Genomic DNA, 57,671 nt, shown 5'->3' with positions numbered 1-57,671 from the left:
GTGTTGCCATTAGTGCGTAAAATTACCGGACACTTTGTCGATTTACGCTAGCTTTACGATTTAGCCTTTCGAACTCGCATTCTGAGTTAACAGCCACATTTCAAAGCCGTCTTAGGACGGCTTTAGCTTAAGTTCATGCCCTTAATAATCGCGCACTGCCGCTATCCATACCGAGATAACCGCCCTATTTACAGTTCCAGCCAATAGCAGTTTTAAGCGAATAGCTCTCTGAGAAAATACCAAGCTAAGCGAATACATCTGGGGGTAATGCCTCTGAACTCATTCAGCAGAGCCAATGCATTTAAACTTAACCCACACCCGACTCATTTACCCAGCGCCTTCAGCGAGGCTCCAGCCTGCGCTTTACAATGGATTTACACTGACTGTTTAGCGGCACCTATCCCCATTGGACTCAGCCGAGATTACCGCAATCTAAATCAATTCCCCTCGATTAATAAACCAACACAAATATCGATATAACCACCTGTATTTATAGAAATAAAAGTCAAAGCACTCGTAATCCCTCGATTATACACCCCTTAAGTTTAGCCTTTTTGCCAGCCAATTATCTTGCCGTCACATACGTTATTAACCGTACTTAGCCCGCTTATCCGTAAGTTAAAAGTATTAACCCTCGCCACCACCCAAATGAGAATGGTTTGCATTTGAATATTTTCACGTGCTAATTTACTCGCCGTTGTCGGGACAGAGGCAGCAGGAAAAATGGCCTAAGGACTGCGCTAAACATAGCGAATTAACCACAGCAAGATAGATAGCCAAACAGGCTATTTTGACTGCCGTATTAACTTGGTTTGCGTCCTTAGGTAACTGATTACTGGATCGGCAACACGCAACAGCATGCTGCCAAAGGAGGCGTAAGTGACTACTCAACAAAGGGAAATGGATCGCGAAATCTTTGATCTACTCGGCATAGGCATTGGCCCATTCAATCTTGGCCTCGCCGCCTTATCAGAACCTATCGACGGCTTTAACTGCTTATTTTTAGATGCTAAAACCAGCTTTGACTGGCATCCAGGCATGCTACTCAAATCCTCGAGACTGCAAACCCCCTTTATGTCAGATCTAGTGACTATGGCCGATCCCACCAGCCGTTACAGTTACCTTAATTTTGCCAAAAAGACGGGTAGACTTTATCCCTTTTACATTCGTGAGAATTTCTTTTTACCTCGCCACGAATACAACTTGTACTGCCAATGGGTAAGCCAGCAACTCAGCAATCTAAAATTTGGCTTTAAAGTCACTCAAGTGGATTACAACGCCGGTGAAAGTATTTATCGAGTCACAGGTTTTGATAGACGCAGTGGCAAAACCCATACCTATCAATGCCGAAAGCTAGTGTTAGGCACAGGAACAGAGCCTTATCTGCCAAAGGATTGCCCCATTCAAGATGCGCGGGTCATGCATACAGCCAGCTATATGCAGCAAAAAACCTACCTGCAGAGTCAGAGTGCCATCACTGTCATTGGCAGTGGCCAAAGTGCGGCGGAAGTATTTTACGATCTACTGCAAGACATTGATACCTATGGCTATCAACTAAATTGGATGACGCGGTCAGCACGTTTCTATCCCTTGGAATACACTAAGCTGACGTTGGAGATGACCTCACCAGATTATGTCGATTACTTCCACGAACTAACACCGGAAAAACGCTGTGCTTTGATCGCCAGTCAAAAATCGCTCTACAAGGGCATTAATGCAGAGCTTATCAACGACATCTATGACTTGTTATATCAAAAGCGCTTGATTGCGGATTTCCAATGCCAATTGATGACCAATGTGGCGTTAACCCGTATTCAAACTGACCCAGATGCACTCAAGTTACATTTCCAGCATCAAGAGCAAGATACCCCTTTGAGCCAAACCACGGGCGCAGTGGTGTTAGGCACTGGCTATCACTACCGTTTACCTGAATTTATCAAAGAGATAAAGCAACAGATCGAGTTCGATGATGCGGGACAACTTAGCGTGCAACGCGACTACAGCATAGATATTCGCGGGGATATTTTTGTCCAAAATGTCGGTTTACATACCCATGGGGTAAGCTCACCGGATCTGGGAATGGGCTGTTATCGCAACGGCATCATCTTAAAAGCCGTGCTTGGTTATGCGCCCTACCATATTGAAGAACATATCGCCTTTCAAACCTTCGATCCGGCCAAACTTGCCAAGCATCAGCCCTGCGGCGCCAATGCAATTAATAGACTGGTTCTTAACCCTAAACATTTCCCTAAGACGTCGCCGCACAACAATAACGCTGATGCATCGCCGCATCTCTACCCAACCCAAACGCCGACTTCGAGTATGAACGCAGGCGCTGGAACCCATATGTCAGTCTTGATGGCGCCGAATAAGGAGGCGCAATAATGGCGAGTCATTTCAGTGATCATTGTTTAACGCAGCTATCAGCGATGACAAGCGTCAATGGTTTCCAGTTCAGAGCGTTAGATCTTAAGCAAGACACACCAACACTCCAGTCTTGGTTTAACCAAGAGTACGCGCAGTTTTGGGGCATGCAGGGCTTGAATCTCGCCGCCATAGAGAACCATATGGCAGCCACGCAGCATAAGTTTGCCTTGATAGGTGAGTGGCAGGGCAAATCACTCTTTATGGTGGAGCTCTACGATCCCGCCCACGATGAAATCGGTCACCACTATCCTGTTGCACCGGGGGATTGCGGTATGCACCTGATTATCGCGCCGCCCGATGGCAGCCCAATCAACGGCTTATCCTTCAAAGTGATGGATGCGATAGCGCAGCTCGTGCTTGAAAAATTGGCCTTTAACCGCCTAGTGGTTGAACCCGATCAACTCAATAGCAAAATTCATCGCTTAAATAGCCGAGTGGGCATTCGCTATGAAAAAGCGATTCAATTAAGCACTAAAGCAGCTTACCTGGGATTTTGCACTGCGGCCGAACGCCAGCTGGCATCAAACACGCCCTCTTCGACGGGCTTAGTCCAGACAAGCTCAGCGCTGCCAAGCTCGCTCGCGGCGCCCGTAACCTCTCCCATGACATTATCGACTCTTTAGGTGAACTAGATGAACTTACCCACAAAAGCCTTACTAATGGATCCATTGACAACGCAGGATCATCCAACTCACGCAGCGGATCAACTCAACCCAGCGCTGTCGTCAACCTCAACTTCTATGCCGGAACATTTGACTCCCGCCTATTGGCAAGCGGCTAATCGGCATTTAGTGAAGAAAATCCTCTGCGAATTCACCCACGAGAAAATCATCACGCCGACCCTATACGGGCAAAAAGCGGGGCGTAACCACTATGAACTCAGGCTCAAAGACAGCACTTATTATTTTAGCGCACGACATTATCAGCTAGATCATCTTGCGATTGATGCTGACTCCATCCGCGTTTCAGTCGCAGGTCAAGAGCAAGCCCTCGATGCGATGTCGCTGATCATTTCCCTTAAAAGTGACTTAGGGATCAGTGAAACCTTACTGCCCACGTATTTAGAGGAAATCACTAGCACCCTCTACAGCAAGGCGTACAAGTTAGCGCATCAGGCGATTCCCGCCGCCACGCTGGCGCGAGCCGATTATCAGAGCATAGAAGCAGGTATGACTGAAGGCCATCCGGTGTTTATTGCCAATAACGGACGGATTGGCTTTGATATGCAGGATTACCGTCAGTTTGCCCCAGAAAGCGCGATGCCAATACAGTTAGTCTGGCTAGGAGTACGTAAGAGTAAGACCACGTTTGCCGCCCTCGAAAACTTGAGTCACGACGCGTTACTCAAGGAGGAGCTTGGCCAGCAGTTCGATGATTTTCAGCAGCATCTTAAAAACCAGCAGCACGATCCACAGGACTTCTACTTTATGCCTGTGCATCCTTGGCAGTGGCGTGAAAAAATCGCCCGCGTCTTTGCCGGCGACATCGCCCGCGGCGATCTGGTTTACCTTGGTGAAGGCAATGAGCAATACCAAGTGCAGCAATCGATACGCACTTTCTTCAATCTTGCATCACCGCAAAAGTGCTATGTCAAAACCGCGCTTTCTATCCTAAATATGGGCTTTATGCGTGGTCTATCGCCCCTTTACATGAGCTGCACACCGCAAATTAACCAGTGGGTGGCGAACTTGGTTGAGAGCGACCCTTACTTTACTCAGCAAGGGTTTGTGATCCTTAAAGAAATTGCCGCCATAGGTTATCACCACCATTATTACGAGCAGGCGCTCACCCAAGATAGCGCCTACAAAAAAATGCTCTCTGCCCTGTGGCGCGAAAGCCCACTGCCACACATTGAGCCTAAACAAAATCTGATGACCATGGCTGCGCTACTGCATACGGATCATGAAGATAAGGCCCTTATTGCAGCCTTGATAGCCGCCTCAGGCTTACCAGCAAAGGATTGGGTCAGTCGCTACTTAAACCTGTATTTATCGCCGCTGTTACATGCCTTTTTTGCCTACGATCTGGTCTTTATGCCGCACGGGGAAAACCTGATCTTAGTGCTCGATGAATACGTGCCAGTCAAGATTTTAATGAAAGACATAGGTGAAGAAGTCGCGGTACTCAATGGCGCGAAGCCGCTACCTGATGATGTAAAACGCCTTGCAGTAAGCCTTGAAGAAGAGATGAAGCTTAACTACATCTTACTGGATATTTTTGACTGTATTTTCCGCTATTTAGCACCGCTGCTCGATGAGCAAACCAGTGTCAGTGAAAGCCAATTCTGGGAGTTAGTGGCGGACAATGTACGTGATTACCAAGCCCAGCATCCACATTTGGCCGACAAGTTTGCCCAATACGATCTGTTTAAGGACAGCTTTGTACGCACGTGCCTCAATCGTATCCAATTGAATAATAACCAGCAAATGATAGACCTCGCCGACAGGGAGAAAAACCTGCGTTTCGCCGGCGGCATCGACAATCCCTTGGCGGCCTTTAGACAAAGCCATGCCTTTAAGCGCCCCAAACTTAGCAGCGCTGAGCAAAGGAAACGTTAACACACCACAAAGTGGATAACCCCGAAACTTTAGCATGGGCCAATGTTGGCCCAGCTTGTTTAACCCCAACCTAAATGGAATTAAAGATCACCATTATGAAGACTTTCCCTCTCTCCAGCATCGCACTCGTCTGCAGACAAGCCATCGTTAACCCAAAGCTATTGCTGTGCTCAGCCATGTTAGCCAGTGTGCCCCATGCCGTAGCAGACACTGTCGATGCGGATGGTAAAACCAAGAAGCACCAAAAAGAGATTGAAATCATTAATGTCATTGGCGCTAAGGATTTACACGACAATCGCTATAAAACCCAAGCGATGAACACAGCGACAGGGCTCGATTTATCCTATTTAGAAACGCCGCAGTCGGTCACGTCTATCACCCGCCAAATGATGAATGATCAACAGCTTAATAGCGTGATTGATGCCATGACCAGCGTTGCGGGGATCAATGCTCGCCCTATGGATAACGACAGATACAGTATTAGTGCCCGCGGTATTGCCGTGACCAGCATTTTATACGATGGCGTGCCCACCACCTACGACACCCGCTTCAACTATGGCGATAATCTCATCGACACCGCCATCTACGAGCGAGTAGAAGTGGTACGCGGCGCGACTGGCCTCATGACGGGAGCCGGTAACCCCTCGGCGGCCATTAACCTTATCCGTAAACGCCCGACTCAAGAGTTTATGGGCAACACCTCGTTAAGTGTGGGCTCATGGAATAATGTGCGTGGTATGGTCGATGTTTCCAGCGGCTTAAATGATTCAGGTTCTGTGCGCGGTCGCGTGGTGGCCGCCTATCAGGATAGAGATTCGTTTCAAGACAGGTACGAGCAGCAGCGCACCACCTTATACGGCATAGTCGAAACCGATATTGGCGATAGCACCTTGTTCACCCTAGGGGTTGATTACCAAGATGCCACTCCGAGCGGCACTATGTCGGGCGGCTTACCACTATTTTACAGTGATGGCAGCCGCACTAACTATGATCGCGCCACTTCAACGGCGCCCGATTGGGGCTCGGCGCATACCCAAGGCCTCAATACCTTTGCCAGTCTAGAACACAGATTTGATAATGGCTGGAACCTAAAAGGGACTTACACTTATGGAGACAACTCGTTGGAGTTCGATGTGCTATGGGCCACGGGCTATCCCGATCCTGTAACCAATATCGGCGCAACTGCAGGCTCTATCGCCTATGTCGACGGCAGTCGCACCCAACACAATGTGGATTTGCGCGCCGAAGGACAATTCCAGCTCTTTGGTCAGGAACATCAATTGATGTTTGGCTGGAATGGCCAACGCCAAGAGTTCGCCAATCCCTACTATAATCCCACAGTAAAGGCGCCACCACTGGGAGATTTTCGCGATCCGAACTTCCAGTACCCTAAACCTCAATGGCAAGATACCTCAGACATTGGCTCATCTGGCGAAACCAAGCAGAGTGCCGCCTATGTGGCGACGCAGCTCAATCTCAGCGACGCTTTAGCAGTCCTCGTCGGATTACGCCTCAATGAGTGGGAAACCGACCAAGATAACTTTAAAAGCCTATACAATTTCAACATCAGCAACGAACTCACTACTTACTTCGGCCTCACTTACGCTTTGACCGAACAATATTCGCTCTACGCCAGTTATACTGACATTTTTGCACCGCAAACTAAGCAAAAAATCGATAAAAGCTACCTAGAACCGGTCAAAGGGAAAAACTACGAAGGCGGGATTAAGGCGAGTCTATTCGATGAGGCCTTAGATATGTCGCTGTCGGTGTTTGAGATCAAGCAAGACAACATAGGCGTAGACACTCGCACACGCATTCCTGGCACCACCATCCCAGTGTACAGAGAAGTCGATGGTACGAACACTCGAGGTTTAGAGTTCGAAGCGACGGGTAAAATCACTGATGACTGGAATGTTTACTTAGGCTACACCCAGTTCACCACCGAAGATCCTAAGGGCAAGCGCATCAATACCACGTCACCACGTCAGCAGTTAAAACTCTTCACCACTTATACCTTTGGTGGTGATTGGCATAAATTGCAAATTGGTGCGGGGGTTAACTGGCAGAGCCGCGTCTACCAAGATGCCGATAAACCTGTAGGCAATGGTATAGACACGTTTAGAGTCGAAGTCGAGCAAGACTCCTATGCACTGGCGAGTCTGATGGCAAGTTACGCCTTCACCGAGCAACTTAAGCTTAGCGCCAACCTGCACAACGCCTTAGATAAAACCTACTACAGCCAAGTAGGTCAATACAGCCAATTCCAATACGGTACGCCGCGCAGTGCCAGCTTAACCTTGGACTATCGCTTCTAAGTCAGACTTTTATTGAGATAGTTCGAAAAACCTTGTGAGCCCAAATCTTGGGCTCACAAGGTCCTCAACTATTGGACTTATCAATAATAGCGGGGCTTATCAATCACAGCGGCAATCAATCACAGCCATTAAGGAGTCACTATGGCAAGCCAACGAGGAGACACCAGACTGCAACTATTGCGCGATACCTCGCCAAGCCACGACGATTTTAATCACACCATTTTGACACTCAATCAGCTGTTACATGAGCGGGCGCCCTTCTATGGCGAGCACTTTAGCGCAACGTCCTCACCCACGGGACTCAGTTTTGATGAATGGAGCTGTGCCGATACCTATCAAACACTGCTAGCGCGTTTTGCTATAGCGCACCCTAGCGCCGAAAGTCAGACTGAAACTAAAACCGAAAACGAAACCGAGACGGATAAAACAGCTGCAACCAGCCGAGCGCCCGCTTTCGCCAGTAAAAGCGCTGAGGTCAGTAAAAACGCTGTGGCCAATCGAAAAGACACTCGCAAAGCGCTGCATTCACTTTGGGGCCAATGGTATTTCGGCCTCTTAGTCCCGCCTATGATGGAATGGATTTTCAATGCCCCAAAAGCCGCATTCGAGACTCTTCACTGGCAGCCACGGTCCGTGTTTATGCAGCTACACCCCAGTGGCCGAGTGGCCAAATTTGAATTTAACATCGCAAAACACCAGCCAATTACTGCTTTGACTTTTAAACAACCTCACGGCATCGAGCCACTTTGCCAAACCAACACTAAGCCAAGTATCAAGATAGACACTGAGGTGCACTCGCCATTAAGCCCATATAAGCCGCCAGTTGATAAAGAACTCGCCCTACAAGGCCTTATCTTAAACTTACTGCAGCCGAGTGTTGAGCGCCTGCTCACTCTGAGCCCTGTACCCGCCAAGTTATATTGGAGTCACTTAGGCTATCTGATCCACTGGTATCTTGGGGAGCTGGGACTCACTGAGCCGCACAGCCAGCAATTGAAACAAGCCCTGTTTCGCCGCACGACCTTTTTAGATGGCAGCACAAATCCGCTGTATAACAGCATTAACTTACTCATCGAACCAGAGCAAGATAGCGCAACACCTTACACAGTTGCGAGAATAGTAACGAGTACAGCATCGCGCTCAAAACCGAGCCCAAAAATCCACTGCATTCGCCGTACTTGCTGCTTAAGGTATCAACTCGCCAACACTGGCCAATGCCACGATTGCCCGCTGTTAAGTCGTGCAAAGGTTAACGTCAACGCCGCCAAGCAAACGTGAAGCGAGCTTATAAGATTAAATCGGTTTAATGGGCAAGATCGCAATCCTAGGCCCATGATGCTTTTGCCCTTATGTTGCACATGCTACACTCAAGCCCATGTCTCTTTAACACGATTAATTATGAAACAACTGCTTGATTTCCTGCCCCTCGTCATCTTTTTTGCCGTCTATAAATTTTTCGATATTTATATCGCCAGCGGCGCATTGATCGCAGCCACAGCGCTTCAATTGATCGTGACCTATGCGCTATATAAGAAACTTGAAAAGATGCACTTAATCACCTTTGCTATGGTGACAGTGTTTGGCACACTCACTTTAGTGTTCCACGATGATTCTTTTATCAAGTGGAAAGTGACCATCATCTACAGCTTGTTTGCCATCGCCTTAGGCGTCAGCCAATTGCTCAATAAATCGATATTAAAGTCGATGTTAGGCAAAGAAATGCAAGTAGAAGACAAGATTTGGGCTCGAGTAACTTGGTATTGGGTCGTCTTCTTCGCCAGCTGCGGCCTAGTCAATATCTATGTTGCCTTTAGTTTGCCATTAGAAACGTGGGTCAATTTTAAAGTGTTTGGTTTAACCGCTTTAACCTTAATTAATACTGTCCTGACCGTATTTTATCTTTATAAACACCTTCCCGAAGATCAACGCAAGGAACTCAAATAATGTGGTATATGATTTCAGCTCAAGATTTTGAGAACAGTTTAGAAAAACGTTTAGCCGCTCGCCCTGCCCATTTAGCTCGCCTGCAAGCTCTCGCCGATGAAGGTCGTTTACTGATCGCTGGCCCACATCCAGCCATTGACAGCGAAAACCCAGGTGATGCTGGCTTTAGTGGTTCACTGGTTGTCGCCGATTTTGAATCCTTAGTGGCAGCAAAACACTGGGCCGATGCCGATCCTTATATCGAAGCGGGCGTGTATAAAAGCGTGGTCGTTAAACCTTTCAAACGAGTCCTGCCCTAATGAAAATAGTGTCCTTTAACATCAATGGTCTGCGCGCGCGCTTGCATCAATTACAAGCCTTGATCGACAGCCACCAGCCCGATATTATCGGCCTGCAAGAAACCAAAGTACACGACGAAGCGTTTCCATTAGCCGACGTCGAAGCCATGGGATATCAAGTGCATTACCACGGCGGCAAGGCCCACTATGGCGTTGCTATGTTGTCTAAAGTCGCGCCAGAAAAGCTGCAAAAAGGTTTTCCAACCGATGACGAAGATGCCCAGCGCCGCATGATTATCGGCACATTTACCCAAGCGAATGGTCGTCCGTTAACGGTATTCAACGGCTATTTCCCCCAGGGCGAAAGCATAGATCACCCAACAAAATATCCTGCTAAACGTAAGTTTTATCAGGATTTAATGCACTACTTGCAGACAAACCACAGCAACGATGAAGATATCGCCATCATAGGTGACATCAATATTTCGCCGACCGATTTAGACATAGGCATAGGTGAAGTCAATCGTAAGCGTTGGCTAAAAACCGGCAAATGTAGCTTCCAACCGGAAGAACGTGAGTGGTTGAAAACCTTGCAAGACTGGGGTTTAGTCGACACTTTCCGTCAATTACACCCAGAGCGCATCGAACGTTATTCTTGGTTCGATTACCGCAGCAAAGGTTTCGATGATAACCGCGGCCTGCGTATTGATGTGATTTTAGCAACGCCTTCACTGGCAGCACGTTTAGTCGAATCCGATGTCGATTACGATCTGCGCGGCATAGATAAACCCTCAGACCACGCGCCCATTTGGAGCACGTTCAAAGAGGCTTAATCCGCAGGGTTAACCATCTCATAGACATAAAACATCGGCATTAGCCGATGTTTTTTTTTGAGAGTGACTTAAGCAGAATGAAATTGGCACAAGTAAGTTAAAAATGAACAGCATACATCGCAGAAAAGTTGTGAGCTTAGCTTCAGTCACAGATTAATCGTGAGCCATGGCATTCACTCATCGACGCGGTGAATAGAAACCTAGGGTTTCTGAGCTTATGAACGAGAGCCATGGTCGTTCTCATGCATCCCTGCATTGCACGACATTCAGGCGTCCTGCCTATCAGATAGCGAACTGGCAGTTAAACAGGGACGTTGTTCAAGTCCATCCTTGGATGCAGGGCCGCCCGTCTGATGTGAATGGATTCACAAATGCCGCGATGGCATGAACGCCAAAGAGCGGCCATGGGGCGGACGGTCGTCTCGCAAATCACCAAGACTCACCTGTTTAGCATCGGCGAAGCCTGTTTGTTTTAAAGAAATACATAGCAAGCTTTTGGACAGAAATGCGTTGGAAAGTAGTGTTTGGGGAGCAGTAATTTCAGTTGTTAGAAGTTTAGCGTTTACGGGCATCCACTCGCACAGGCTTGCCATGGCATTCGCTCGTCGACTCGCAGCAAGTCCATCCTTGGATGCTCGATCGCCCCGTCCATGGGGCGGACGGTCGTCTCGCCAATCACCATGGCACACCTTTCGAGCATTCGCGTAATCTGTAGATTTACAAGATATACGCAACATACTTTGGGACAAAAACGAGCTAGGGTTTTAGCTCTAATTCGTGACAATCAAATTAAAATTTCTATGGGTTAAAGTCCGGCTCACACTGGTTTGAAGCCGCGATACGGCGGATAATAGGTCGCTGTACAGCCGATTGTCAGCGCGTGATTTCCAAAGCTGCGAATGACTATATGCATCTCTTGTTAAAGGCCGATATAGATATCGCAAAAAGCACAATTAGAAATGACGCAGCGGCGAATGCAGCGAGTCCAGCGAACCAATCTGCCCAGCCGGGATAAGTTGCTTGTAACAACGGCCTTAGGACAAGGTCGGCCAGCCCTGCAGCTCCAACTATACCAAACACAGCTGTCAACCATCGGTCCATTCGGGACCGTCGCTTTTCTGCGGTATAACGTCTCTCATCTAGGTACCATCTAGCTTGCTCTTTACCTGACGCGATGAGTCCTATTGTTCCCGCAGCAGTCATCAAATACTCAAGCGCATCAGTAATCTCTCCCGCTTGGCTTGACTTGTGAATTACAGAATTGGCTTTGGCCAAAGTTTCGTACGCATACACAAGTTGTTCATCTGTTAGGGGACCTTCTGCTATGTCACATGCACGCGCAATACGAATATTGTGGTACTCGAAGTGTTCTGCTCTAGCCTGGTTCTCTAGCAGTCGAGTCCTTGTGTTGGGATTATCCCAAGTATTGTCAGATTCGCCGGATGGTCGTAACCACGTCCAGAGCAAAATTGCTCGATTACCGTGTAAGCAATAGTCGTTAAATAGACGAAGGTCTGGAGGAAGCTGCGGAGTATCATTCACTCCAGCAGAGCGGAGCAAGATACGCGATATAGACTGGCCGTATGAGTCAAATAATTGGTCCTTGGACTTAGGCTGACCTACGAATCGCATTAAGGAAATCGAAGGTCGACCTTGCCACAACTGAACACCCACTACATCGTCATTCTTTCTGTAACTTGTTGAGACTACCAGTGAAGCTACAGCATTAGCGTAGATGGATCTGCAAAGGTCGATCGTTCCCTCCCACTCCGTTTGCTCCTCCGAGCCCGCTATTTGATGAAGGATCCATGGCTCCCCATCCAAATCGAAACGTCGTCCTTCCTTAACGAGGGAATTGTCGAGTGCAGTTCTTGCGGTTCGTCGCATCTTCTTAACGAGCTTACGTGCCTTTCGGCCAAATACACGTTGCCCACCAATGGACATTTCACTCTCGTATGCATCAGGCAAAAGCAGATCACCATCTATTTTTTGAAGTGCCGCTTTTACCCAAACAGATTTAAAGTAGCGCTGGAACAAATTGACTACATCACTGATGAAATCTTCCTCGCTCAAGTCGCCCCATGTAGTATCGAGTTGAAAGCTAATACACATGAGTCCGTCAGCATGAAGCTTTAGGGATGGGTAAACTGGCAGAGTCAAGTCTTCATTTTCCAGTACTACTGGTGGTAGTGCGGCTCGCAAATACGGAGCTACTTGCCCAACCTCATCGCCTTCGATCCGGCGCTCGTGAAATGCAAGCTCCAAGCAGAAAGCTAGCTCCTTGGCGGTATACTGTGGCAAAGAGTCGCTAAACTGAACCGTCCAGCTGTTCTCCCACCGACGTCCCTGCGGACGAAGCCATTCGACCTGAACCTCGCCATATTCATCAAGATATATGGCCTTCAAATCCGAAAAACAAACAGTCCTTACTATGCCCGCCTCGAGAAGTGCCTTAGCCGTTTTAAGAAGATCTACTTTGGTGACATTAAGGCCAATTGCGTAATTATAGAAGCAGTTCACTTGCTGTATCCGCATGTTTCCCGGTTCGGTCTTCATAGATAGCACTCCAAACTGTGAATTGTAAGGCTACTTACATAGCCGAGGAGCTGTGCGATAACGCTAAAAACAGAGGCGTATTTATACGTCCGCCCAATTTTGCTTGTGTACGTTTTGCATGGACGATGAAAATACTCTGTGGGAAGCTTAACGTTTAATAACATACTGTTATTAAACGTTAACTACTAGCGAATGGCAAGGGGATATCAGTGAGAGTTGCTTTAGAGGAAACCGCAAGCAAAATTGCGATTTGATGAACAAGAACATGATATGAGGCAGTAACATTACTAAAATTTGGTCAACATTCTGATATTGAACTTAGCCATGTCACGCAGTTAACTCGTTATGGGGCAATAGCTTTTTTAGCTGAACTAACAGCTAGAGGGTTGGGGAGGATTGGCATTGTTGCACCTGTGACCTTCTAAAACAGGATGTTTTAGTTGAGCCCTCAGGGACGAGTTTATGGCGAGTCACAGGGGAAACAATGACAATGAATGCTACACAACTGACGATACAATTATCTTGCTTTGGGGCAATATCTTTTTAGCTAAACGAACAGCGAAAGGGTTAGTTAAGATTGGCATTGTTGCACCAGTGCCCCTCTAAAATAGGGACATTTAAGTAATAAAAGGAGGTCGTGATATTGGGGAAATAGTGACAATTAATGCTAAGCAACTCAGTTATCTGCTTTGAGGTATTTCGATAATGAAATGGCGGAAATCTACGATTTCCGCCATTGTCGGATGATACGTTACTACTTAACATGAGACTCAGTATCGGGCGTTATTACTCAACAACCCATGCCGACGACTCACATTAAAGGTAAGACATTAGCTAGTGCGGTACTGCTTTAAAATGCCATCTAACTCGACCGAGGCATGGTGCAGATCATTGGCTAAGGTCACACTGCGCTGGGCCGTTTGTTTGATGGTTTCCGACTGATGGCGGATTTCATTCAATTGTCCGGCAATGTCCCGCGCGGCGACACTCTGCTCTTCCGCCGAGGCGGCAATTTGGCTGCTCATATCAAATACCGCATTCACCGATTGCGCCATACCTTGAACATCGTCACCGACGGCAATAATCGCGCTGCGGCCTTCATCGGCCTGATCGACTATCTCCATGGTAATGCTAGATAAACGACTCGTGCCAGACTGTAAGCCTTCAATCATAGACTGAATTTCTACCGTGGCCTGTTGAGTTCGGCCCGCTAAGGTGCGCACTTCATCGGCGACCACGGCAAAACCACGACCCTGCTCACCGGCACGCGCCGCTTCAATGGCCGCATTTAGGGCTAACAAGTTAGTTTGCTGCGAAATACTGTTAATCGTCGTGACCACGGCATCGATACTCGCCGCATCCTTAGACAATTGTTCCACCGATGAAAACGCCGCGCCAATCTTAGTTGAAAGTAAGCCAATACTTTCCACTGTCTGGCTAATTCGCCCTTGGCTAGCCGACATTTGGGTTGAGTTTTCTTTGGTTTGCAGCGAAGTGTTGCTCGCGTTGATAGAAACTTCTTCAATCGCTGAAGTCATTTGCGCCATTGCCACGGCAACGGAATCGAGGAATTGATGTTGGAAACCAATCAGCTCATCACTGGTGGCCGCCTGTTGATTAAATTCATCGGATGCTAATGACAAGGTTTGTGCATTTTTACCAATCGCCGACACCATTTCACTCATGTTATCGGCGCAGCGGTCAATTTCGCGGGCAATCAAACTGAAATCGTCAGTGCCAAAGAAGTTTAATCTAAAGCTCAAATCACCATCAGCTAAGCGTTTGATGGCTAAGTACATGTCCCACAAGCCACCGCCGAGCGAGGTCGAAATCCAGTAACTCAGTTGGAATAAGGGCAACAAGCCCACTAATGCTAACCAGAACATAAAGTTAGCATCGCTGCGCGCATCGACTTCCCACTCATGAACATTCTGCGTCAGTTGTAAGGCTTGCATGCCTGACACGCTGGCGCTGGCCGTCACTTTATCCCCTTGACGCTGTGCCTCACTTTGCCTTGAAGTCACGGTTAAACCGTATTGACTGGCAAATTGTGATAAGGCATCAGCCTCTAGCTTTTGCGCCGTGGCAACTTGCGCTAAGGTATCGACGCTCGCTTGAACGCGGGCAATAGACGCTTGCTCGATGTTTCGGTGCGCGTGTTGATAGTTGACGAGTGCCACGGCGGCCGTGATCAACGCCACCATAGAACACACTACCCAAAACTTTCCGTTGAGACTGAACTTGATCAATATGGCATCAATGGTGCGAAACTGGATTTGTTTCATCTTGATAATTCCTAAGAACAAAATGCTATTTGGCACTAAATCAGCATTATAGCTCAGATCGCTTCGACAGCTATGTCAGTCATAAGATCTGAGCAGATATTATGCTAATCCGCGCTAGCCACTTGACTACGCGTGGCGGCAGACCACTTTTGTGTCAAGCTAACCAACTGCCCCGTTAACAGGCTCATACTAAAACCTAATAAGCCACCAATGATCAACGACGGCACGACATTGGCCACATCACCCGCCATGGCAAAGGTAGTGCAACAGCCAATAAATGCGCCGGGAATAAAGCTAAGCTTTTGATAACTAGCCTGTAAACACATGGCCGAAGTGGCTATGCCGGTAAAAATATACCCAAATACGGGCGAAATAAAAAAGCTGCTGCCAGAGATAATGAGCCACGCCCAAAATACACCGGACAGATTAGTGCACCACGCCATCATCACGCCTTGAAAACCAGCCTTAGGCTGAGCAAAAAAAGTGCTGCAACCTAAAAAGCCAATCCAAGTGACCAGATGAAAGGCATCTGCGACACCACACCAAATAGCCGCCAATAGGCCGGCTGAAATAGCGACTTGCCAACGATTTTCCATGGATGACCCCTTTATAATTCTATTCACGGAAGTTTATCTGTTAGTTAAATTACCTCTATTCTGGTAACAAAAACCTGATCTATTGCTAATTTTCGGCATTAATGCCCGTAAAATCGCTAACAAGCAAATTTTTTGTGGTAAAAAAACGAAAAAAGCGCTTATTAGGCGCTTTTTTGTTCAAACAGCTTTCAGTTAACCCTTCTGCAGTGCCCTACACTCGCAATAGTTTATTCACGGGAAGATCGCGGATCCTCTGCCCCGTCGCCGCAAAAATCGCATTGGTTAAACTCGGGGCAACGGGCGGCACACCCGGCTCACCCACGCCTGCGGGCGGCGCATCGGATGCAATAATGATGATCTCCATATCAGGGGTTTGGGGAAGTCGCAGCAAAGGATAATCGTGGAAATTCGATTGCTGCACTTTACCCTCTTTGTAAGTGATTTCACCCATCAAGGCTAAACTCAGGCCAAATACAATCGCACCTTCTGTCTGTGCTTTTACCCTATCAGGGTTAACTATCGTGCCCGCATCTATGGCTGCGATGGCATTGAGCACTTTAAGCTGTTTATCCTCACTCACTTCCACCAACATAGCCACAGCGACGTAACTCACAAAACTGCGGTGTACAGCAAAACCCCAGCCCTGATTTTTACCCGCCTTGGGCGCTTTAGCTTGGGCTTTTTCGACCGCGTCGATTACCCCAAAATAGCGACTGACGTCCACGGGATGACGATCAAGATCTTCGCCATAGTTGCCATATTTAAACTGTTGGTCGGTAAAGGTCTCACGCCTTGCTTCACCTAACAGGCTACGCCACATTGCAGGGCAAGAAACCTGTGACCTATGGGCCATTTCATCGACAAAACTGCCGACACTAAAACCGTGCTGAATGTTACACACAGAACGCATCCAACCAATACGGCTATGCGCCTGCGCTTTTACCGCTTCGTATCTTAAATTCGGCAAAGCAAAGGGCACATCCACAAAGCCTAAATCCAACTCACCGCCAGAGGGATATTCCACCCCTTCGGCAAAGGTTGAACTGATCGATGGGAATCCCGTACGGGCTAAAAGCGCGGTCGGTTTGTTGCTGGCATCAAACAGTGCCTGATAGGACTGGGCGCTGATAGCATGGTAATAACCGTTTTGAATTTCATCTTCGCGGCTCCAACTCACCTTAATTGGACGCTTGAATTGCTTCGATAACAGCGCGGCTTCAACGCTAAAATCAGGTTTAGATTTACGCCCAAAACCACCACCCAATAGGGTGACATTCACTTTAATCGCATCTTCTTCCATCCCCAGCGCAGCGGCCACATTTTGCTGTGTACTTTGCGGCGTTTGGGTCGATGCCCAGATTTCACAGCCCTTTTCAGTCACATGGGCAGTAGCAACGGGCGGCTCAATAGAGGAATGGATTAAATAAGGCACGGTATAAACCGCCTTTAACGTATTCGCTTCGGGCCAGTTTTTGATTTCATCACCAACTTGGCGCACAACATTACCGCTTTGCTGTACCCGCTCGACCAACTCTTTCAAATAAAGGCTTGAATCATGCTGACTGTTGTCGGCTTGAGTCCAAGTGACCTTTAATGCTTTGCGCCCTTCAAGGGCACTCCACGTGTTTGTGGCGATAACAGCAACGCCGCCCAAAGCCTGAAACGCGGGTGCGCCCTTAGCGGCGGGCAAACGATACACATCCACGACACCGGCCACTTTGCGCGCTGCGGTATCATCCAAGCTTGCCACATCGCTCCCAAGCACGGGCGGGCGCATGATGCTGGCGTAGAGCATGCCCTCGAGTTTGATATCGTAACCATAAATCGCGCTGCCGCTTAACATGGCATCCATATCAACGATTTGGCGTGATGCGCCAATCTGCTTGAAATCTTTAACCTCTTTAAAGGTTAACGACTCAACGGCAGGTACGGGCTGCTTTGATGCGGCTAACGCTAACTCGCCAAACTTGGCCGAACGGCCAGATTTAGCATGCAACACTTTATGGTCGGCGGTATGCACCTCGCTCACGGGGACTTTCCAACGTGCGGCGGCAGCCTGCTCTAGCATGGTTCTTGCCATCGCCCCCATCTGGCGCATGCGGTCGTAATTTTCGCGAATACTGCGGCTACCGTCAGTGTTTTGGCTGGCATAACGTTTATCAGCTAAACCTTGAATAGGGACAATTTTATCCCAATCCGCTTCTAACTCTTCGGCTAAGACTTGCAGAATGCCGGTTCTGATCCCCTGTCCCATCTCGGAGCGATGGCAAGTGAGGTACACTTTGTCGTCTTCACCAATGGCAATAAACAGATTCAGCCGCGCTTCTTTATCCTGCGCCAGCGCCATGGGGCTCCATGTTAGTCCGCTCGCCCCTAATGCTAATCCGCCCCCTACTGCGCCAAACAGTTTTAGCACGTCGCGGCGGCTGATATTTTCTACGGCAGTAAAAGTACTCATATTAGCCCTCCTGTTTGGCATAGTTTTGCAGTGCGGCTTTGATCCTAGGATAGGTGCCGCAGCGGCAGATATTGCCCGACATGGCAGAGTTGATTTGTTCTTCAGAAGGTTTCGGATGCTGCGCAACTAACGCCGCAGCCGACATCAATTGTCCCGCCTGACAATAGCCGCACTGGGGCACGTTATGTTCGGCCCAAGCATTTTTAAGCTTTTGATTATCCAACCCTTCAATTGTTGTAAGTCGTTTTCCCTGTGCCTGCCCCAAACTGGTTAAACAGGCGCGTACGGGTTGGCCGTCTAAATGCACAGTGCAAGCACCGCATAGCCCTGCACCGCAGCCATATTTAGTGCCCGTGAGCCCTAAAATATCCCGTAGTGCCCACAGGATTGGCATTTTAGGATCAGCATCTAAAGTAAATGACTTACCGTTGATGGAAAGCGTTTGGGTAGAAAATGTCTGGGTGGAAGCGGCGGTATTCGCTTCCTTGCCGACTGCTTTGGTTGATAAAACTTCTGCCATAACTCACTCCTTAAGTGCCAACCACGACGCAAGATCGGCTTGGGTATCAATATCAATTGCGGCGCGGGGTAGTGTTATAGCGACTAACGCTCCCTGCTGTGCTTGTTGTTTTAAAATAGATTTAGCCCCGCGATCACCACTCAAGTGAGTGAACAAAGGCAATGTAGAGGCATTAAAAATAGCAGGTATGCCTAAATCATCCAAATAATGGGCGGCAACCTCTTTACCGGTTTCATGCCATGTCAAAATCAGTTGGCGATAATCATCGGCGCTCAAGGCCACTTGGTCAGCGAGTGTCAGCAGCATGGCATCAAAGCCTTGCTCCTTGGCATAACTTGCCGCCAAACTCACAGAGGAGGCCAAACCCGTATGCCACTGTGGATTAATCAAAATATCAAAGGGTTGGCGGGAGTTAAGTTCAGCCAATAACGGTTGCAATACGTGCTGGTGAGCACCGAGTATGACTAACAAAGGCGCATATTGGGGAGAATGTGTGTCTTGGCGATCCAAATCTAAATCTTGGCAATGAAGCTGTTGTAAACGCTCAACATGGGTGCAAATGATGGCTTGTTCGCGAGTTTCTGTAGCGCTAAGTGATGGTATAAGCTGCGCTAACTTAACCCCCTCAAAACGCTTACTCTCGCCGGCCGCAAGTACCACAATAAGCAGCCGTTTGGATGAGCATGGCGTTTGCTCTGTCGATGCTTGCTCTGTCGTCGATATTAGCGCAGCAGACTTTGGCGCGGGCGGCAATGTCATCAATGCATTATCTCATCGAGATGTTTTAAGGTCGCGCCATGGAGCACGCCGTGGCACTGGGCCAAAATACTTAACGCCACTGCGCTCGGTAACTCGCCGCCAAGGGCAAGCCCTGCGGGGGCAGAAAACACCCCAGAAAATGATTCAGTACTCAGCCCTGCCATTCCAAGCACTTTATCCCGTCGATGGGCAGGACCAAGCAAGGCGATATAGGCTAGCGGATGCGCTTGAATGACCTTTAATGCCGCAGCATCTAAGCCCAAGTTATGGTTCATCACCACGGCGCAATCCAATTGAGCGATATGATTCGCGGTTAATTCCCCCGCGGTCAGTTTCACTATATGGGCATGGGGGAAATCCGCCGCTCTGGCATAGGCGGTACGACCATCGAAAACAGTCACTTGCCAACCTAAAGTGTGGGCCATGGCGGCAACAGGCTTAGCATCGATACCACCACCAAAGATCCCAAGATGGAATCTTGGTCTCAAGGGAATAATCAGTGATTCTCCCGCGTCTTGAGTGAAGACGCCCGTGCGTACAAAATCGCTGGCGGGGAACGGCGTCAACTCCTCAGAATAAAACGCAGCGTGATACTGGCGCGCATCAGTCCCCGCTTTGACTAAAGGCAATTGGTAAAACCCCGACCGACCGTGACGAAATGCCTGCACTAGCTCAACTAAGCCAAGATCATGATTCTCTTTTAGCAGAGGGATCAACATGATATCTACTATGCCACCACAACCGAGTCGATAGCTGGCATCGGACTCATCGCTTGCATCATAGGTGACGCACATGACTTGCTTAGTCTGCATGGCATTTTGAGCATGGCGACGTAAATCGGCTTCTAAACAGCCGCCACTTAACATACCCACACCTTGACCAAACTCATGGAACAACATCATGGCACCGGGTTTACGATAAGCCGAACCTTGAATTTGGGTGATCACCGCAAGTACCCAAGCGTCATCCGCCAGTGGTAGCCAATGCTCTAGTAAATCTTCGATTTGGTGATCCATCCGCAAGGACTCCATTGGGTTAGGGAGATTTAAAAAATTTAATGCGCTTATAGCTATTGAAACTATCAGCCGTTAATAACGCAGCTATCGACGTCTATTTGTCATCAAAGCTTGACGCAAGTTTTATCAGCAAATAAAACCGCTTCGTCAAACGCTCGCATTAAACATATGGACAACCAAGTTAGCAAAGGCGTGTGCGTATTGAAAGGAGTAATAGATTTCAAAAAGTGTTGAAGCATAAAATATGTTCAGGGGAAGCTAAAGAGGAAGAATTGACGTCCATGTCTGAGTGGCGTTCGTTCGTAAATCAACCACATCTCATCTAAAACTGATATTCCCCCGCCTTAGTGCGCAGAATTTGGGATTGATTGTCTAGGCTAATGGAGGTCGATTCTATCTGCTCGATAATCTGTGATACTTCACGGGAATTATCGCGGATCACCATCATACTCGAAGCGATTTCTTTAGAAACCAAGGACTGTTCCTCAGTTGAAGCGGCAACCTGAGTATTGATCCCATGAATCGCTTCCGTACTGTGACGAATATCCTCAAATACTGCCACGATACGTTGCAGCTCTACTCCCGCTTTTTGCATAAGCGTCGCCGCTTGAGTCACAGATGTGCCCACTTGATTTGTACGACTCTGAAGGCTTGCGACAATATCATCGATTTCCTTAGTGGAATCTTGGGTGCGCTGAGCTAACGATCGAACCTCATCAGCCACCACAGCGAAACCTCGCCCTTGCTCACCGGCCCTTGCGGCTTCAATCGCGGCATTCAGTGCCAGCAAATTCGTCTGCTCTGCAATCGCCTTAATCACACTCAACACATTACTGACTTGGGTACTTTCGTTCACTAAATGCGACATAGAGTCTTGAGTATTGGTAAACTCAGTTTCCAATACCGACATGGCTTTCAACGCTTCCGATACCGTCTGTTTACCCACAGTGACATGCGCTTCATTTTCAGCGGCGCGGCTTTCAGCGTTCGACGTGCTCTCACTCACATGCACTAACGTCGTGGTCATTTCTTCCATCGCACTGGCGCTGGCATCCAGTTCCCTCGCCACCCGATTTGAGCTTTCACGCGAAACTTGAATGGATGCCTTGGTTTGCTTCGCTAAATCAGCCACCTCTTTTGCAATGCCATCCGTTGTCGATAAGGAACTGGCAAGGGAAGAGATAAACAAGTTGATTTGATTAACGATTTCGCCAATCTCCCCCTGAGTCGTAACAGAGATCCGCCGCGCAAGATTTTTAGAACGCTGAATATCGAGCAATTCAACACAGGTCTGCACTAAGGGAGTCACAATCCTGCTTTTAACGATAATAAATCCGCCAACGGCGGCTAAAATCACGATAAATAACACCAGTTGGGACCAGTTTAATGCCGCATGCAGGGAGTCGAGTCGGTTATTCACATCACCATCGGTACGTTTATCCAATGCTGTAAAAAACTCATCAATCGGCTGCATGATCTTAGCTTTTTCTCTGTGGTATTGGTCGCTATGTAATAACTCCCTCGCCATGGTTAAGTTAGGCTCACCTTTGATCGTGTAGGTTTGGGTGTTGGGGTCCATAAAAATACCTTTAACGGCATTCATGGCTTTCACTTCGAGGGCGACTAACGCATCTGAGTTTTGCTGAGCTTGTTCAAGATAATGAAATTCTTCATCGGAAAAACCGAGGGACTGCATTTGTGCTTTAATTGCAATTCTCGCACCGTCTGGCTTAGGTTTATCGCCATAACTCAGCACTAAATCCCAATAAATCTGATGGTACTTTTCGGGCCTGGATTTCTCACCATTACGGATAGCTAAAATATCCATATACATTTTTTCGTATTTTTCATCGCCTGTGACAGCGTAGGTGCGAGCGAGACGCGTTAAGTCATCGGAACTTTGCCTTAACTCATCGGCGACTTGATAGGACTGATATCGGATGCTGGCAGCATCATTAAAGAGATCGATTTTAGACTTAACATTGAAGCTCAATGCCGCAGAAATCACGGCACTCGCGACTATGGTCGAAAATACCACACTCATCATGGTTTTTGTTTTCATACTTACCCCAATAGACAGAAGAACTGCTTTAAGTCTAGAAGGAAAACCAGAAATCATGGGTAAAAGTGGAACAATCAACGGAAATAATCGTTTGATTTGCGAGTGATTATCGCTCACAAATCACGCAAAAATTAATAGCATGACATTTAAAGTAAAAGTTGGTCCGCGACAAAAGGATTATGTTCGCGCTCTTCACCAAAGGTCGACATAGGGCCATGTCCCGGAATAAATTCGACCTCTGTGCCTAAAGGCCACAGTTTTTCGGTGATCGAGTGAATTAAATCCTGATGATTTGATTGAGGAAAATCAGTGCGCCCAATTGAGCTTCTAAACAAAATATCCCCCACCCACGCCAATTTAGATTGGGCAGAGAAAAGGGCAATGTGTCCCGGCGTATGCCCAGGGCAATGCAGCACAGACAAACTTTGTTCACCCACTTGCACGTTATCGCCGTCCTGCAGGTATTGATCCGGTTCAAAGGCATCGCAATGGGGAAAACCGAAGTTTTGGCTTTGCTTAGGTAAGTTGTCAATCCAGAATTTATCGTCGATATGTGGACCGATAATCGGCACATTGGCCGCTTGTGCCAAAGCTTTTGCCCCACCAACATGATCGATATGCCCATGGGTAAGGATAATTTTGTCGAGAACGAGTCCAAGTTTTGTTACTTCGTTTTGGATCCTGTCAATATTGCCACCAGGATCCACGACCGCAGCTCGCTTGGTTTTCTCACACCAGATCAGGCTGCAATTTTGCTGAAAGGGTGTCACTGGAATAATCTGATACTTCATAGCTTCAATCTCGTGTTATCCATAAGCGATAGATTACGCTAAGAAACTCATCATGGCTCAAATTTATATAGGAAAAATTGATCTTCACCAAAAGCTAATCAAATAATCCTAGCTTGTGGCATAAACTATTTGAACTATAGCCAAACTCGTTGAAGATACGAGTTGCAACTCGCCTAGGTTGCTGCATCTGCAGGTTATTTGGGTATACAATCTGCCAATCACAATAATATGCTCCTCTGCCATTAAGGTTGTTTGATGAAACCCGATATTATTCTCGCCGGAGTGCTGGCGAAGAAACATACTTTTACCTTGCCCCTAAACTATCAAAATCCGATTGCAGAGCAAATCCAAGTGTTTGCCAGAGAACTCTGTAGCCCAGAAAACAAAGATAAAAAGCTACCTTATATCGTGTTCTTCCAAGGCGGCCCGGGATTTGCGGCCATGCGCCCCGCCAGTAACAGCGGCTGGATCCGCCGCGCATTAAAAGAATATCGGGTGTTATTACTCGATCAACGTGGCACAGGCTTATCGACACCCATTAATTACCAAAGCCTGCAACACTTAGATCCCGCAGCACAAGCCGAATACCTAAGCCATTTCAGGGTTGACAATATCATCCGTGATGCCGAGACGATTCGTGCCCAGCTTTGCCCCGCCGATAAATGGGCAATTCTCGGCCAAAGTTTCGGCGGATTTTGCGTGTTGCATTATTTAAGCGCCGCCCCTCAAGGTGTTAACGAAGCCTATATCACAGGTGGCATACCGTCATTAACCCGCAGCGCCGATGATGTCTATCTTGCGACTTATCAACGCGTACTGGCGAAGAATAAACAATTTTTCCAACGCTTCCACGATGCCCAACATTTAGCCACTCGCTTAGCCAAACACTTGCTTGAAAATGAAGTGTATTTAGCCACGGGAGAACGCCTCACGGTTGAAATGTTGCAGCTGCTGGGTATTAATATCGGCATGGAGCAAGGACCTGAATCGGTTTATTATTTACTTGAGCAAGCCTTAATCAACACAGCTTCTGGGACAGTCGTTAACCCGTTATTTTTAAATCATTTCGGTCAAATGCTCGACTACAACACTAACCCGATTTTTGCCCTGCTGCATGAGGCGATCTACTGCCAGCACACAGCTTCACAATGGGCGGCGCACAGGGTAAGACAACAATTCCCCGCATTTAACTATCAGCAAGGTAAGCCTTTTTTATTTACCGGCGAGATGATTTACCCTTGGATGTTTGACCAATTCAGTCACTTAGTGCCCCTTAAAGCCGCAGCTGAAATCCTTGCCCATAAATCAAATTGGCCTGCACTGTATAATCTTGAACAACTGGCGCAAAACCGCGTCCCCGTTGCCGCGGCCATTTACAGTGAAGATATGTTTGTCGAGATGCAATACAGCCTTGAAACCGCGCAACAGGTCGGCAGGCTAAAGTATTGGCTAACATCAGAATATGAACACAACGGCATTCGCATGGATGGTGAGCACATACTGGATAAGCTCATCAGCTTAAACCGAGGCGACACCTTAAGATAAAAGTTAATTTTAAGGGCTAATTAAGTTAACGCTGACATTATAAACCCGCTCCTCATCTATTAAGTGATTTTGGCAAGTTTCAACGACCTATTTCCGTAAGAGTAAACCGTGTTGGTTTACTCTTTTTTTTGCAAAAATTTAGGGCTATTTCGCGCCATTGTTATACCAATCACATTAAATATCTAATCAGTTCAGAGCCTCACAGGCATCTCAATCCAAGGCGCATTGACGCAGAAATGGTTATTCCCTTTTAAGTCAATGCAACACCGGAGTGGGATGCCTGTGTGGCTCCCGAAGGGCGGGTTTCAACGCGCTTTATACTGCGTTCAAGGCTTTCGACAGAGCACCACTATGCCTTCAAGCCTTCGCCTTGTCTAAAGCGCGTTAAACTCCCGCTGAATGAACAGATATTTAATACGATTGGTATTAATGGCCGGAAATGCCCCTAAAACCAATGACACCCGTGCCTATCAAACCTCAGCAGCCACTTTGCGTGTTCGACTCCGAGTCCCTGAACTCGCACTCGACTTTTTCGCACTGCTACTTGTCGTTGTACTTGTTTTAGCGGTACTTGCCGTGCCAGTGCGTTTTGTCGAGCTAGAGGCTTTGCGGTAAGGCGACTTGCGATAACCAGATTTACTCCCAGCCGTTTTACGATAACCTTGACCTTGTAAACCATTAAGCGCGGTTGGTAGTTGTGCTCCTGCATTTTGGATAAGCGTGGATAAAGTGCCTAGCAGCGGTTGCATAAAGGCTTGATAGGAGGTTTCTTTATGGCAAATGCCGTTCAGGCTGGCTTCCCACAGGGCTGTCATATCCGGCGTAGTCGCACTCGCGGGCAAGCTGTTAATCAAGCCCTTACCCACGTCTGTAGAGACAATGGATTTGCCTAAGCGTTGTAAAAAACCGCGTTTGAACAGCAATTCGATGATACCTGCACGGGTGGCTTCAGTACCTAAGCCATCGGTTTCTTTGAGTATTTTACGGATCTCAGCGTCGGTGACGTAACGGCTGATCCCCGTCATAGCACCGAGTAAAGTGGCATCGGTAAAAGCTTTTGGCGGCTGGGTATTTTTTTCAAGCAATTCGCCGCGAGTACAATGCAAAGCCTGCCCTAGTTTCAGAGGGGGCAACTGGCCGATAAACTCGTCATTCTCCTCATCATCCTTACCCGCGCTTTCTTCCGTCGTGTTGCCACTGGTCTTACTGCCATTTGGCTCTTGGCGGGCAAAGAGTTGCTTCCAGCCGAGGGATTTATCCTGACGCGCCTTGGTATTAAATAAGCCGCCCTCAATTGTCACTTGCACTGTGGTTTCACTGTAACAATAGGCTGGATAAAACTGGGCTAAGTACTGGCGGGCAACATGAAGATATAACTGCCTCTCACGCTGACTCAAGCTGGATAAGTTAGCCGTCTTCTCGGTAGGAACAATGGCGTGGTGGGCATCCACTTTTTTATCATCCCATGCCTTGGATTTAAACCGTGGTTCGGGGGCATCGGCGCCTTGCAATAACTCAGCGGCACCGCTGCTAATCGCCTTAAGAACCGACGACGCTAAGCTATGTTGCTCGACGGGCAAATAACGGCTGTCGGAGCGAGGATAGGTAATGAGTTTATGGCGCTCATACAAACTCTGGCAGGTATCGAGCACGTCCTTAGCACTCATGCCAAACCGTTTTGCCGCATCAATTTGAAGCGCGGACAAGCTGTAGGGCAATGGCGGATTCTGTTTCTTGTCCTTAGCCACTAATTGAGTCACTAAGGCAGGTTTATCACTGATGCGACTCACCACATTTTGCGCTAACCCTCTGGCTAGTACTCGCCCTTCTTCGTCCATATACGGCTGACAAGCTTCGCTGGGTTGCCACTTAGCACTGAAGGCTTCCTGCTTTTCGGTCGCCAAATGCGCTAGCACTTCATAGAAAGGTTTAGATTGAAAATTGGCAATCTCTTCATCACGGCGCACCACTAGCCCGAGTAAAGGCGTTTGCACTCGCCCGACGGACAATACGCCTTGATAACCAACCTTTTTACCTTGGATGGTATAAGCGCGCGTCATATTCATGCCGTAGAGCCAATCGGCACGACTACGGGCTAAGGCCGATGTGGACAAAGGAATAAATTCGCGATTACTGCGCAGCTGCGTTAGCGCCCGTTTTACGGCTTGTGGGTTTAAGTCGCTGATCAGTAAACGCTGAGTTTGATGTAACTTGTCACCCCTCACGCCAAGATAGGCAATCACTTCATCCACGAGTAACTGCCCTTCACGGTCGGGATCGCCCGCATTGACCAGCATGTTGGCTTGTTTGACTAATCGTTTTAGCACTGTGAGTTGACTGCGAGTTGCGGCCTTAGGTTTTAGTTGCCACTTGTCTGGAACTATTGGCAAGTGCTCGAATTTCCACGACTTAAATTCGGGATTATAGGCATCAGGTTCTGCTTGTTCGAGCAAGTGACCGACACACCAAGACACGCAATCGCCATTGGCGGCTTCAATAAATCCATCGCCTTTTTTATGGGGTTTAGGCAATACATCGGCAATGGCCCGCCCTAGGCTAGGTTTTTCAGCGATATAGAGGATCATACAAACACCAAGCACTGGATATAATTACAGTATAATTTAGCCCAAACGCCCGTTGAGTGCAAATTTCTGTGACAAACCGAGCTTAAATACCAAAGCTAAAGTGTAAATTCAATTGCGAATAGTTCTCAACAACTACTAGAATGCACTAAATTTTAGAGGAGTGGCTATGAGACAGTTTGCAATAAATGCGCGGCAGGCGATGACAATCAGTCCAGCATTGATATTAAGATTCAATCAGTTACTGCTATTCCATAGCCTGATGTTACTCGCGATAAGCATGCTCACCAGCACTTGGCTGGGACAAATGAAAATCATCAACATGCCTTTAGCTTGGGGATTCATGCTAGTAATGCCCATTGCGGTGAGTTTATCGCTACTGCTAAAACACCAAGTCACCCGCCATAGCTTAAGCAGCTTATTCGGGGTGTGGATGCTGCTGTGGATCTGGGGATAAACACGACAAAACCTATGGCTGAAAAGATCAGCAGCCTCGCTGCTCCAACAATGGATTGAGTACTCGGATGTCGAGAACAAACACTCATAGATGTTCCCCCCTCGCCCAATCGCGATACCTTTCCCAAGTGGCGGTTAACGCTCCATAAAAAAGCCATAAAAAAAGCCAATGACATTATCACTGGCTTTTTATCCGCCTAACGTTTCACCTTATGGGTGACAGACGTTATGCAGCTCTAAATTAGTACCGATATCTTTGTTACGATCCGCTTTAGCATCGTCATTACGCAGTTGCGTCAAGTGATCTAAATACGCTTGATCCACATCGTTAGTGATGTAATGACCATCAAAAACTGAGGTTTCGAAACGTTTAATCGCTGGATTTTCCATTCTTACTGCTTCGATTAAATCAGGTAAGTCTTGGAAAATAATGCCATCGGCACCAATTAACTTGGCGATTTCATCGGCATCACGGCCATGGGCGATCAACTCGTTTGACGTTGGCATGTCGATACCATATACGTTCGGGAAACGAATTTCCGGCGCGGCAGAGGCAAAGTACACTTTCTTGGCACCCGCTTCACGGGCCATTTCGATGATTTGCTCAGACGTCGTACCGCGAACGATAGAGTCGTCCACCAGCAAGACATTTTTGCCTTTGAATTCAGTGTTAATCGCATTCAACTTGCGACGCACTGACTTCTTACGTTCCTGTTGACCCGGCATGATAAAAGTACGGCCAATATAACGGTTTTTCACAAAACCTTGGCGGTACGGTAAGTCCATGCAACGGGCAATTTCTAGCGCGATATCGCAAGAGGTTTCAGGAATAGGGATCACCACATCGATGTCGTGATCGTACCATTCTTTCTTAATCTTCTCGCCAAGCTTAGCGCCCATGTTTACGCGACTGGCATAAACAGACACTTTATCGATAGTCGAATCTGGACGGGCAAAATAAACGAATTCGAAGATACAAGGGGCGTAGCTAGGTTCTGCTGCACATTGACGGGTATACAGCTGACCATCAATTGACACGTAAATCGCTTCACCTGGCGCCACATCACGCATCACTTCAAAACCGACGGCATCGAGTGCCACGCTTTCAGAAGCGACCATATATTCAGTACCCGTTGGCGTTTCGTGCTTACCTAACACCAGAGGACGAATACCAAATGGGTCACGGAACGCGACTAAGCCTTGGCCGATGATCATAGCCACAACCGCGTAGGCACCACGAGCTTGTTGGTGTACGTTAGCGACCGCATCGAACACTTCTTCCGACGTCAGGGTCAAGCTAGTGGTTTTTTGCAGTTCGTCGGCCAACAGGTTAAGCAACACTTCAGAATCCGAAGTGGTGTTCACATGGCGACGTTTTTTGATCAGCCCTTCGGCTAATTCGACTGTATTGGTTAAGTTGCCGTTGTGGGCTAAAGAGATCCCAAATGGCGAGTTAACATAGAAAGGCTGCGCTTCAGATGCGCTTGAACTGCCCGCAGTTGGATAACGCACATGGCCAATACCTGCATTACCTTGTAGGCGTTGCATGTGTTTGACTTCAAAAACGTCTTTGACCAGACCATTGGCTTTACGCAGTCTGAAAGCACCACGATCAATGGTCACAATACCTGCCGCATCCTGACCTCTGTGCTGCAACACTGTCAGTGCATCATAAATGGTCTGATTAACCGATGATTGGCCAACTATTCCGACGATACCACACATGGGTAAGCTTCCTCATTGTAAGATGTTCTATGCCCTTTCATGTTGAAATATAAGCAAATGATAAAGTAAACCTCTAGCCTTTCGGCTTAAGTGCTACCTATCGGTCGCCAAGGTATCCCGTCACTGACCTGTTAATCGCAATCGCACGCCTAAACTTGCTATTGCGCTCACAGTTACCCTGTTTTTAGGCATAAGCCCTTGAACAGGAGTGACGTACATACCTAAGCGATTGCTACTTTCCATCACTTAGGATTAATTAATTTTCTTTCTTATAGTTTGGGTACAAAGCTGGAGGTGTTTTCCAAATAGTCAAAAAACCATTGAATGACAACGCCAAATTCGGGCACTAGCACAGAGTCCTTCCACCATTGGGTGTTGGGCGAACCTGTGAAAGCATCCATAAAAAACAGCAAGGCGCTCACAATTAGCGCGCCTCGAATAGCACCGAAACACAGGCCCAAGAGCCTATCAGTGCCAGATAATCCGGTTTTGACAACAAGTTGTCCGAGAATATAGTTAACTAAGGCGCCGAGTACCAAAGTGGTAATAAAGAGGATGGCAATAGAAACGCCATTACGCAGCATCTCATCGTTCATTTGAGTTAAGTGAACGGCAAGATCTTGGTAAAATTGGCTGGCAACAAAGAAAGCCGCGAACCATACCACTAAGGACATGGCTTCTTTGGCGAATCCGCGGATTAGACTGATGAGAGTCGATAATCCGATGACGAATATGATAGCGTAATCAATCCAAACCATTGAGATGGCTTTCCGACATGGGCTTTAAGACGGCGCGATTCTACCAGAGACTGAAACGATTCTCACCCCTAGAGAGGTAAATAAATCATTTTCAGTCGCTGATCTTATATCACCATTAAGATTCTAAGGGATTAAAAGGAACAATCCAGCCCTTAAGACGCGTGAGGTTTTCCACCTCAATTTGTATTTTCTTCAGCTTTGCCTCAGACACATCTGGCCCGACAAACACTTTGGTTAATACGCCATCTTTAGGATTTTCAGGGATAGTGTACGCTTTAAAACCACTCTTACGTAGCTGTGCAATCAAGGCTTTAACATTGGTTGCATTGTTAAAACTGCCAAGCTGCAAGGTAAAGCCACTTTTTAAGCTGTCACGGCTGGCAGCACTGGCTTTAGGCGTTTCTGCTTTGGGCTTTTCAGTCTTAGCGACGGTTGGCGCTTTAGTCTCAGCTTTTTTAGCGGGCTCCGTTTTTACCGTCGCCTTAGGTGGCTCTTTTTTAGGTTCTGGTTTCGCTTCCGGCTTTTTAACTTCTGCTTGCTTAACCTCTGGCTTCTTCACTTCAGGTTTAACGTCCGCCTTAACGTCTTGCTTAGCGATGGCAGCTGACTTGTCACTGTCGGCATTATTGCCTGTCTCAGCTAAGGCAACATCAGCCCCACTCAGCGCGGCAGCATCTTCGGCCGACAAGACTTCAAACATATCATCGTCGGCTTTTTGCTGCTCAATCACAGTCGGACGCAAAGGTATTTCAGAAAATTGCTCTTCTTGGCGATCTTTTTTGCCATCCAAAATATCCGGCAAAAAAATCACTCCAAGCGCAACCAGCACCACAGTGCCGACTAAACGATTATGAAACTGGCTAGACAAAACGGACTTCCTGCATAAATTGAGACTTAAAACCTGCCACAGTGTAAAAGGAGCCAAACACAATTACCACATCATCTGGGTTAATTTGCGCTTTTAATGCCGACCATGCCTCAGCTATGCCCTCAAACTCAAATGCGCTGGCCTCAGGTGCTAAGGTTTTGCGTAGCATGGCAGAACTCGCGCCACGCTCCCCATGAAGACTCACTAAATACCAAGTGTCGACCAGAGGATGGAGCACAGGCAACACGCCCGCAATATCTTTATCCTTCAACATGCCACAAAGGGCAAACACCCGCTTACCTACAACCATTGGCGCTAATTGCTGCACCAAAAAACGCGCCGCATGGGGATTATGCGCCACATCGAGTAGCACTAACGGCTGCTCATTCACCCGCTCTAATCGACCGGTTAACCGAGCAGTGCTAATACCCTCGGCAATAATAGCGGGCGCGATATTCGGCCAACCCTGTTCAATTACAGCCAATACCGTGGCCGCATTCGGTAGCGGCAAGGTCGGTAACGCTAAATCGTGCAGTTTGAGCACTTGGCCTTGAAAGTCCCATAAACTACCATGAACTTGGTAACTGAATTCGTTACCGACGCGATACAAGATGGCGCCAACTTCATTGGCAACATCATTGACGGTATGCGGCAAGTTGGGCTCGCCGACAATCGCAGCTTTACCGTGACGGAAAATACCCGCCTTTTCACGGCCGACGAGTTCACGGGTATTCCCCAGATAACTTTCATGATCTAAATCGACCGACGTCACCACACTGATATCGGCATCGATAATATTGGTGGCGTCTAACCGTCCACCTAAACCGACTTCTAAGATGACTACATCCAGCTTAGCGGCTTTAAACAGTATCAGGCCCGCAAGCGTGGCGTATTCAAAAAAGGTCAGGGAAATCTCGGCGCGCGCCGCTTCAATTTGCTCAAAGGCGGCAACAAAGGCGCTATCACTGGCGTCGCTGCCATTAATACGCACTCGCTCGTTGTATTTCAGCATGTGCGGCGAGCTGTATACGCCCACAGTCAAACCGGATAAGCGCAGAATATTTTCCAGCATGGCGCAGGTCGTGCCTTTGCCATTCGTCCCTGCCACTGTGACTATCTTGCTTTGACCTAAATCTAATAGACCCAAGGTTTGCGCGACCTTAGAAACACGGGTTAATCCCATATCGATTTCGGTTGGATGTATGGATAACAAATAATCCAACCACTGTTCCAATGCTGCATTTGACGCTGGCGCTGTTAGCATGTCCGTACATCCTCGTATTCGATTATCTCTCAAATAAGATCTTTTCAATCCAACATGAATAATGGCCCAAGGACGAGTTTAGGCAATTGATATTGTTCTGGATAAGTCACATCAACTAAATAAAGCCCATGGGGTTTAGCCGTCGCTGCGGCTTGGTTTCTGTCTTTTAGCGCGAGCAAATCACCCATCCACGTCAGCGGCTGATTGCCTAAACCGATTTCTAATAATGAACCGACGATATTGCGCACCATGTGATGTAAAAAGGCGTTGGCGGCGATATCAACAATCACATACATGCCTTGGCGCGTAACATTGACGCAATGTACATTACGAAACGGCGTTTTCGACTGACACTGGACTGCGCGAAAGCTGGTAAAATCTTGCTCGCCTAAGAGTGCCTGCGCCGCTTGGTGCATTCTATCGGCATCAATATCACCATGATAATGGCTGACACCATGGCGTAAAATCCCAGGGCGAAAACTGTGATTATAAATCACGTAACGGTAGCGTCTGGCGGTGGCCGAAAAGCGCGCGTGAAAACTGTCGTCGACTTCTTTAACCCAACGCACGGCAATATTATCGGGCAAATTGGCATTCACCCCTAAGGTCCATGCGCCTTCATTACGAATGGCATTGGTTTCAAAATGAACCACTTGTCCCGTGGCATGCACGCCCGCGTCGGTACGGCCAGCGCAGAAGACGCCGATAGGCTCGTTGGCCACTATCGATAACGCCCGTTCTAATTGCGCTTGTACTGAATCGACTTCGGCCTGACGTTGCCAGCCAAAATAACCATTGCCGTCATATTCAATACCTAATGCAATCCGCATCCACTTTTCCTCACAATTGATTTAGCGGCGCATTTTATCACAGCAGCCCATAAAAAAAACGGCGCTGAAGGCGCCGTTAGGTTGAAACTCTCTCAATCGGGATTAACTCATCTCTTTGAGTAAACGTCCGGCTTCATCTTGCTGGCGCTCGTTACCGTCAATTTGCACTTCTTTGAGCAGGGCTTTGGCGCTGTCGCTGTCGTCAATTTCGATATAAGCGCGGGCTAAATCCAGCTTAGCGTTGACTGAGTTTTCTTCATCGTCGACATCAATCATTGCGGCATCGCCGATTAAGGCTCCGACATCACTCATTTCCACGTCGACTTCCGAATACAAATCGGTATCAGTGCCGTCTTCATCGGCATCATTCAACAACTTATCGATGTCGATAAAGCCGTTTTCATTTTGGAAATTCGTTAAATCATGCTCAGGAACAAACTTCTTCTGCGCTTTACGCGATTCTTGGGCATCGAGTGCTGCTAACGCTTCGTCGACTGTGAGATCATCGACGAGTGAGAAACTGTCTTCCGACGTCAGTACATCTTCATCGTCATCAAAATCGGTATTGGCCGTGAAAGCAGCGAGTACATTATCGTCGCTTAAATCGAGGCCTTGCTCAGAATAGTCAGCATCCTCTTGGGTATCGAGTTTGAAATCTTCACTAAAATCAACATCGTTACGCGTCGCCTTAATCGGCTTCTCTTGAGTCGCATCATCCGGAGTAGGCGTATCAGCTAGCGAAGCATCGGCATTAGGCTCGACATCATCGACATCCGTTTCAGCGGCGGCATCGGCTGGCGTCGCAGCAGGTTTGGCCTTAGGCGCAAAATCAAGCTCTGAGTCCCAATCAAGCACGTGGGGATCTTTGCTCTTATTGGCTTTTAAATCATTAAAGAAAGAAGACTCTTTTTCCTTAACACTCGCTGCCGCGGTAGCGGCTGCCAAAGTGGCTGCTGCCGTAGTCAGGGCGTCAGAATCATCATCTTCACCCAACTCTTCGACTAACGAGAAAGTATCATCAGTGCCGTCAATCGAGTGAGACGCACCAATACCTTTGAGTAAATTGTCTTCGTCTGTGGCGTTATCGTCCGCGTCAAGCTGCGCCGTTTCCATATCGAAGTCGAATTCATCTTCATCGGCATCGAGTTGTTCTGGCACATCAAATTCAGCTAACAGCGCATCTAAATCTTCATCGCCTGCCGCTTCGCCCTTTATATCTTCCGGTAACGAAGCTTCTAGCTCTGCGGCAATTTCTGCACTGATCGCATCATCTTCAGTATCGTTTTGTGCATCGTCTTCGGCATTGTCTTCAGCATCAACTTTGATTTCAGGCTCAGCATCAAAACTCGCCAGCAACGAATCGATATCATCGGATTCATCTACGCCTAATTCATCCAGTTCATCGTCTAACTCGGCGGCAATCTCAGCACCAAGATCAGGTTCAGCTTCGGGTTCTGCTGGTTTATCGAAATCGGCTAACAGCGCATCGATATCGTCAGTGTCTTCTACGCCAAGCTCATCAAGCTCTGCATCTAACTCGGCGGCAATCTCAGCGCCAAGATCAGGCTCTGCTTCGGGCTCTGCTGGTTTATCAAAATCCGCTAACAGCGCATCGATATCGTCAGTGTCTTCTACGCCAAGCTCATCAAGCTCTGCGTCTAACTCGGCGGCAATTTCAGCGCCAAGATCAGGCTCAACTTCAGGTTCTGCTGGTTTATCAAAATCTGCTAACAAGGCATCGATGTCGTCGGTATCTTCTACGCCAAGCTCATCAAGCTCGACTTCGGGCTCTGCGGGTTTATCAAAATCCGCTAACAGCGCATCGATATCATCAACCTCTTCGCTGCCCAGTTCATCATCTAACTCATTATTGAGTTCTGCGGCGATGGCAGCACTGAGATCTTCATCATCAGACGCAACAGCGTCTGGTGCTTGTGCAATCTCAGTATCTTCTGCAGGAACACTAAACTCGGCAAGTAATGCATCAAGATCATCGTCATCCGCGATGGCTTCATCGGCAGGTTTAGTGTCTGCGGCTTCAACATCATTCAGCTCAGAAGTAATATCATTACTGTCACCCTCTTGAGCTAAATCGCTCGCAAAGTTTCGCTCTAATTCGCTTAAATCCTCTTCAGCCTCAGCGCTGTCTTCAGAAGTGCTGTCTTCTGAACCTAGGCCCGCTAATAGCGCATCGAGATCGGCTTCCTCAAGAATATTGTCAGATTTAGGTTTTTCCTCAACAATATCCTCTTCCTGATCGCCCATGGCTTCTGCCCACAGATCATCAAGAGATTGTCCTTCGTCTTCAACCTCAGGTTCAGCTGAGAGCCCCGGATCGACAAACATTTCAGACGCCATATCCATCTGATCGTTTGAGTCAGTTAAATCTTGCTCTGGTTGTAAATCGACGCTGCCCATATCCAACAGGCTATCGATAGAGTCCGCATGGTCGGTATCTAAATGCACCGCCATATCATCTAAATCGTCATCATCCATGTCCATTATGGCTGCACCAGTAACGCCAGCAGCACCGGCGGCCATCACCGCTTCTTGCGCCTGCATTTCCCGACGTTCTTTATTACGCTTACGGCGTAGGAACCAGAACACTGCCAGTAACAAGAACAAGGCAGGGATCACAGCGGCAGCAATCATTAACACAGGACTGTTAAGGATATTACGCCATAAATCATCGGGTTCAGCGGCGACCTCAGCATCTGCTTCAGGAGTATCTGTTGCCATCTCTGGCATTTGGGCAGCTTCGACTTCGGCTTTTAAAGCTTGGTTTTGCAATTTGCTGGCTTGCAGAGTTTCCTCTAGCACGGCAATGCGTTGATTCAACTCTTCAACTTTCACTTTTAGCGCTTCAACATCTGAAGTGCGGACAGTGAGTTGATCTTGGGTACGAGCTAATTCATCGGTTAATGACAGATTTTTACTTTCGGCCGCTTCTAAACGCGACGTTACATCAGAGCTCAGCATCTTAGGCTTGTCTGGCGTCGGCGTTTCTACCACTGGCGCTTTGGGCGGCGTCACTTTGGTTTCAGTGATTTTAGTTTCAGCAATCACGGCGGGAGCCGTCACAGGTGCTTGCGTAGTGACTTTCGCAGCAGGTTTCTGCACCGCTTTCGCTGGCGCACGGGATTGTCTGTCGCTTTGCTCTGCTCTTGCTATCGCCATGCTATTAGGAATCGACAGCATGACTTCTTTAGACGGGATCAGCAGGATCATGCCACGTTCTAAACTGTTGTAGCTGGAAGAGTTAAACGCATGGGGGTTAGCATCATATAGCGCGGCCATCACTTGATAGACGCTGACGCTGGCATCGGGACGGACTTTTTGCGCTATGCTCCAAAACGTGTCTCTGGATGTCGTTGGGCCATATTGATGATTAACTTGACGGATCTGTCCGTCTGGACCCATGATTTTTAAGGGTTTTAATCTTGGCGTATCTGCTGCAACGGCGGGATCAATAAAATAAGCGGTAGAAGAAACAGCTAAAACAGTGGCCATTAGACCCACAAGATACGAAGTGCGAAATTTCATCAATCCTTCCCTTTGAAGCGCTATAAAGTTATCTCGCTGATAACAGGCTTTAGGCAATTGTATTTATTGAGATTACTATAAACCAGAAATCCCTGCCCTGCTACTGTTCACAATTGTAAAACAAAAAAAGCCTGCTGACAGCAGGCTTTTTCAATGGGCATAAAATGCAATCTCGTGCTTAGTAATAATCTCTCACTAAGATCTCGGCAATTTGCACACTGTTCAAGGCTGCGCCCTTACGAATATTGTCTGACACCACCCACAGGTTAATCCCATGAGAATGAGAGATATCCTTACGAATGCGGCCAACATAAACCGGATCGGTACCAGCACCATCGGTTACAGCCGTTGGATAGTCATCATCTGACTCAAACAATACCACTCCTTCGGCATTACGCAGTAAAGCTTTAACGTCTTCTGCATCGACAGGCTGACGGGTTTCGATATTAATGGCTTCAGAGTGACCATAAAACACAGGTACACGTACCGCGGTCGCATTCACTAAAATCTCATCGTCACCGAAAATTTTCTGGGTTTCCCAGACCATTTTCATTTCTTCTTTGGTATAGCCGTTATCCATAAACTTATCGATTTGCGGCAATACGTTAAAAGCAATTTGCTTTGGATAAACTTCAGCGTCAGCAGGTAAACCTTGCAGTAATTTAGTGCACTGATGCGCTAACTCTTCAATGGCTTTTTTACCTGTACCCGAAACTGACTGGTACGTTGCCACGTTAATGCGGCTGATGCCATAGGCATCATAAATAGGCTTAAGCGCCACCAGCATTTGAATCGTTGAGCAATTTGGGTTAGCAATGATATTGCGATTGCGGAAATCAGCAATAGCATGCGGATTCACTTCGGGTACGACCAAGGGAATATCGATGTCGTATCTAAAGTGCGAGGTGTTATCAATCACAACACAACCTGCTTCAGCGGCAATCGGGGCCCATTTGGCGGAAACATCACCACCTGCGGAGAAGAAACCAATTTGAGCTTGGGTCCAATCGAAGGTTTCTACGTCGAGAATGGTAATTTGTTTGCCATGAAAGCTGACCGTTTCACCGGCGCTACGGCTACTGGCTAAAGGGTACAAATTGGCAACCGGGAAATTACGCTCTTCGAGGATCTCTATCATTGTTTGACCCACTGCGCCCGATGCACCTAAAACGACAACATTAAATTCCTGTGACATAGCTACTGACCGACTCCTGAAAAACCTAAATTGGACAACCAATCTACCTCAGATTGACCGTCATAAGCCAGCGCCAATGCACTAAATTCGCGTCTATGTTGGTGATTTTTTCTCATAGTGTCGAAGCCATTCTCATTTAAGAATGTATTTCTGAACATCTTGTCATCGTCGCGCAAATCATAGACAAAGCGCGCAAGCTGTAATAAGGCTTTTTCATTCGGCGCTGCCGCAAGTTCGACCGCCTTAATGTTAAAGCTTGGCAAGAGATCCAGCAGGCTTTTATCGGCTGCTACATTCAGCAACTGACACAGGTTTTGGTAAAGCATAAAAGTGCCGCGCGCCTTACCTTCTAAGCTGTAACCTGCAATATGCGGCGTAGCAAACTCTGCCAATGGTACCAACTCGGGCAGAGGTGTTGGCTCGCCTTCCCACACATCTAGCACTAATTTAAGATCGTCACGTTGCTGCTTCACTTTAATAAGCGCCTGATTATCTATCACATCACCGCGGCAGCAATTCACTAACCATGTATTGGGTTTGAGTGCCTTTAAGCGCGCCTCATCGAACAAATACTTGGTTTTATGCTCGCCAGTGCGCGTGATGGGCACATGCAAACTGATGATATCGGCCTGCGCCATGATGGTTTCTAAGCTCACAAAACTGCGCGGATCGCCCTCTGCAGCTTTAATGGGATCATTAAGCAGCACCTTAATACCGTAGGCTTGCAAACATTTTGCCGTCGCAGTGCCAGTGTTGCCCGCGCCCACGATGCCGACGACCTTGCCCTTAAGCGGCGAATTAAAGCGCTGCGCTAACTCCAGCATAGCGATAAAAGCAAACTCCCCAACCGCAGTCGCATTGCAACCTGGTGCATTAGAGAAGGGAATATTACGCTCAGCAAGATAGGTTAAATCCACATGATCTGTGCCTATGGTGGCACTGCCGACAAATTTCAGCTTGTTATTGCCTGAGAGCAACTCGGCATTCACTTTGGTGACCGAGCGCACTAATAGCACATCGGCATCGCGTACTTGCTCGGCGGTTAACGTGCGGCCGTTAACAGGAATAATGTCCCCGAGATCGCCAAATAGCGGTTCAACATAGGGCATATTTTCATCGACTAAAATCTTCATGGGCACCTGATCGGATAAAAGTGGGAATGGAAGGCATCAAGATGCTCGGTATTCTAACAAGACTAATGGGATAAATCCCTGCCTATGCAACAGGTTCACATAAAACGCCCATAAAAAAGGGAAGCCTAAGCTTCCCTTCTATCGCGTTTGATAAACAAACTTATTTGAATTTACGCATCACTAGCGTGGCGTTTGTACCGCCAAAACCAAAGCTGTTACTCATGACTGTATTCAGCTCAGCATCGCGATATTCACGAACGATAGGCATATCTTTCGCCGCGTCGTCCAGATTTTCAATATTGATGCTTGGGGCAATAAAGCTGTTTTCCATCATGATTAAGCTGTAAATCGCTTCATGTACGCCTGCGGCGCCTAATGCATGACCTGTCATAGACTTAGTCGATGCAATCGGTGGGCAATTGTCTTTGAATACTTCACGTAGCGCTTCTAATTCACGCACGTCGCCCACTGGCGTTGAAGTGCCATGAGTGTTGATGTAATCGATTGGGGTATCGACATCCATCATCGCCATTTGCATACAACGCACTGCGCCTTCGCCTGATGGCGCTACCATGTCATAACCGTCTGAAGACGCGCCATAACCAATCACTTCAGCGTAAATTTTTGCGCCGCGAGCTAGAGCATGCTCTAACTCTTCAACCACTAAAATACCGCCGCCGCCAGAGATCACAAAACCATCACGGTCTGCATCATAGGTACGGGAGGCTTTTTCGGGTGTGGCATTATACTTAGTTGACAGTGCACCCATAGCGTCGAAGCCCATGGTCAGTGTCCAATCCACTTCTTCAGCACCACCGGCAAACACCATGTCTTGCTTACCCATTTGGATAAGTTCAACGGCGTGACCAATACAGTGAGCGCTGGTTGCACAGGCTGAACTGATAGAATAATTCATGCCTTTAATTTTAAATGGCGTAGCCAAACAAGCACTGGCCGTGCTCGACATGATGCGAGGCACAATATACGGACCAACACGTTTGACGCCTTTTTCACGCAGTGTATCGGCAGATTGCACTTGGTTAGACGATGATGCGCCGCCTGTACCGACAATCAAACCGACGCGCGGATCTGAATACTGCTCTTCAGTTAAATTGGCATCGCTAACGGCTTCTTGCATCGCAATGTAAGCATAGGCAGCGGCATCGCCCATGAAGCGTAGCGCTTTACGATCGATATGCTCAGCTGGGTTTAACTTGATGTCACCCCATACGTGGCTACGTAACTGCATCTCTTCAAACTGAGCTGAATGCGTAATACCACTGCGGCCCGCTTTCAGTGACTCGGTCACTTCTTGCTTGTTATTACCGATACTTGAAACAACACCCATTCCGGTGATCACGACTCTTTTCATTTTATTGCTATCCATTGTGTACATGTCAGTACCTACTTTTCGCTGAGCCAATAGTATCTGTTTTGACTCAATTAAGTGGTCAGCTTTCCATAAAGGCGAGTAAAATAATGCCAATTATGAGACCGAGAGTAAATTTCTTTGACTGCAGAGCCCAATAAACCTTGTCAAATTAAGCGTGATTACCCGCAATTAATCAACCTTTATCCCGCAACCGCTGACACTGATGCACACTATCTCAGCAAGTTGAGCATTTATCAGCAGCGGGTATTTGAGGCTCATTCACAGCAAAAACTCTTAATATTAGGCCAAATTGGTCTAGGCAACGGGCTTGAACTCTTAGCTTGGTGGCGCGCTCATTCGCACCTTAGCCAACGTTTACTTTTAAAAGTGTTCGAACCCAATCCGATTAATGCTTACGAACTTAAATTACTTTGGGATCAATCCGCCTGTTTAACCAAAGAGCCTGAACTTGAGCCACTTACCCAACGCTTACTTCATGCAGAGCCTGCGGCTATTATAGGTTGCCAGAGATTAATTTTTGATGACGGTCGTTTCACAATCGACTTGCACTTTGGTGATATTCAATCCCAGCTCAGTTCACTCATCCATTCTCCACTTCACCCCGTTCAGCACTGGCTGGTATTGCCCCATCTGCAAAATGGGTTGAATCAGCAAAACCATTGGCAGATGGCAAAACTCAGTGACGATAGCGCGACCATTGCCACTATTGAATTAAGCGAATCGAGCGAATCAAGCGGATTAAACGAAACAACAATCAATCGTTTCCAAGCCTGTGGCTTTGAGGTGAGCGATTTTACCTGCGCTGAAATACAGACAAACCATCAGCCTGATGCCATTTTGTTACACGAGCGCCACGTCTTACGCCAGCAAGATGCCAAAGCCTATGCCTTTAATCCTATGGCTGCAATCTTACCCTCGGACACGTCCAGCTCGATTGCCATCATAGGCGGCGGGTTAGCCTCGGCGCATTTGGCGCTGTCTTTGGCCGAGCGAGGCCAAGACACGCAGCTGTTTTGTAAAGACCCCAAGCTTGGCCAAGGCGCCTCGGGCAATCGTCAAGGGGCGATTTATCCACTGCTGACACCGGAAAATGACGAGCTTAGCCGCTTCTTCCAGCAGGCATTTTTATTTAGTCGACGTAGAGTACAGGCGCTGACATCCGCCCCCGCCAGCAATCAGACGCCGATTTCCCATGATTTTTGCGGCGTATTGCAAACCGCCCACGATGAACGCAGCCAATTACGACTCGATAAAATCATTCAAGGCCAACCTTGGCCAAGTGAAATCGCCTACGCCGTCGATGCTGAGCAAGCCAATGCCATTGCCAAAATCAATCTCGATAAGCCAGGCTTTTTCTATCCCTTAGGTGGCTGGGTGTGTCCATTTGAATATGCCGAAGCTGCGATACGAAAAGCGATGCAACTGGCCGATGTGAGCGTCTCGCTCAATACCGACATCCTTGCCATTGAACGCCAAAGCGATGGCTGGGTTTTGTTAACTGAAAAGGAACGTTTCGGGCCCTTCGCGCAACTTGTACTCGCCAATGGCGCAGAATTGACACAATTTGATGCCAGCAACAAATTACAAATTAGCCCCTTTCGCGGCCAAGTTAGCCATGTGCCCGCGCAATTTCAATTGAGTCAGCTCGCAACTGTGCTGTGCGCAAACGGTTATTTAACGCCAAGTCACCAAGGACTCCACTGCCTTGGCGCGAGTTACGTTAAAGAACCCGAGCATTTAGACTTTTGCCCGCAGGAACAACAAGAAAACCTCGCCAAAATGCACGAGAGTTATCCGAACCAAAGCTGGCTTAAAGATATCGACATGAGTGGCAACAATGCCCGTGTTGGCGTGCGTATGGTGACGCGGGATCATTTCCCTATGATGGGCTGCGCGCCCGATGTGGCCAAAATCCTTGAGGATTATGAGCAACATCAACTCACTAAAGAGAGTCGTCACTACTGGCAAACCACGCCAGCGCCGGTGCATCAAGGACTGTATATTCTTGGCGGGTTGGGCTCACGGGGGTTAAGTTCAGGGCCTCTGGCCGCGGAATGTCTCGCGGCGCAGCTTTGCGGCGAACCAATACCGCTCGATAAAGCCACCCTGTGTAAACTCAACCCCAATCGCATGTGGCTGCGAAAATTGCTCAAGGGTAAAGCGCTCTAGGCAATCAATCGCTAGAAAAATAACGTTTCTCAGCGCTATAAAAAAGGGACTAAGCCATGGCTTAATCCCTTTTTTAAATGTTTTCTGTAAACCACTTAAGCGGCTGTGATGACTATTGCGTTGTCACTACAGCTAGGCTCAACACTACTGGATTTAACATGTCGAGGTTTTCGCGGCGCTCTGGGCACTTTTACCCGAGTACGATTGTTGTTATCGCGACTCTGGCGGATCAGCTCATCACCGCTTATGTTCGATGCTAGGCTTGCAGCCTCACGGTGAGATTTCGCCAATCTGTCGTATAACAACACATTGACCGACGCAGCAAGATTCATACAACCGACCGTAGGCACATACACTACGGCATCGGCTTTATCGATAATCTCTTGGCCAATAGTGCCATCTTCAGGACCAAACACATAAAAGGCTTTCGCGGGATGGACAAAATCCGGCAGCGGCGTCGCGCCAACCACCAAATCCACACAGATAAGCTTAGTGTCCGCCGGAATCGAGGCGAGTAATGAAGTCACACCCGTGAGCGGAATGCGCTCTCCAGCATCCTTAGTATCGACATGGTATTGCACTGCACCCGAACGCGCGGCTAACTCGTAGCGCCTGCCGGTATAAAATACCCCATCGACACCATAACAACCCGATGCGCGCATTATACCGCCGACATTAACGGGCGTTTTAGGATTCACTAAACCGATAAATACCGCGCTGGCATCGAGCGTTTGCTCACAGGCAAATTCAGCACTCGGCATTTCTGTACTCGTTACTTCGGTACTAGTCACTGCAGTATTAGTCACTTGCTCGTTGTCAGTCATAGGCATAACGCTAGGCAACATCAAATTCGCCTACAATCCTTGCATGCAGCTGTGCCCATGCCTGTTCAACCAAGGCATAATCGGCATCATTTAATTCTTGGCGCGCGAGTGCTAAACAATCGGTCATTTTCAACATAAGGGCATCGAGATCGGTTGCACCCTGCGCTTCAAGTTGCGATAACACAACGGCGACATGGCCCTGTAAATAGCCACAGGCAAACAAAGCATCGTCATCACCATGGCTGACTACACTGGCGATCCACTGTTCTAATGCGTCTTCGTAATGCTCTAACATTGGGTCTAACTCTCCATTAATACTGGATTGGCCGACACATCTGCTGCGACCAATAAATCTGGATTGGCCACCTGATACATGACGTAATCATGGTAGCCCGTCGTCACTTTGTAATAGCCGCCAAGCTCGCTATCTAATTTAGGGTCGCCACTATCCACAATTAGTGGTCGTCCATCAAGTGCTTTTAGCTTAGTTTTTGTGGCGAGGATAATAATATTGTCTTTTCCGATGCGCCGAATGAGCTCAGGCGACAACTGTTGATTGCCGCGCCCTAAGATATGGCCTTGGCCGCCAATTAAAGTAATCACCAACTTAGTCGGCTTATCTTGGGTCAGTTCAAGTAATTCATTCGCGGTTAAGTCACTGCCAACAAGGTTTTTATCTTGAATGAGATCAACACCGAGCAGGGTATTGTCCAGAGCTAACTCTTCCATCACAAAGGCAACCGTACTGCCAGAGCCCATGATATACAGCTCATCTTCCATTTGATTGATCACATCGGCGGCGATATCGGCCAGCACGAGTTCATCGACTTCCTTGCCGCCCATCTTCACCGCTTGCACATAACGCGGCTCGGCGGGCACTAAAAGCTCACCAAAGCGTTTGGCGCGCACTGTGCCTTGGCGAAAAGCCACTTCGTCGATATCCATCACATCGGCGGACATCAAACTAACGAGTTCGCCATCGAGCAACATTTTGACCACCATGCCAGAGGCATGGGGCGTAATACCGTAAACGCCGGAATGAATTTTCACGCCAGCGGGCACACCAAGCACGGGTAATTTGTCATCGATAGTGGCTTGTTCAAATACGGAGTAAACATCGCGAGCAGTGCCGTCACCACCGGCAAAGAGCAGTAAATCCAGTGGTTCATCCAGCAGCGCGCGCACAACGGCCTGCGTATCCAGTGCCTGTGTTTTATCTGGGGTTTGATACACCACTCGCGTGGTAAAACCGAGTGTTTTAGCGGCGTCTTCACCCATGATGCCCGAAGCGGTAATGACTTCGATGTCATCGGCATAATCACGGATAACCTCAAGGGCCTGCATCATACGCAAAGCGGCTTTGGGTTCAGCGCCTAAGGCGAGCGCCTCTTGCGCAACGCCATCACTGCCCTTAAGGCCAACACTGCCACCTAAGCCAGCCAATGGATTGACAACTAACCCTAAACGAAACCGAATCAACCTTTACCTCACTTAACACAATTTTTTGATTTTTTTATACTTTTATCTTAATGGATATGACTAGGCCGTATGGGCTGCAACACTCGGTTTATCCGTAGGAATAAAGAATACCGCCAGCATAGCGGCAAAGGCGCATCCTGCTGCAAATACCCAAGACCAAACCGCCCCGCTTCCATCGCCCCAAATATAGCCACAAATCCAAGTGCCGAGCGCGCCGCCAACACCAAAACTTAAGCTGGCATACAGGGCTTGACCTTGGCTTCTGTGACTCGCATCGAAATGTTTATGCACAAATTGAATCGATGCCGCGTGGGTTAAGCCAAAGGTAAAGGCATGTAATAATTGACTAACACCTAGCCACAACACGCTATCTACCCCAAAGGCGACCAACAACCAACGCAAGCAAGTCATGCCGATACTGACAATGAGTAGAGTATTAACGCCATAGCGGCCGAGTAAACGCGGCGCGAACATAAACATCACAATCTCGGCCATAGCGCCAAGGGCGACAAATATCCCCGCCGAGGATTCGGAGTAACCCGCTTGCTTTAAATATAAGACGAAGAAGCCGTAGAAAGGCCCTGCGCTCATTTGCAGCAACATGGCCGAGACTAAGAACCAAATAATCGCCCGATTCCATTGCAATGGCAGCCGCACTTGGCTGGTGTCGCGCACTAAACGATTTGCTGGTAATGGCAACGCACAGGCTAACATGCCGATAAATAATGAGAAACCGATATAAGGCAGCACCTCAGTGCCCCACTGACCAATGGCAAAGCCCGCACCGACAACAAGACAAATATAACCGACACTGCCCCAACTGCGAATTTGACCGTAGCGGCTGGCATTCTCGCCTAAGGTTTCTAAGGTGATCACTTCAAGCTGGGCAAGGATCGCGTTCCAAAAGAAGGTATAGAGGGCCAGACTCAGCGCCATATACACAAAACCGCCATGGTAGAAGAAACTCAAATACGCCAGCGCGGCGGCTCCCGCCCCCATTTTTATCAGCTCGGCACGCATCCCGGTTCGGTCAGCCACTTTGGCCCACACATTCGGGGCAACGATACGCGTCGCCATCAGGATGGCGAGTAAAAAGCCAATTTCTTGAGGATTAAAACCGCGATTTTCGAAGAAGACCCCAAGATATGGGACCATAGTACCGAGAATAGAAAAGAAGAAAAAATAGCAGGCACAAAGCCAGCGTAATTGCCGGCTTGTGCTAGAAGAAGTTGACATTAACGCATTCCATTTATCTCATGCCACTCATTGTATCGTTATCGCATAGCAGCTATTTCATGCGCCTATCTTATATCCCTATCTCATTCCGAGAACGGGCGTGTGACTACGCACATCCTGATTTTGCGCTCTGTGTCTTAATAAGTGATCCATCAACACAATGGCAAGCATAGCTTCGGCAATCGGTACCGCGCGGATCCCAACACAGGGATCGTGACGACCTTTAGTGACAACTTCGGCCATTTCACCCTGCGCCGTCATACTTTGACCCGGCACGCTGATGCTGGAGGTGGGTTTTAACGCAATATGGGCAATAATCGGCTGACCCGACGAAATCCCACCGAGCACACCGCCCGCATGGTTAGATTCAAAGCCTTGCGGCGACATTAAGTCACGCCCTTCGGAGCCCTTTTGCGTCACGACACCAAAACCATCACCAATCTCAACACCTTTGACGGCATTAATACCCATCAGCGCGTGGGCGATATCGGCATCGAGTCTATCAAATACTGGCTCACCTAAACCCACTGGCACACCTGTCGCGATAACGGAGATTTTCGCGCCAATCGAGTCACCGGATTTTTTCAGCTCACGCATGTATTCATCAAGCGCTTCCAGCTTGCTAGCATCGGGGAAGAAAAAGGCATTTTGCTCGATTTGGTCAAGATCAATGGTCTGCGCACAAATAGGACCCAGCTGCGACATATAGCCGTAGATCTCGATACCGTGAACTTGCTTTAAATACTTTTTAGCCACAGCACCCGCCGCAACCCGCATCGCAGTTTCACGGGCTGAAGAGCGGCCACCACCGCGGTAGTCACGCATACCGTACTTTTGCTGGTAGGTATAATCGGCGTGCCCAGGGCGAAATAAATCTTTGATATTAGAGTAATCTTGACTGCGTTGATCGGTATTTTCAATCAAGAGTCCAATCGAGGTACCCGTGGTTTTACCTTCGAAAACGCCGGATAAAATCCGCACTTCATCGGGCTCACGACGGGCCGTGGTATATCGGGATGTCCCAGGACGACGGCGGTCAAGATCGTGCTGCATATCGGCTTCGGTTAATTCAAGCCCGGGTGGGCAACCATCAATTATGCAACCGAGCGCAACACCGTGACTCTCACCAAACGTCGTCACTACAAAATTTTGACCAATACTGTTTCCAGACATCCGCTTTGTACACCTTAGGTTATTTTTTCATCGCTCCGTGTCCAGCGACCACTGGACCATTTATTTTCCCGCTGCAAGCCTAACTGGCAGCGAGAAAAGTCTCAACCTAATTTGCTACTTTAGGTTATTGTGCGTCGCGATAAATGCCGAACACTGACTGATTTTCGACCAGTTGATCGCGGGTCAATACGAATACGCCATCGCCGCCATTTTCAAAGTTAATCCAAGTGAATGGCACTTCTGGGAATTGCTCAATCAAATGCACCATAGAATTACCCACTTCGACCACGAGTAAACCCGTTGGTGTGAGGTATTGCGCGGCATTGGCCAGTATGCGTTTGGTTAAATCTAAGCCGTCGTGACCTGAGGCTAAACCAATGGCGGGCTCATGGTGATATTCATCTGGCATATCGCCAATGTCTTCGGCATCCACATAAGGTGGGTTTGAGACAATCAAATCATACTGAGGGCCTTCTGGGATGGCCGAAAACAGATCCGATTGCATCGGGAATACTCGGTCCATCACACCTAAGGTTTCGATATTGATTTGCGCCACATCTAAAGCATCTTCGCTGATGTCCAGCGCGTCAACTTCGGCGTCTTCAAACTCAAAGGCACAGGCAATCGCGATACAAGCGCTGCCAGTACATAAATCTAAAATACGTGTGACTGGCTTGTTATATAACCATGGGCTAAAACGATTGGCGATCATTTCAGCAATCGGTGAACGTGGCACTAACACGCGCTCATCGACGTAAAATTCCAATCCAGCAAAACGTGCTTTGTTGGTCAGGTAAGGCACAGGTAGGCGCTCTCTGACACGGCGAATAATCAACTCGACAATTTTATGCTTTTCACTGCTGGTCAAGTTGCTTAAAATCACTTGCTGGCCGATTTCTTCGGGTAAGTGTAAAGCATGGAAAACTAAGGCGATGGCTTCATCCCACGCATTATCAGTACCATGACCATAATACACATTAGCATCGTTAAAACGGCTCACGGCCCAACGTAACATATCGCCAATAGTGCGTAATTCTGTCACAGCTTCATCTACAAAGATCTTATCCAAAACGTGCTCCCGCTAGTTTGTTCGCGAACATTGTAACTGAACTCTATTCAGAAACCATAGGATTCAATAGAATACCCGCCATGAATAAAGACGACGACAAAGAAGGCTTGGCGATGTTCTCAGCGCTTATCGATGGTATTAAACCCATCACGCAAAATAAGCGACACTTTCGCACGCCCTTAAAAACCAAACAGGAAATAGAACTGAAAGAGCAGCAACTGCATGCTAACAGTTATTTCTCAGATACTTATCAGCCGCTACTGCCAGTACAAGGGCCGATGCGTTGGTTGGCGGAAGGGGTTGATAGCATAGAACTCAAACGCCTGCGACGTGGAGATTACCAGCCAGATTTACTGCTGGATTTACACGGCTATCGCCAATCGGAAGCCAAACTTGAGTTAGCGGCACTGATCCAAGCCTGCGTCAAACAACAAAGCCTGTGCTGCTGCATTATGCACGGCTACGGCAGTGGCATATTGAAACAACAAGTTCCCATGTGGTTAGTGCAGCATCCTATGGTGAAGGCTTTCCATCAAGCGCCTAAAGAATGGGGTGGCGATGCGGCATTATTAGTGCTGATTGATATTGGAGAGCAGCCGCATAGACGTTAACTCGCTATCGGCTTCAGAGATTAACGTTTCAGATTTGGCAATTTAGAGATTTAGCAAAACAAACGGCCCACATAATGTGGGCCGTTTGTTCTGTAAATGGGATATAAATCTAAGCTAGCTAATGCTGTGTGGCGCATGCTGCCATACGATTGAAGCTTGCTCGGCATGTTTATCAATGAGCGTAATGCCCGAGGTGGCAAATAACGGCGGTTCAACACCTGCCACTAACTCACTGACCAAATAGCCCAATAACGGCATGTGAGCAATCACTAGCACTTTATCCGCCTTGTATAACTCAGCGTAGGCTACAACTAACGCGGCTACATTGGCGGGATCGCCTGAGGGAACAAGATCATCAGCGACTAACCACTTACGCGGTTCCGGAAAATGCTGACTCAACTCCTGCCAAGTTTGCTGTGCACGTAAGTAAGGACTCACCAAAACAAGATCGAAATCAGTCACACTGCGAGCCAACCAGTTGCTCATCAACACAGTATGGTGCCTTCCAACATCGGTCAGTGTTCTGTCTCTATCAGACTGAGCATTAAATCCGGCGTCACCATGTCTCATCAAAAATAGCTGCATACTTCTCTCGCGACTCAAACTTGTTTTTGTTTTATCCCAATTGTAGCCCTAAAATTCATTTCAACAAACCATGTAAGGCTTAATCTTTAGTCGATAAACACAAGAGATATTTGCTAAAAACCATTAAGACTATCAATATATAACAAGCTATCGTTATCGGAGTGTCTCTTTGCAAGCCTCTCAGTCTATTTATAAAAGTCCAAACGATCACCGCAAGTATCGTTATCTTGTGTTAGATAACGCGCTTAGGGTGTTATTGGTTGAAGATCAAGATGCCAGCCAAGCGGCCGCATCTATGGCTGTAGGCGTGGGTCATTTTGATGATCCAGCAGATAGACCCGGCATGGCGCACTTTTTAGAGCATATGCTCTTTCTTGGTACCGAAAAATTTCCCGACTCAGGCGAGTACCACGCCTTTATCAACCAACATGGCGGCAGCAATAACGCTTGGACGGGCACTGAACACACTAACTTCTTTTTCACCATCAATGAAGACGTATTTGCCGACTCCTTAGACAGATTCAGCCAATTTTTTATCGCCCCTAAATTTGATTTAGATTTAGTCGACAGAGAGCGCCAAGCCATTGAATCTGAATTTAGTTTAAAACTGAAAGACGATATCCGCCGTACCTATCAAGTGCTCAAAGAGACAGTTAATCCACTGCATCCTTTCTCAAAATTTTCAGTCGGTAACTTAGTGACCTTAGGCGGAGAGCAAGCACAGGTACGTAGCGAATTACTCGATTTCTATCAAAGCCACTACAGCGCCAACTTAATGACCTTGTGCTTAGTCGCGCCGCTTTCCCTCGACGAATTAGAAGATTTAGCCTGCCATTATTTTAGCGGGATCCAAAACTTGAACTTAGTGAAAAACTATCCTCAAGTGCCGCTGTTTTCAGAAAATGAGCTGTTAACCCAAATTGATATCGTGCCGCTTAAGGAGCAAAAACGCTTAAGCATCAGCTTTAATTTCCCTGGCATTGACCACTACTACAAACGTAAGCCTTTGACTTATATCAGCCATATTTTAGGCAATGAGAGCCATGGCAGCCTTTTGTCCTATCTTAAAGAGCAGGGACTGGTGAATAACTTGTCCGCGGGCGGCGGCGTAAATGGTTATAACTTCAAAGATTACAGTATCGGTTTACAATTAACCGATAAGGGACTGGCGAATCTTGATGAGATTATCAGCTGCTGTTTTGAGTATATTGAGCTCATCAAAACCCAGGGTTTAGATGAATGGCGTTATTTAGAGCGCGCAAACTTACTCAAAATGGCGTTTCGCTACCAAGAGCAAGTTAAATCACTCGATTTGGCCAGCCACCTCAGCATCAATATGCATCATTATGAAGTCGAAGATTTGGTCTTTGGTGACTATCGAATGGATGGGCTGGATATTCCAGAAACCATATCCCTACTCGAGCTAATGACGCCCCACAATATGCGTCTGCAGCTTATCGCGCAATCGGTTAAAACGGATCGTAAAGCCAACTGGTATCACACGCCCTATAAAGTGCGCCCTATTGCACCTCAGTCCCTCGTTCGTTGGCAAGTGAGCAGTATTCGCCCAGAATTACAATTACCTGCAGCAAACCCATTTATCGTCGCCGACTCCATTCCTCGACCAGATAAGAGCGATGTCGAGGTACCAGTGATCGTTGCAGAATCGACGGGATACCGTATTTGGCACAAGAAAGACGATGAGTTTAATGTGCCCAAGGGCCACATGTATTTGTCGCTGGACTCAGAACAGGCGAGTAAAACACCTAAACATGCCGCCCTCACCCGCCTGTATGTTGAAATGCTGCTCGATTATCTGACTGAACCAACCTATCAGGCCGAAGTTGCGGGCTTAAGCTACAATATTTATCCGCATCAAGGCGGCATTACCCTGCATTTATCGGGCTTTACCGGTAATCAAGAAACCCTGTTGGCCTTGTTAATCCACAAAGCCAGAGAGCGTAATTTTACTGAAGAACGTTTTGCCCTAATTAAATCTCAACTACTGCGCAGTTGGCAGAATCTAGCGCAGGCTAAACCTATTTCACAATTGTTTACTAGCCTCACTGTCACGCTACAAAAAAGCAGTTATGAGCCTGCCCGCATGGCTCAAATGCTCGAAGACATAAGCCTTGAAGATTTGCATAACCATGTACGCGCCTTTTACGAGAAGATCTATCTTGAAGGATTAGTTTATGGGGATTGGTTAGTCTCTGAAGCGCAAGCTCTCGGTAAACGCTTAGAGCACATTTTATCCTTGGTTTCGACGCCAAGCGCAGAGTCCACCAGAGAATTAGTCAATTTAACGGGTCAAGGCACCTTACTTAGAGAACTTGCAATAGATCATCAAGATAGCGCGATCATTGTGTATTACCAATCCGCAGTAGCAACGCCAGAAAAAATGGCACTGTTTAGCTTACTAAATCATACTATGTCGTCCACCTTCTTCCATGAACTGCGAACTGAAAAACAGTTAGGCTACATGGTTGGCACAGGTTATCTGCCGCTCAATCGCCATCCAGGACTCATTTTTTATATCCAGTCACCTACGACTGGACCACTGCATTTATTAGAGGCGATAGATGAGTTTATTGCCGACTTTAATTACGCCGTGATGCAAATCACCAACGAAGAATGGGAAAGCACTAAGGTCGGTCTTATTAGTCAGATCATGGAGCACGATGCGAACCTCAAAACTCGCAGCCAACGATATTGGGTCAGTGTCGGCAACAGAGATTATCAATTTAACCAAAGGGAGCTCGTTGTAGACGAAATCACTAAGCTCACCCGCACTGATTTACTCAAATTCATGATGCGTAAAATGCGCACCAAACACAGTGACCGCTTAGTCTTATTTAGCACGGGTGAACAGCACAGAACCCAAGCGGCGTTGCTGTCAGAAAAGATGATCACAGATCTCAAAACGTTTAAGCAAACGGCAGAGAAGTTTAATTTCTAAACAAAAACACTTTTACACACACATTTGTTCACAAAGTTGGACAAACAAACAAAACCGCTACAAATTGGCCCAACTATAGTTGTATCTATCACGGTTGGGCGTAATACTAATGTAAAACATGGCTAGTCCATGTTCTACCCCTCCTACTGCGGACAATTTTGCTGCATCTACATGCTGTTAAAAGGATTTTTAGCCGCCTCCGCTTTGACAAAGCCCTCACTTTCTGGAAAAGTGATGTAACACAATTGTTTCATGGCATCCTCGGATAATAAGAACAAACACTATGCCTAAAGCACTCTTTAAAATCGTCTTGCTCGCTTTCTTTGGCTTGCATGCATTCGAAGACGTAAACGCATCTCCCTTTTCTGATAAATCTCCAATTATTCTCCAATCACAATCTTTTGGTGTCCCGCAAGGACTTTCCCAAAGCACAGTTACGTCTATAGTCCAGGACCATGATGGTTATCTATGGATTGGAACATTTAATGGACTTAATCGATTTGATGGGAAAAACTTTAAGCATTTTTATGCTAATGATGCCAGAACAGGCCTTCCCAGTTCTTTTATCAGAAGTTTACTCATTGATGAACAAGGCGTGTTATATGTTGGAACCGATAGTGGTCTAGTCGTATATGATAAACTGCAAGAATCATTTTCTCATTATGGCCTATCGGTAAATGACTCCCCAGTCTGGAGCCTCAACTCAAGTGATAAGAGTTTAATTGTTGGAACCAACAAAGCAATTATTGATATAAGTAACAAAGAGCAAACTTATGAACTTTCAAAGAAAGGCCTAAGTGAAATTAAAAAAACGATAAAAGTAGGCGACGATTATTATATAAGAGACTATGCAGGTACATTATTTGAACTAAGCGGGAGTGAGTTAAAAGAGATAGCTCGAAAAACAATAGATTTTGAGCAAAAGAATGACACGACAATGCTAATATCATTCAGTGATGGATTATATGAATACGAAGGCAATGAAATAATAAAAATAGATCCACGAGCATTCTCTCAACTCACAAAATATAAAAATACGATTTATGGCTTCACTAACGAAAACATTGTTAATATTTCTAAAAATGCCATTGTAGGACTTCTATCTTCAGATCGCACTGATAAAATATCTTCATTTCTTGCAACAGAAGATATGTTTATATTAGGCAGCATTGATCAAGGCGTTATTATTATAAGAAACGTTAATAACCTAGTACAGCAAACTAATTTAGTAAAAGATAATGCCTGGCATCTTACAAAGAACCCTCAGGGATTTCTCGTCTCATCCGAATCCGAAAAAATAGATCTTTTTGACAACAACTTTAGTTTAATAGAAAGTTTCGACACACAAAGTCAAGGATATAAATATGCAATATTGAATGATGACGGGCTCTATTTCGGGACTAATAATGGATTATTTTTGAAGACAATAGATACTGTAAAATTGATTAGTAAAAAATCAATCTCGTCCTTATCTAGCAATGAAGATAACTCGTTAATTGCTGCAGGAACATCTGATGGAAAAGTATTGATTATCAGTAAAGGAGAAATAATCAGTAGTGTTGACACTAAAAAAAACGAGCCAATTTTTGATATTGAATTAGAGTCGACAGATATTATTTATGTTGCAGGTCAGGGGGGGCTTAAAGAATATAAAAATGGATTATTAAAAAACTTAAGTGAAGAAATAACATACAGCATAGTAAAAAGCGATAATGGAATTTATTTTGGAACATCTACATCGTTAATGTTCTACAATGCAAAAAACAATAGTATTTCTGAAGTATTTTCTAATAAAAAAGAAATTTACTCCATCGTTGACAGTAATGATTTTTTAACTGCGGCATCACTGAGTGAAGTTATTATATATGAAAAGAAAAACAAGAAGTCATACACCTTAAAGACATCAAATGGAAGTCAGTATGAATATAACTCGCCGAGTGGAATAGAGGTTAATGGTTATATTTTACTTGCTGGTATAAATGGAGTTAGCTTAGTATCTCCAGTTAATACAGTGAACTATATTAATAATAGCAAGATAAACAGAACTGAAATATCAGAATTTTTAGTATTTAATATAATACAAGAAAAAGAAAGTAACTTCTTTGACAAAGAAAATCAAAATAAAAATGAAATAACCTTAAAATATTCAGATTACCCATTTTCATTTAATTTTATATCACCTATGTCAGACGACTCCTCTACCAACTACCACTACAGAATGTATGGCCTTTCCGATACATGGATATCAGCAAATGGAACAAACTCTGCTACATATACAAACCTATCGCCAGGTAAATATAATTTTCAAGTATATGCCGTTAACTCCCTTTCTGGTGAAAAAGCAGCAACAAAAGAGCTTACTGTCATAATAACACCTCCTTGGTGGTCATCATTTCAAGCAAAATCGATATATGTAGTAATTACAATATTCATTTCATTTGTGATAGTAAAAGCCATTTTACGTCGTAGGGAGACGCAAAGACAAATTGTCCTCAGTGAAGAAAGATTAAAACTTTCCTTATGGGGAAGTGGTGATGAAATGTGGGACTGGGATATAGAAACTGGCAACATTTTCCGCTCAAATATCTGGGGAGCACTTGAATTTCCGCGTGATGGACATCGCTCGGGTAAATCGGATGAAGAGAGTAATATACATCCAATGGATCAAGAACGTGTTCGAGAAGCGCTCAATAAGCATTTTTATGGTGAAACAGATCATTTCGAAGCAGCATACCGAGTTAAAGGTAAAGACGAAAATTGGGTATGGATCTTAGACCGCGCCAAAATTGTAGAGCGGGATGACAAAGATAATGCCCTGCGTATGACAGGTACGATTAAAAATATTAGTCAATTTAAACAAAAAGAAGAGCAACTAAAACTCTTTGAAAAAGCCATTGAAAATATTTCTGAAGGCATGTTTATCCTAGACAGTGAATACCGTTTTGTCGAAGTTAATGAAGCTTGCTGTAAGATTTCATTACGTAACCGAACTGATTTTATTGGCAACGTACTCACATTTGATTTATATCCTGAAACCTTCTCCACCCAAATCAGGACCATGTTGAAGCAACAAGGTCGCTGGGCAAATGAAGTCGAAGCCGCAAGAGGAGATAAAAGTCACTTCCACATGGAGCTCACTATAGATGCTATCTATGATGAGTTAGGCGAATTGTCACACTATGTCGGGGTTTTTTCGGATATTTCGAGACGGAAACAGCAAGAAGAAGAGCTTAGAAAACTAACCAATAATGATCTCTTAACCGGACTCCCAAATCGCTCCAACTTACAAGTGACCTTAAGTAACCTAGTGAATCGAGAAATAGCCCATGCGTTAATGGTACTTGATCTTGATAATTTTAAACGTATAAATGATTCCTTGGGTCACCAGATTGGAGATACATTATTAAAGCTCGTTGCTGCTCGCATTAAGTCATTACTTCCCAAAAACACCAGTATTTACCGTCTAGGCGGAGATGAATTCGCCATTGTATTAGATAAAGGCTCAGATATAAGCGCCAGCGCTGCGATTGCTAACCGTATTATCGAAGGGTTAAAACCCGCTTTTGAAGTGAGTAATGAACAACTAGTCCTAGGATTAAGTATTGGTATAGTACTATTTCCAGAAGATGAGCAAAGTGAGCAAGCATTACTGAGGAAAGCTGACATTGCTATGTACCATGCAAAGTCAGCAGGAGGTAATTGCTATCAGTTTTATTCAGAGTCATTAAATCAACATGCGATTAGGCAATTAGAAATAGAGAATCTCATACGTGAAGGCTTAAAAGATGATCTATTTGAAGTTTATTATCAGCCTAAGGTTGATCTCAAGCGCGGTAAAATTGCAGGCATGGAGGCTTTAGTCAGATTAAATCATCCAGTACATGGCTTGATACCCCCAAATGATTTTATTCCACTTGCTGAAGAAAACGGTTTAATTGTTGAAATTGGTGAAATCGTCTTACGCAAAGCCTGTTTCGCAGCGCAGAAATGGCGTGAACAAGGAATATTCAGCGGCAGAGTCGCCGTCAATTTATCGTCACGTCAATTTGCACTCCCCGATATCCAACAACGAATAGAGTCAATTTTAAGACTCACCAAACTCCCCGCTTGTCACCTTGAATTAGAAATAACTGAAGGTACTGTCATTAAGCAGCCGGAAACGGCGATTATTGTCATGCAGCAACTGGCTAAAATGGGCGTTAGTTTGGCACTCGATGATTTCGGCACTGGGTACTCGTCCCTTTCATACTTAAAACGTTTCCCGATTCATACTTTAAAAATTGATAAAGCTTTTGTTGACGATATTGATAAGTCTGATCGCGATCTCAAAATGGTCGATTCTATTATCACTATCGCCCATAACATGGGGCTTTCTGTTGTGGGAGAAGGGGTAGAACAAGCAGCACAATTGAATATTTTACGAGCACTCAACTGTGAAGAAATTCAAGGCTATATTTTTAGTAAGGCCATAAAAGAGACCGAATTTACCCTGTTACTCCAAGAAGACATGATAAAGCCAAACACAAAAAGCAACATTACCTAATCATTTAACTCTCAACTTGATTGCGATTTACAACATTGGCACAACAAGTGCAACAGCACTATCAGTGTCAATAATAAATCAATATCAACTACCCTGAGAGAGAATTAGAATGATTAAAGGAATCCTAGTAACAGTTACTTTATTATCTTCAATTGGTTTTGTAGCAAATTCTGCAGCACTTGAAGCGACTACCAATTCTGGACAAACTTCGCTTGAAACTACAGGGCATCCTGCGGTCAAATTCAAATCACTCGAAGTTGCTGGTCATCCTGCAGTGAAATTCAAATCACTTGAAGTTGCTGGTCATCCTGCAGTGAAGTTCAAATCACT

At 46.8% G+C, this 57,671-nt stretch carries 41 protein-coding genes and 1 pseudogene (1 of these 42 running past the window's edge); 16 read left to right on the top strand and 26 right to left on the bottom strand.

What is annotated here, in order from left to right; translation table 11 throughout:
• The 9 genes from Q4Q54_RS12810 to xthA all read left to right on the top strand — a co-directional run.
• A protein-coding gene (locus tag Q4Q54_RS12810) for a DUF2798 domain-containing protein (protein ID WP_006082193.1) crosses the window boundary here: on the top strand, positions 1-51 show its end. The gene continues 234 nt to the left of window position 1, outside the view; only the last 51 of its 285 coding nucleotides appear in the window; the start codon falls outside the window, past its left edge; its stop codon occupies positions 49-51.
• A gap of 828 nt (positions 52-879) precedes the next feature.
• Positions 880-2,385, top strand: coding sequence for a SidA/IucD/PvdA family monooxygenase (locus Q4Q54_RS12805; protein WP_311988632.1), 1,506 nt, complete (start codon positions 880-882; stop codon positions 2,383-2,385).
• Positions 2,385-3,050 carry a GNAT family N-acetyltransferase gene (locus Q4Q54_RS12800; protein ID WP_311988631.1) on the top strand — a complete coding sequence of 222 codons (666 nt, stop codon included), beginning with the start codon at positions 2,385-2,387 and terminating at the stop codon, positions 3,048-3,050. Before Q4Q54_RS12805 ends, Q4Q54_RS12800 begins: the two co-directional genes overlap by 1 nt.
• 9 nt (positions 3,051-3,059) lie before the next feature.
• On the top strand, positions 3,060-4,985 hold the full coding sequence (locus tag Q4Q54_RS12795; protein ID WP_311988630.1) for an IucA/IucC family siderophore biosynthesis protein: 1,926 nt from the start codon (positions 3,060-3,062) through the stop codon (positions 4,983-4,985).
• Between the two features lie 74 nt (positions 4,986-5,059).
• A complete protein-coding gene (locus Q4Q54_RS12790) occupies positions 5,060-7,303 on the top strand; it encodes a TonB-dependent siderophore receptor (protein ID WP_311988629.1) in 2,244 nt (747 codons plus the stop codon).
• Positions 7,304-7,444: 141 nt separating this feature from the next.
• Positions 7,445-8,581, top strand: a complete 1,137-nt coding sequence (locus Q4Q54_RS12785) for an IucA/IucC family C-terminal-domain containing protein (protein ID WP_311988628.1) — start codon at positions 7,445-7,447, stop codon at positions 8,579-8,581.
• A gap of 120 nt (positions 8,582-8,701) precedes the next feature.
• Positions 8,702-9,247 carry a septation protein A gene (locus Q4Q54_RS12780; protein WP_012587356.1) on the top strand — a complete coding sequence of 182 codons (546 nt, stop codon included), beginning with the start codon at positions 8,702-8,704 and terminating at the stop codon, positions 9,245-9,247.
• Positions 9,247-9,546: a YciI family protein gene (locus tag Q4Q54_RS12775; RefSeq protein ID WP_006082200.1), complete on the top strand. Its 300-nt coding sequence runs from the start codon at positions 9,247-9,249 to the stop codon at positions 9,544-9,546. Before Q4Q54_RS12780 ends, Q4Q54_RS12775 begins: the two co-directional genes overlap by 1 nt.
• Positions 9,546-10,358 carry an exodeoxyribonuclease III gene (xthA, locus tag Q4Q54_RS12770; protein ID WP_107404273.1) on the top strand — a complete coding sequence of 271 codons (813 nt, stop codon included), beginning with the start codon at positions 9,546-9,548 and terminating at the stop codon, positions 10,356-10,358. Before Q4Q54_RS12775 ends, xthA begins: the two co-directional genes overlap by 1 nt.
• 903 nt (positions 10,359-11,261) lie before the next feature.
• On the opposite strand, the gene Q4Q54_RS12765 is transcribed toward xthA, so the two are convergent.
• From Q4Q54_RS12765 to Q4Q54_RS12725, 9 genes are all read right to left on the bottom strand, one after another.
• Positions 11,262-12,914 carry a hypothetical protein gene (locus Q4Q54_RS12765; protein ID WP_259480657.1) on the bottom strand — a complete coding sequence of 551 codons (1,653 nt, stop codon included), beginning with the start codon at positions 12,912-12,914 and terminating at the stop codon, positions 11,262-11,264.
• Positions 12,915-13,744: 830 nt separating this feature from the next.
• A complete protein-coding gene (locus Q4Q54_RS12760) occupies positions 13,745-15,199 on the bottom strand; it encodes a methyl-accepting chemotaxis protein (protein ID WP_311988627.1) in 1,455 nt (484 codons plus the stop codon).
• A gap of 104 nt (positions 15,200-15,303) precedes the next feature.
• Positions 15,304-15,795 (bottom strand): DUF1097 domain-containing protein, encoded by a 492-nt coding sequence (locus Q4Q54_RS12755; RefSeq protein ID WP_006085447.1) that lies wholly within the window; start codon positions 15,793-15,795, stop codon positions 15,304-15,306.
• A gap of 211 nt (positions 15,796-16,006) precedes the next feature.
• Positions 16,007-18,253: a molybdopterin cofactor-binding domain-containing protein gene (locus Q4Q54_RS12750; RefSeq protein WP_311988626.1), complete on the bottom strand. Its 2,247-nt coding sequence runs from the start codon at positions 18,251-18,253 to the stop codon at positions 16,007-16,009.
• Between the two features lies 1 nt (position 18,254).
• A complete protein-coding gene (locus Q4Q54_RS12745) occupies positions 18,255-18,773 on the bottom strand; it encodes a 2Fe-2S iron-sulfur cluster-binding protein (RefSeq protein WP_311988625.1) in 519 nt (172 codons plus the stop codon).
• 3 nt (positions 18,774-18,776) lie between these two features.
• The gene (locus Q4Q54_RS12740; RefSeq protein ID WP_311988624.1) at positions 18,777-19,532 is read right to left on the bottom strand and encodes a nucleotidyltransferase family protein; all 756 of its coding nucleotides are present in this window, start codon (positions 19,530-19,532) and stop codon (positions 18,777-18,779) included.
• Positions 19,532-20,548 carry an XdhC family protein gene (locus tag Q4Q54_RS12735; protein WP_311988623.1) on the bottom strand — a complete coding sequence of 339 codons (1,017 nt, stop codon included), beginning with the start codon at positions 20,546-20,548 and terminating at the stop codon, positions 19,532-19,534. The genes Q4Q54_RS12740 and Q4Q54_RS12735 overlap by 1 nt, the downstream gene beginning before the upstream one ends.
• Before the next feature lie 322 nt (positions 20,549-20,870).
• Positions 20,871-22,610, bottom strand: a complete 1,740-nt coding sequence (locus Q4Q54_RS12730; RefSeq protein WP_311988622.1) for a methyl-accepting chemotaxis protein — start codon at positions 22,608-22,610, stop codon at positions 20,871-20,873.
• Positions 22,611-22,756: 146 nt separating this feature from the next.
• Positions 22,757-23,401, bottom strand: a complete 645-nt coding sequence (locus Q4Q54_RS12725) for an MBL fold metallo-hydrolase (protein ID WP_259574794.1) — start codon at positions 23,399-23,401, stop codon at positions 22,757-22,759.
• Between the two features lie 255 nt (positions 23,402-23,656).
• Between Q4Q54_RS12725 and Q4Q54_RS12720 the strand changes: the two genes are divergently transcribed.
• Positions 23,657-24,946: an alpha/beta fold hydrolase gene (locus tag Q4Q54_RS12720; protein WP_311988621.1), complete on the top strand. Its 1,290-nt coding sequence runs from the start codon at positions 23,657-23,659 to the stop codon at positions 24,944-24,946.
• A 470-nt stretch (positions 24,947-25,416) separates the two neighbouring features.
• Here the strand turns inward: Q4Q54_RS12720 and Q4Q54_RS12715 are convergent, their stop codons facing one another.
• Positions 25,417-27,531 (bottom strand): DNA topoisomerase III, encoded by a 2,115-nt coding sequence (locus Q4Q54_RS12715; RefSeq protein WP_311988620.1) that lies wholly within the window; start codon positions 27,529-27,531, stop codon positions 25,417-25,419.
• Between the two features lie 166 nt (positions 27,532-27,697).
• Here Q4Q54_RS12715 and Q4Q54_RS12710 point away from each other — a divergent pair, with 166 nt between their 5' ends.
• The gene (locus Q4Q54_RS12710) at positions 27,698-27,985 is read left to right on the top strand and encodes a hypothetical protein (RefSeq protein WP_012089583.1); all 288 of its coding nucleotides are present in this window, start codon (positions 27,698-27,700) and stop codon (positions 27,983-27,985) included.
• A gap of 209 nt (positions 27,986-28,194) precedes the next feature.
• Here Q4Q54_RS12710 and purF read toward each other — a convergent pair whose 3' ends face one another.
• The 9 genes from purF to fabB form a co-directional block, all read right to left on the bottom strand.
• Positions 28,195-29,709 carry an amidophosphoribosyltransferase gene (purF, locus tag Q4Q54_RS12705; protein ID WP_006085457.1) on the bottom strand — a complete coding sequence of 505 codons (1,515 nt, stop codon included), beginning with the start codon at positions 29,707-29,709 and terminating at the stop codon, positions 28,195-28,197.
• 269 nt (positions 29,710-29,978) lie between these two features.
• Positions 29,979-30,467, bottom strand: a complete 489-nt coding sequence (locus Q4Q54_RS12700; RefSeq protein ID WP_006082220.1) for a CvpA family protein — start codon at positions 30,465-30,467, stop codon at positions 29,979-29,981.
• Between the two features lie 115 nt (positions 30,468-30,582).
• Entirely contained in the window at positions 30,583-31,335 is a 753-nt protein-coding gene (dedD, locus tag Q4Q54_RS12695; protein WP_226059994.1) for a cell division protein DedD, read from the bottom strand.
• Positions 31,328-32,599 carry a bifunctional tetrahydrofolate synthase/dihydrofolate synthase gene (folC, locus tag Q4Q54_RS12690; protein ID WP_311988619.1) on the bottom strand — a complete coding sequence of 424 codons (1,272 nt, stop codon included), beginning with the start codon at positions 32,597-32,599 and terminating at the stop codon, positions 31,328-31,330. Before folC ends, dedD begins: the two co-directional genes overlap by 8 nt.
• A gap of 44 nt (positions 32,600-32,643) precedes the next feature.
• Positions 32,644-33,429: a tRNA pseudouridine(38-40) synthase TruA gene (gene truA / locus Q4Q54_RS12685; protein ID WP_311988618.1), complete on the bottom strand. Its 786-nt coding sequence runs from the start codon at positions 33,427-33,429 to the stop codon at positions 32,644-32,646.
• Positions 33,430-33,531: 102 nt separating this feature from the next.
• The gene (locus tag Q4Q54_RS12680) at positions 33,532-36,972 is read right to left on the bottom strand and encodes a FimV/HubP family polar landmark protein (RefSeq protein WP_311988617.1); all 3,441 of its coding nucleotides are present in this window, start codon (positions 36,970-36,972) and stop codon (positions 33,532-33,534) included.
• Between the two features lie 178 nt (positions 36,973-37,150).
• The gene (locus Q4Q54_RS12675; protein ID WP_106650935.1) at positions 37,151-38,167 is read right to left on the bottom strand and encodes an aspartate-semialdehyde dehydrogenase; all 1,017 of its coding nucleotides are present in this window, start codon (positions 38,165-38,167) and stop codon (positions 37,151-37,153) included.
• Between the two features lie 2 nt (positions 38,168-38,169).
• Entirely contained in the window at positions 38,170-39,300 is a 1,131-nt protein-coding gene (locus Q4Q54_RS12670) for a 4-phosphoerythronate dehydrogenase (protein ID WP_311988616.1), read from the bottom strand.
• Between the two features lie 160 nt (positions 39,301-39,460).
• A complete protein-coding gene (gene fabB, locus Q4Q54_RS12665) occupies positions 39,461-40,672 on the bottom strand; it encodes a beta-ketoacyl-ACP synthase I (protein ID WP_311988615.1) in 1,212 nt (403 codons plus the stop codon).
• Positions 40,673-40,810: 138 nt separating this feature from the next.
• Between fabB and mnmC the strand changes: the two genes are divergently transcribed.
• A complete protein-coding gene (gene mnmC / locus Q4Q54_RS12660) occupies positions 40,811-42,862 on the top strand; it encodes an FAD-dependent 5-carboxymethylaminomethyl-2-thiouridine(34) oxidoreductase MnmC (protein ID WP_311988614.1) in 2,052 nt (683 codons plus the stop codon).
• Positions 42,863-42,957: 95 nt separating this feature from the next.
• On the opposite strand, the gene Q4Q54_RS12655 is transcribed toward mnmC, so the two are convergent.
• The 6 genes from Q4Q54_RS12655 to prmB all read right to left on the bottom strand — a co-directional run bounded on the left by Q4Q54_RS12655 (position 42,958) and on the right by prmB (position 48,643).
• Positions 42,958-43,707, bottom strand: coding sequence for an RNA methyltransferase (locus tag Q4Q54_RS12655; protein ID WP_311988613.1), 750 nt, complete (start codon positions 43,705-43,707; stop codon positions 42,958-42,960).
• Positions 43,697-43,981 carry a YfcL family protein gene (locus Q4Q54_RS12650; RefSeq protein WP_006082230.1) on the bottom strand — a complete coding sequence of 95 codons (285 nt, stop codon included), beginning with the start codon at positions 43,979-43,981 and terminating at the stop codon, positions 43,697-43,699. The genes Q4Q54_RS12655 and Q4Q54_RS12650 overlap by 11 nt, the downstream gene beginning before the upstream one ends.
• Positions 43,982-43,986: 5 nt before the next feature.
• Positions 43,987-45,165, bottom strand: a complete 1,179-nt coding sequence (locus Q4Q54_RS12645) for an ATP-NAD kinase family protein (protein ID WP_311988612.1) — start codon at positions 45,163-45,165, stop codon at positions 43,987-43,989.
• 60 nt (positions 45,166-45,225) lie between these two features.
• Positions 45,226-46,401 (bottom strand): MFS transporter, encoded by a 1,176-nt coding sequence (locus tag Q4Q54_RS12640; protein WP_311988611.1) that lies wholly within the window; start codon positions 46,399-46,401, stop codon positions 45,226-45,228.
• 78 nt (positions 46,402-46,479) lie between these two features.
• On the bottom strand, positions 46,480-47,574 hold the full coding sequence (gene aroC / locus Q4Q54_RS12635; RefSeq protein ID WP_028761043.1) for a chorismate synthase: 1,095 nt from the start codon (positions 47,572-47,574) through the stop codon (positions 46,480-46,482).
• Between the two features lie 124 nt (positions 47,575-47,698).
• A complete protein-coding gene (gene prmB / locus Q4Q54_RS12630; RefSeq protein WP_311988610.1) occupies positions 47,699-48,643 on the bottom strand; it encodes a 50S ribosomal protein L3 N(5)-glutamine methyltransferase in 945 nt (314 codons plus the stop codon).
• Between the two features lie 80 nt (positions 48,644-48,723).
• Here prmB and smrB point away from each other — a divergent pair, with 80 nt between their 5' ends.
• The gene (gene smrB, locus Q4Q54_RS12625) at positions 48,724-49,254 is read left to right on the top strand and encodes an endonuclease SmrB (protein WP_261272875.1); all 531 of its coding nucleotides are present in this window, start codon (positions 48,724-48,726) and stop codon (positions 49,252-49,254) included.
• Between the two features lie 114 nt (positions 49,255-49,368).
• Here smrB and sixA read toward each other — a convergent pair whose 3' ends face one another.
• Complete coding sequence (gene sixA / locus Q4Q54_RS12620; RefSeq protein WP_006082236.1) at positions 49,369-49,839, bottom strand: phosphohistidine phosphatase SixA; 471 nt, start codon at positions 49,837-49,839, stop codon at positions 49,369-49,371.
• Positions 49,840-50,008: 169 nt separating this feature from the next.
• Between sixA and Q4Q54_RS12615 the strand changes: the two genes are divergently transcribed.
• The 3 genes and pseudogenes from Q4Q54_RS12615 to Q4Q54_RS12605 all read left to right on the top strand — a co-directional run.
• Positions 50,009-52,798, top strand: a complete 2,790-nt coding sequence (locus tag Q4Q54_RS12615; protein WP_311988609.1) for an insulinase family protein — start codon at positions 50,009-50,011, stop codon at positions 52,796-52,798.
• Positions 52,799-53,081: 283 nt separating this feature from the next.
• Entirely contained in the window at positions 53,082-57,341 is a 4,260-nt protein-coding gene (locus Q4Q54_RS12610) for an EAL domain-containing protein (RefSeq protein ID WP_311988608.1), read from the top strand.
• A gap of 109 nt (positions 57,342-57,450) precedes the next feature.
• Positions 57,451-57,671, top strand: a pseudogene (locus Q4Q54_RS12605) (hypothetical protein); the annotation flags it as partial.

Origin of the sequence: Shewanella sp. SP2S2-4, from assembly GCF_031932025.1 — a bacterium.
GTDB lineage: Bacteria > Pseudomonadota > Gammaproteobacteria > Enterobacterales > Shewanellaceae > Shewanella > Shewanella baltica.
This window is presented reverse-complemented; position numbering and strand designations above follow the sequence as displayed.

Coding starts and splice junctions, on each gene's coding strand:
- smrB (WP_261272875.1), top strand. CDS start 48,724: ATGAATAAAGACGACGACAAAGAAGGCTTGGCGATGTTCTCAGCGCTT.
- fabB (WP_311988615.1), bottom strand. CDS start 40,672: ATGAAAAGAGTCGTGATCACCGGAATGGGTGTTGTTTCAAGTATCGGT.
- Q4Q54_RS12755 (WP_006085447.1), bottom strand. CDS start 15,795: ATGGAAAATCGTTGGCAAGTCGCTATTTCAGCCGGCCTATTGGCGGCT.
- sixA (WP_006082236.1), bottom strand. CDS start 49,839: ATGCAGCTATTTTTGATGAGACATGGTGACGCCGGATTTAATGCTCAG.
- Q4Q54_RS12700 (WP_006082220.1), bottom strand. CDS start 30,467: ATGGTTTGGATTGATTACGCTATCATATTCGTCATCGGATTATCGACT.
- aroC (WP_028761043.1), bottom strand. CDS start 47,574: ATGTCTGGAAACAGTATTGGTCAAAATTTTGTAGTGACGACGTTTGGT.
- Q4Q54_RS12785 (WP_311988628.1), top strand. CDS start 7,445: ATGGCAAGCCAACGAGGAGACACCAGACTGCAACTATTGCGCGATACC.
- Q4Q54_RS12725 (WP_259574794.1), bottom strand. CDS start 23,401: ATGAAGTATCAGATTATTCCAGTGACACCCTTTCAGCAAAATTGCAGC.
- Q4Q54_RS12795 (WP_311988630.1), top strand. CDS start 3,060: ATGAACTTACCCACAAAAGCCTTACTAATGGATCCATTGACAACGCAG.
- Q4Q54_RS12670 (WP_311988616.1), bottom strand. CDS start 39,300: ATGAAGATTTTAGTCGATGAAAATATGCCCTATGTTGAACCGCTATTT.
- Q4Q54_RS12715 (WP_311988620.1), bottom strand. CDS start 27,531: ATGATCCTCTATATCGCTGAAAAACCTAGCCTAGGGCGGGCCATTGCC.
- truA (WP_311988618.1), bottom strand. CDS start 33,429: ATGCGGATTGCATTAGGTATTGAATATGACGGCAATGGTTATTTTGGC.
- Q4Q54_RS12775 (WP_006082200.1), top strand. CDS start 9,247: ATGTGGTATATGATTTCAGCTCAAGATTTTGAGAACAGTTTAGAAAAA.
- Q4Q54_RS12610 (WP_311988608.1), top strand. CDS start 53,082: ATGCCTAAAGCACTCTTTAAAATCGTCTTGCTCGCTTTCTTTGGCTTG.
- folC (WP_311988619.1), bottom strand. CDS start 32,599: ATGCTAACAGCGCCAGCGTCAAATGCAGCATTGGAACAGTGGTTGGAT.
- Q4Q54_RS12680 (WP_311988617.1), bottom strand. CDS start 36,972: ATGAAATTTCGCACTTCGTATCTTGTGGGTCTAATGGCCACTGTTTTA.
- Q4Q54_RS12750 (WP_311988626.1), bottom strand. CDS start 18,253: ATGAGTACTTTTACTGCCGTAGAAAATATCAGCCGCCGCGACGTGCTA.
- Q4Q54_RS12800 (WP_311988631.1), top strand. CDS start 2,385: ATGGCGAGTCATTTCAGTGATCATTGTTTAACGCAGCTATCAGCGATG.
- Q4Q54_RS12650 (WP_006082230.1), bottom strand. CDS start 43,981: ATGTTAGAGCATTACGAAGACGCATTAGAACAGTGGATCGCCAGTGTA.
- Q4Q54_RS12735 (WP_311988623.1), bottom strand. CDS start 20,548: ATGGATCACCAAATCGAAGATTTACTAGAGCATTGGCTACCACTGGCG.
- Q4Q54_RS12640 (WP_311988611.1), bottom strand. CDS start 46,401: ATGTCAACTTCTTCTAGCACAAGCCGGCAATTACGCTGGCTTTGTGCC.
- Q4Q54_RS12740 (WP_311988624.1), bottom strand. CDS start 19,532: ATGACATTGCCGCCCGCGCCAAAGTCTGCTGCGCTAATATCGACGACA.
- Q4Q54_RS12790 (WP_311988629.1), top strand. CDS start 5,060: ATGGAATTAAAGATCACCATTATGAAGACTTTCCCTCTCTCCAGCATC.
- Q4Q54_RS12720 (WP_311988621.1), top strand. CDS start 23,657: ATGAAACCCGATATTATTCTCGCCGGAGTGCTGGCGAAGAAACATACT.
- Q4Q54_RS12760 (WP_311988627.1), bottom strand. CDS start 15,199: ATGAAACAAATCCAGTTTCGCACCATTGATGCCATATTGATCAAGTTC.
- Q4Q54_RS12730 (WP_311988622.1), bottom strand. CDS start 22,610: ATGAAAACAAAAACCATGATGAGTGTGGTATTTTCGACCATAGTCGCG.
- Q4Q54_RS12745 (WP_311988625.1), bottom strand. CDS start 18,773: ATGGCAGAAGTTTTATCAACCAAAGCAGTCGGCAAGGAAGCGAATACC.
- purF (WP_006085457.1), bottom strand. CDS start 29,709: ATGTGTGGTATCGTCGGAATAGTTGGCCAATCATCGGTTAATCAGACC.
- Q4Q54_RS12710 (WP_012089583.1), top strand. CDS start 27,698: ATGAGACAGTTTGCAATAAATGCGCGGCAGGCGATGACAATCAGTCCA.
- xthA (WP_107404273.1), top strand. CDS start 9,546: ATGAAAATAGTGTCCTTTAACATCAATGGTCTGCGCGCGCGCTTGCAT.
- Q4Q54_RS12675 (WP_106650935.1), bottom strand. CDS start 38,167: ATGTCACAGGAATTTAATGTTGTCGTTTTAGGTGCATCGGGCGCAGTG.
- Q4Q54_RS12765 (WP_259480657.1), bottom strand. CDS start 12,914: ATGAAGACCGAACCGGGAAACATGCGGATACAGCAAGTGAACTGCTTC.
- Q4Q54_RS12655 (WP_311988613.1), bottom strand. CDS start 43,707: ATGTTGCCTAGCGTTATGCCTATGACTGACAACGAGCAAGTGACTAAT.
- Q4Q54_RS12780 (WP_012587356.1), top strand. CDS start 8,702: ATGAAACAACTGCTTGATTTCCTGCCCCTCGTCATCTTTTTTGCCGTC.